Source organism: Blautia massiliensis (ex Durand et al. 2017) (assembly GCF_051861785.1).
In the GTDB taxonomy this organism is placed as follows: domain Bacteria; phylum Bacillota; class Clostridia; order Lachnospirales; family Lachnospiraceae; genus Blautia_A; species Blautia_A luti_A.
Window position 1 is genome coordinate 577,285 of sequence record NZ_CP146725.1, and the last position, 57,671, is coordinate 634,955.

Genomic DNA, 57,671 nt, shown 5'->3' on the forward strand with positions numbered 1-57,671 from the left:
CTCACAAAAAAAGGGATAACGACGGCATGTCAAAAAGACATGCACAGTCGTTATCCCCTTGCGGTCCGTAATCTGTACGTTCTAATATAAATTGTACTGCTGATTATTTCTGTTTCTTGGTCTCCTCATAATGATGGATGTCTGCCAGTACAGCGTTTACATCAAGTCCGTGTACCATACATGCCTCCTCAAGAGACTCACCGATAGAAGACGGACAGCCGATGCAGTGCATTCCTTCCTGCATAAGAATGTATGCAATCTTCTCATCGTATGCAAGCATCTCGCCCATTGTTGTTTCCTTTGTGATTTCCATGATCTATATTCTCCCTTCTGGATCTGTAATCTTACCCGGAATCCCGGTTTCCTGGTTTTTTCCGCAGTTATAATATCATTATAACTGTATCTTCCATAATTGCAAGCCTAAATTTATTCTTTTCATTTTCTGTATTATACCCACTCAGGCAGCAGTTTCCTTTTTTCCCCTGCTCCACTTTTTCATCACATAAATATAATACGGGATCAGAGGGATCAGCGCTGCGATCCATGCGGCAGGATCCGCCAGACATACACCTGCAAAACTTGTTTTTCCTGCAACAAACATAACGATCGCACTTCTTGCCGCCAGTTCAAACACACCGCCCAGCATGGGAACCAAGCCATATCCCAGTCCCTGAAGTCCGTTTCTGTAGAGGAAGATACTTCCAAGGAACGGATATGCCCAGAATACCGTATGAAAATAAGTAACAGAAACATTAATAACATCCGTCTGGGATTTGTCAATAAATAACCAGGTCATGTACTTTCCGAAAAAGAACATAATGATCATAGTGATCACACTCCAGATCAGGATCATGATCTGGGTATATTTCATTCCTGCTTTTACACGGTCCATCTTTCCGGCGCCCCGGTTCTGTCCTACATAGGTTGCCATCGTCGCACCAAAAGCTACAAATACAGTTGCAATGATATTCTGTATTTTTCCCGCAGCGGAAAATCCTGCCATATATACAGAACCGTAAATATTTACCGCACCCTGCACAATAATGGTTCCGATCGCTGTGATGGAAAACTGAAGTCCCATGGGAATACCAAGGGCCAGCAGATAACGGAAGCTGGTAAAAGAAACTTCAAAGTTTTCTTTCTTCAGATGCAGGATCGGGAACTTTTTGATAATATAGATCAGGCAGCAGACTGCGGAAATTGCCTGCGCGATAACCGTAGCATAGGCACAGCCTTCCACTCCCATCCCGATTTTTACAATAAACAGAATATCCAGGAACACATTGATTACTGCCGAAATAATCAGAAAATACAGCGGAGATTTTGAATCTCCAAGTGCACGGAGAAACGCTGCCAGTGAATTATATGCCGCTGTTACGATCAGGCCTGCATAAATAATTCCCATATATCCCTTCACAGATCCCATCAGATCCTCCGGTGAATTCATCAGCCGCAGAATCGGTTCATTCAAAGCCTCAAAGCCAATGGTCATCACAATGGCAAAGGCTGCTGCAAGATAAATGGACATAGCTACGTAATGACGCATCTTATCATATTGCTTCGCCCCGAACCACTGGGATACCAGAATGGCAAAGCCACTGCTCAGTCCGTTAAGCCATCCGGTAACAAAAAACATCAGCGAACCGGTGCTTCCGATTGCAGCCAGCGCATCTACTCCCAGGAACTGACCCGCAACAATGGAATCCGCAATGTTATAAAACTGCTGAAAAATATTTCCGAGACACATGGGAATCATAAAGCGGATGATCAGGCTCACCGGATTTCCCACGGTCATATCATTGGTCTTGTCCTTTGTCAATTTCATCCAACTCCTTTTCCACAAATATAACTATCTTTTATTTTTTAAAAACAATCAATTTACTGATCACATAATTCAATACGATCACAACCACCTGAGCAACAAGTTTCACTGCCATGCTGTTAAATCCAAGCCAGGTGATAAATACCGCAAGGATTGCTTCCTCCACAATCAGAGTAAAGAGCCGTCCTCCGAAAAACGAAGCCATCTGCTTTAAAAATCCGGCGGCGGAATCCACCTGCCCGTCGAATACCCATGTCCTGTTTGTAAAATACTGGAACAGTACGCAGACCACCCAGCAGATCACATTGGCGATCAGCGCATTCATGCCCAGGCCCTTATCCAGCCATGCATACAACGCAATGTTCAGAAAAAATGTGAGCCCTCCAAAGAACAGATACATCAGAACTTCCTTATGTTTCTTATAAAAAGGTTCAAATATATTCAGCACCGGAAGATGCATCAGTTTATCAAAAATGTCCTTCTTTTCCTCCACATCCATATCCTTTCTCCTATTCAGTTTAAGCCGTAGCTTTATCATATGTAAACTTATATAACATAGCAAAAAAAATCCCGAATGTCAACGCATTCCAGGAGTTTTCTGTTTCTGTATTTGTATCAGAACTGCTCTTTCACTCAGGCCTTCACAGCCCAGCGCATCTTCGTGGATCTGGCGCGCCCATTCTGTGCACATTCCTGTGCGGAAGGACGGATCACATCTTTTGAATAGTCGGAATAGATGCCGTCTTTATAACCCTGCTTTAAGGCTTTCTTTACCAGCTTGTCCTCTCCGGAATGGAAGGTAAGGATTGCTACACGGCCGCCTGGCTTCAGCGCTCCGGGAAGTTTTTCCATAAAATCATAGAGGACCTCGAATTCCCGGTTCACATCAATACGCAGTGCCTGGAAAACTCTCTGGCATGTTTTTTTCACCGTGTCTTTCCTCTCTTTTTCAGGAAGGAAAGACAATGTCTTCTCAATGACTTCACGAAGCTTCGTAGTGGTATCTATGTGGTTTCCTCTTCGGATCTCATCTGTGATGGCCTTCGCGATCTCCTCACAGTACGGCTCATCGGAATTCTCATCCAGCATTCCGGCAAGCTCTTCTCTTGAAATGGTATCCAGACGCTGTGCTGCGCTGATCCCGGTTTCCTGGTTCAGCCTTAAATCCAGAGGACCATCCACCTTAAAGGAAAACCCTCTCTTGGGATTGTCGATCTGCATAGAAGACACCCCAAGATCCGCAAGGATAAAATCAAAGCCACCAACTTCCTCTGCGATCTCATCAATGGTGCAGAAATTCTGGAGTTTAATTGTCAGGATATCTTCTCCGAATCCCTGCTCTGCCAGACGTTTTCTTGTCTTGGCAGATTCTTCCGGGTCCACATCCGTGGCGTACATGTGTCCCTGACCTCTCAGACATTCCAGCATGGCCTTTGTATGCCCACCGTAACCAAGTGTAGCATCAAATCCAACCTGTCCCGGCCTGATCTCCAAAAAATCAATGATTTCTTTTACCATAATGGAAATGTGCATTCCAGCCGGCGTGTTTCCCTTGCTGATCACATGCTCAATGGTATCCTTATACTTTTCAGGCTGAAGCTCTTTATATTTCTCCTCGAATTTCTTCGGATATTTTCCTTTATACCGTACACGTCTCTTATGAGGTATCTGTGATTCCTGATTCATAAAATTCTCCTTATCCTCCGGCTTTATCTGCCCTGTTTTTTTCATGATACCATGAATCCTATTTTTCGTAAACCGTGGGAATACTTCAAAAAATATCATAAAGAAAAAAAGCCTCTGACAATCTGTATTTCTACAGACTGCCAGAAGCTTTATATATGCTCAGACTGAAACTTCAGCCTGAAATGTATTCTTACTTATGCGTTCTTCTTAGCGATTGCTGCCTGTGCTGCTGCAAGACGAGCGATCGGTACACGGAACGGTGAGCAGGATACATAGTCAAGTCCGATCTCGTTGCAGAACTCTACGGAAGACGGATCTCCACCGTGCTCACCGCAGATACCTACGTGAAGTTTCGGGTTAACCGGTTTTCCAAGCTGGATTGCCATCTTCATGAGTTTACCCACACCAACCTGATCAAGTTTAGCAAATGGATCGTTCTCGAAGATCTTAGCATCATAGTATGCGTTAAGGAACTTACCAGCGTCATCACGGGAGAATCCGTATGTCATCTGTGTAAGGTCGTTTGTACCGAAGCAGAAGAAGTCAGCCTCTTTAGCGATATCATCAGCTGTAAGAGCTGCTCTCGGGATCTCGATCATAGTACCAACCTCGTACTCAAGGTCAGAACCAGCTGCTTTGATCTCAGCGTCTGCTGTCTCTACAACGAATTTCTTAACATATTTAAGCTCTTTGATGTCACCAACAAGCGGAATCATGATCTCCGGTTTGATGTTCCAATCCGGATGATTCTTCTTAACATTGATAGCTGCGCGGATAACAGCGCTTGTCTGCATCTTAGCGATCTCCGGATAAGTAACAGCAAGACGGCATCCACGATGTCCCATCATCGGGTTGAACTCGTGAAGGGAAGCGATGATTGTCTTGATCTGCTCTACAGTCTTGCCCTGAGCATCAGCCAGTTTCTTGATGTCCTCTTCCTCTGTAGGAACGAACTCATGAAGTGGCGGATCAAGGAAACGGATTGTTACAGGATTTCCTTCAAGTGCCTCATAGAGTTTCTCGAAGTCTCCCTGCTGCTCCGGAAGGATCTTAGCAAGTGCTGCTTCTCTCTCTTCTACTGTCTCAGAGCAGATCATCTCACGGAATGCATCGATTCTGTTGCCCTCAAAGAACATATGCTCTGTACGGCAAAGACCGATTCCCTCTGCACCAAGCTCACGAGCTTTCTTAGCATCAGCAGGGGTATCAGCGTTTGTACGAACCTTCATTGTTCTGTACTTGTCAGCCCATCCCATGATACGTCCGAACTCACCAGCGATCTTAGCATCTACAGTCGGGATAAGTCCGTCATAGATGTTACCTGTTGTACCATCAATGGAGATTGCATCTCCTTCATGGAACTCTTTACCAGCAAGTGTGAATTTCTTGTTCTCCTCATCCATAGCGATATCGCCGCATCCGGATACACAGCAGGATCCCATACCACGGGCAACTACAGCTGCGTGAGATGTCATACCACCACGAACTGTCAGGATACCCTGAGCAGCTTTCATACCTGTGATATCCTCTGGGGATGTCTCAAGACGAACAAGAACAACTTTCTCTCCTCTTGCAGCCCACTCAACAGCGTCCTCTGCAGAGAATACGATCTTACCGCAAGCAGCTCCTGGAGAAGCACCAAGGCCTTTGCCCATCGGTGTAGCAGCTTTAAGAGCAGCTGCATCGAACTGCGGATGAAGAAGTGTATCAAGGTTACGAGGATCGATCATTGCAACAGCCTCTTCCTCAGTTCTCATTCCCTCATCAACGAGGTCACAAGCGATCTTAAGAGCAGCCTGTGCAGTTCTCTTACCATTACGTGTCTGAAGCATATACAGTTTACCATGCTCTACAGTAAACTCCATATCCTGCATGTCTCTGTAATGTTTCTCAAGAGTCTCGCAAACCTGTTTGAACTGTACGAATGCTTCCGGGAACTTCTGCTCCATCTCGGAGATGTGCATAGGTGTACGAACACCAGCAACTACGTCCTCGCCCTGTGCATTGGTAAGGAACTCACCGAACAGACCGTTAGCACCTGTAGCAGGGTCACGTGTGAAGGCAACACCTGTACCACAGTCATCACCCATGTTACCGAATGCCATCATCTGTACGTTAACAGCTGTACCCCAGGAATATGGGATATCGTTGTCACGACGATATACGTTCGCACGTGGGTTGTCCCAGGAACGGAATACGGCTTTGATCGCACCAACCAGCTGCTCCTTCGGATCAGTTGGGAAATCAGAACCGATTTTGGATTTATACTCAGCTTTGAACTGGTCAGCAAGCTCATGCAGGTCAGCAGCTGTAAGCTCAACGTCCTGCTTAACACCTCTCTTGGTCTTCATCTCATCGATGAGCTCCTCGAAGTATTTCTTACCAACTTCCATAACTACATCAGAATACATCTGGATGAATCTTCTGTAGCAGTCCCAAGCCCAACGCTCATTGCCGGATTTCTCAGCAAGAGTGTTAACAACTTCTTCATTTAAACCAAGGTTGAGGATTGTGTCCATCATACCAGGCATAGATGCTCTCGCACCAGAACGAACGGATACAAGCAGAGGATTTTCTTTGTCACCGAATTTCTTACCGGTAACTCCTTCCATCTTGGTAATTGCTTCCATGATCTGAGCCATGATCTCATCATTGATGGATCTGCCATCCTCGTAGTACTGTGTGCAGGCCTCTGTTGTGATTGTGAAGCCCTGCGGTACAGGAAGACCGAGGTTTGTCATCTCAGCAAGGTTGGCACCTTTGCCGCCCAGAAGATTTCTCATAGTAGCATTACCTTCTGTAAACATGTAAACCCATTTTGCCATTTTACATTTTCCTCCTAATTATTGTTCTTTAAAACATAAAAAATGTATGTTTTCTACGCACATAATTATTTTATAGATTTATCTTTCATTAGTCAAGGTTATTCTTCCAAAAAACAGCAATTTCTCTTGTGAAATATGACAGATTTTCCAGTTATATTTTTCACAGATTGTATTTTTCTCGTTATCGTCTGTAAAATGTGCTAAAATAGAAAAAAACATGCAGCAATTCCGAGGTAATATTACCCGAATGCTGTCATACAGGAGGTTTATCATGACACGAACGATTGAAAACAGCTTTCTTAAGATTTCCGTTTCCGATCACGGTGCTGAACTCACCGGCATCTATGACAAGACTAATGACAGGGAGATCCTCTGGCAGGCAGATCCGGCTTACTGGAAACGCCATGCGCCTGTACTTTTTCCCAACGTGGGACGTAACTACAAAGATATCTGGCGTCTGAACGGAAAGGAATATCCTTCCAGCCAGCACGGTTTTGCAAGGGACAGCGATTTTATCTGCACGGATATCACCGATACTTCCCTTTCCTTTGTCCTTAAGTCCTCTGAAGAAACCCTGAATGTTTATCCGTTTGCTTTCGCTCTGAAGATCACCTACACTCTGAAGAAGCACGACCTGGAAGTATGCTGGGAAGTAGTTAATAATGACTCTGAAACTATGTATTTTACCATCGGCGGCCATCCGGCATTCCGTGTTCCGGTACGTGAAGGCGAATCCCAGAGTGATTACCGTCTTGCTTTTGAAGGCCTGGACGCTCTTACCTATCTCCTTATCGATACGTCTGTAGGAACAGTCCTTGCTGACGAGCCACATACACTTTCCCTTGAAAACGGAACCTGTTCCATTGCTCCTCATATGTTTGATAAAGACGCTCTTGTTTTTGATAACGGCCAGATCCAAAAGGCCGGTATCCTCTTCCCGGACGGAACTCCATATCTGACACTTACCAGTGAGGGCTTCCCGAATTTCGGTATCTGGTCCGTACCCGGTGCTCCCTTCGTATGCCTGGAGCCGTGGATGGGACGCTGTGATGACTGTGGTTTTGAAAAGCCTCTTTCCGAAAAAGCAAATATCAATGTGCTGAAACCAGATGAGGAATTTATCAAGAGCTATCAGATCACCGTACACTGAGCTATGATAAAAAAGATCCGCCATACATCGGCTTTTTCAGCTGTCTGTATGACGGATCCTTTTATTTATCTTACTGTCTCAATACGCTCTTATTCTCTCACAAAATGATACTGATAAGCTCTGTACTCCCCAAACTCTGCAGGAAGCGGCATTCCACCATGCATCAGAGCAGCTCCGGAATAGATCCTGCCGGTAGTCTGGTCCTTATAAAGTGCACTCTCATCAAGGCCGCGAAGCTGCACATAATTCACAGTCATATTTCCATGGATCTCCTCCATGACAACATTGAGCAGAACTTCTTCCTGAGAATTTCCAACGATCTCCCATGCACAGACCTCACTCTTAAACGGATCTGTCAGGCGATAGTACCGTCCGTTCTGGATCAGTGGCGCATATTTACGGAATTCCCCGATCTGGCTGCGGACCTCATCTTTTTCTTCCTCAGTCAGCTTCAGAAGATCCAGCTCGTAGCCGAAGGTTCCGGACATGGCAACCACACCTCTGGTATGTAACGGGGTGATCCTTCCTGTCTGATGGTTCGGCACTGCAGACACATGTGCTCCCATGGCCGATACCGGATATCCGAAGGAAGTGCCATACTGGATCCGAAGCCTGTCAATAGCATCGGAGTTGTCGCTGCACCAGATCTGCGGTGTGTAATACAGCATGCCTGCGTCAAATCTTCCACCACCGCCGCTGCAACCCTCGATCAGAAGATCCGGATAACGGTTCACCATACGGTCCAGAAAATCGTACAATCCCAGGACATAATCATACATTACACGTCCCTGATCCTTGGTCATTACGGAAAATACATCCATCAGGCTTCGATTCATATCCCATTTAACGTACTCAATATTGGCATTATCCAATACCGCACTGATCTGTCCGAAGATTCCGTCTACAACTTCTTTTCTGGAAAAATCAAGTACCAGCTGATTTCTGGATCTCACTGGTTTTCTTCCCGGAATCGTAAGTGCCCAGTCCGGATGCTCACGGTAAAGATCACTGTCCTCAGAGATCATCTCAGGCTCGATCCAGATACCGAATTTCACTCCAAGGTCATTGACTCTTTTTACCAGTCCGCCGAGAGTCTCTCCAAGCTTCTTCTCATTGACATACCAGTCCCCAAGACCACTGTTGTCATCGTCACGTTTTCCAAACCAGCCGTCATCCAGAACCAGCATATCGATACCAAGGCTCCTTGCCTCTTTTGCCAGATTATATAAAGTCTCCCCTGTAAAATCAAAATATGCTGCCTCCCAGCTGTTTACCAGCACCGGACGAACCTCTGTCTTATATTTACCACGGCAGATATGATGACGGATGCAGCTGTGCAGATTCTGGGAAAGACGGTTCATTCCCTGATCTGTGTAGCTTAAGATCACCTCAGGCGCATAGAAGGTCTCTCCGGCTTCCAGCGGATACCGGAAGCACTCCTCCTGTACACCAAGGAGCATTCTTGTCTGATTGTACTGATCTTTAAGAACCTCACCCTGGAAATTTCCACTGTATACAAAGGACATAGCATAGCAGCCCCCATGATCCTCTGTAGTGTCCTTTTCTGCCAGGATCATCATCGGATTATACTGATGGCTGGAAGTACCACGGACACTGCCGATCATCTGACTTCCGTGTGCTACCGGAACCCTCTGCAGATTCCGCTCCATGGCATGTCTTCCGTAAAAAGTAAGCAGGTCATAATCTCCGTAAAGAAAATCCAGTTCTGCGGACATCACCTTGTTCACATAGATCTTCTCACTGCTCTGATTGCGGACATAGACGCTTCTTGTAATGATATCCAGTTCCGGAAGTACACCGTAAAGAAGCATGGCCTCCACACCGGTAGCCGGATCCTCCAGTACGATCTCCAGAGTCTGTGCCTCATCATTGTCCGCATAAACAGCCGGAAGCCCCGGAAGGCTGTATTTACCGTCACGGATAGTATAGCTCTTGTAACGCATATCACAGCTCATGCTTCCGTCACCGTTTTCCAGCATCAGTGATGCACTGCGGAAATCTCCGTTTCCGTAGCAGGAAAGCTCCTGTGGAAGAGCGTCCATGGAATAGGTTCTGTCTGTTCCCGCATCATAGGGATTTCCGGAAAATCCCCTGTCATAGTAGGTCAGAAGATAATCCATGCAGCCTTCTGCCTTTTTGCCATAATAGAGATGAAGAAGAAATCCGTACTGATCCACCTGCATCTGATATGTAGTCTCTTTTGTCTGCAGGGTAAACGTTCTGTCTTTCTCGCAGTAGATGATTCCCATATGTGAATCCTCCTTTTTCTTGTGTTTTTATTTTACGGCACCGTTTACAACACCATTTAAAATGTGCTTCTGGCAGATCAGATAAAACAGAAGGATCGGAAGCAGTGCCAGCAGATAAGAGGCAAACGCAAGGTTATAGTTTGTTCCGAACTGAGTCTGGAAATTCAGCTGTGCCAGAGGCAATGTGGTTCCACCTGTAGATCCGGACATGATAACCAGTGGAGTCATAACGTCATTCCAGGTTCCAAGTGCTGTCAGAACTGCCACTGTGGCATGCATCGGCTTCATGATCGGAAAGATGATCTTCCAATATGTTTTCCAGGTGCTGGCTCCATCCACACAGGCAGCCTCCTCAAGGGCCATTGGAATGTTTGTCAGATATCCGGAATAAAGAAGCACGTTCATAGGCATATAAAATACTGTGTAAAGAATGATCACACCGACTTTGTTATCAAGCCCCATCTCAGCAGTCTGCTTTACAAGCGGCATCATCAGGATAGCAAACGGAACAAACATACCGCTCACTACATAGAGATAGATAAATTTATAAAATTTACTTCTCTTGTTTCTGGCTATAGCATAACCTAAAAGTGAATGAATTACAATAGCAAGAACCACTGTGATCACAGTGATCAATACACTGTTTCCAAGAGAATGCCAGAAGTCTGTTACCTCCATAGCTTCCCTGAAATTGGCAAAACTGAATTTCTCTGGCAGAGACAGGATCCCGGCTACACTGTTGGTCATCTCTGTCGGCTGCTTGAATGCGATCACAATTGTCATATAAAGCGGAAATACCACTGTGATAAGGCCAAGGATCAGAAGGATCGTTACCGGCCAGTTCGCTTTTTCTCTTACTTTCGTTTTCATTACAGCTGCTCCTCCTTTTTCCCTGTGATAGTCAACTGCGCTGCAGAAATGATCACGATCACAATAAAGAATATAACCGCATTAGCGCTCTGGAATCCAAACTGACCGCCACTCATACCATTGTTATAGATCAGATAGGAAATGGATTCTGTACTCTGTGCAGGACCACCCTTTGTCAAAGCCATGATCTGATCAAATACCATCAGGAAGTTTTTCACACAGAGAACCATGTTGATGCTGAAAAACGGAACGATCAGCGGGAATGTCAGGTAACGGAACTTGCTGAATCCGGTAGCACCATCAATAGCGCCTGCTTCGTATACATCCGCCGGCACTGTCTGAAGACCGGAAATGTAGATGATCGTATTCATTGCAATGGACTGCCATGCACACACGATCACGATGGCAACCCATGCCAGGCTCGTACTGGAAAGCATGCTGGAAGACAATGTTTTATTTCCGATCATCTTTCCGAATGCAGGCAGGATATATGTAAAGAAATAATTGAAAATATATCCTACGACCAGTGCGCCAAGTACATTCGGAATAAAATAAGCTCCACGCAGTGCACTCTTGAAACGGATCTTACTGTTCAGTCCAAGTGCCAGGATCAGGCTGAGTACATTTGTTACGATAGTTGCCACGATGGCCAGCTTAAAGGTAAACAGATAGGAACCGCCAACACGGCTGTCTGTAAAAAGATCCTTATAGTTTCGAAGTCCTACCCAGTCATAGCTTCCATAGCCTTTAAAGTTTGTAAAGCTGTAGATCACACCCTTGATCAGAGGCAGTGTGTTAAAGCAGAAAAATAATGCCACGATCGGAATGGTGATCAGAAGAAAGGTCAGCTTTCTTCCACTCATAGATTTTTTTCCCATGATCAGTTCTCTCCTTCCCCGTTCTTCTCCTCATAGTCCTGTACTTTACGGATAATGTCACGGTTATATCTTGTCCAGTCTGTATCAAATTTTTTCAGGAATGCATCTTTATCCTTTTTCATCAGGAAAGTCTGGATCTGTGCATCCACAGCCATCTCTGTAGGATAATAATGATCCTGGTAATCTGCCATTTTTCCCTCTTCTATGTATTCCTTCATACCATCCAGAGTAGCGGGAAGTGTGAAATCCCCCTCTTTGCATGGAACTGCCTTCTGGTCATCCAGATATGTCTGTACATTTTCATCCTCAAGGAGGAAATCCAGCACTTCATAGGCAGCTTCCTTATTCTCACAGTCATTCATCACACAGAACTGAAGGTCAACTCCGGAATTCAGTTTGTTTTCTGACGGATCATTGCTTGCCGGTGTCACAAAAGAATCAATATCCATATCCGGATTTACACTCTGGATCTGCGGGATCGCATAGCTTCCGATGGGATACATGGCAGCTTCCCCTTTTGCAAAAGCGGTGCAGGCTCCATTGTAATCATAGGCAAAGGGATCATCCGGTCCATACTGGATAAGCTCCAGCATACGGTCTGCTACTTCCTTATACTCTTTTTCAAAAGTAGCGTTTCCCTGGTTTACCTGACGGCATACATCGGCTGGTGCAAGATCTACCGCAATAGAATTCCACGGTGCAAGACAGGTCCAGGTATCTTTAAATCCGAAATAAAGTGGCTGGATACCTGCATCCTGAATTTCCTGGCAAAGGCTCATAAATTCATCCCATGTAGTCGGGATCTGCCAGCCATGCTCCTTGAAAAGCTCACGGTTGTAAAGGATTCCGGCGGCATTGGCCACGTAAGGAACCGCATAGACTCCGTCTTCCGGAACGAATTCCAGTGCTTTATCAATTTCTTTATATGCATCTTTGATCGAATCCAGTCCCTGATAATCGGAAATATCCATCAGCATATCAGAATCAATAAAATTGGAAAAGTTAACATCGCCTCCGATTCCAATGATATCCGGATTATCCTCACGGATAAATCTTGTCTTCAATACAGTCATAGCATCGTTTGGGGATTCGATGGTAAGATGGATATCATCATGAGTGGCATTGAATTTTTCTTCCAGTTTTTCAAATGCCTTAACTGCTTCCGGTTTATACTGCACAAGTTCGATCTCTGTCTTTCCGCTGTCCTTTTTACCTGTGCCGCATCCGCTCAATGTAACGGAAGCTGCCATGGTAAAGGCAAGTCCCATACAGAGGATCCATTTACTTCTGTTGCGCATCTTGTAATGCTCCTTCCTTTTCCTTTTATTTGATAAGTCGGATATCACCCATTTAACTGATATGGCTATCCGGGTTCTCCAATACTTATTCTCTGGTTTCTTTTTCTGAAAGTTATTTTAACATAGCTTTATGCTTGCATAAATAGCAGTGTTTTTCTTGTTTTATATTAAAATGCAATTTTTCTCTGTCTTCATTAAAGTCATCTAGCATTTTGATATATTTTACGCCTATATCACTGCTTTTATCTAAAATTAGTATATTCCGGATTTATCGAAAATCAACAAGTTTCTCGAGAAACTTAATTTTCTCACAAAGTTTTATCGATTATCCTTCTCTTTTTTGTATATTTTACAGGCTGTTTTTGTAATTGCATTTTTATACATATGTTGAAGTTCCCTGCTGTTTTAATATATAATGTTACTGAAACCAGACAAAATCATACGCCTAAAGGATAAAAATATGAATGACCTTCTCTTCTCCGTTTTTCCAAATGAAAACTTTGTTGATATCGGACTATACCAATACGGCTGGGAGCACTGCGCTCCGGCACATTCATTCGGCCCGGCAGCACGAAACCATTATATTTTTCATTATGTGATCTCCGGTACCGGAACTCTGATGGCAGACAATTCCGCAGGAGAAACCATCACCTATCAGGTAAAAAGCGGCCATGGTTTCATGCTTTTTCCCGGTCATATCAACACCTACATTGCAGATACCGACTTTCCATGGGAGTACACCTGGGTGGAATTTGACGGGCTCCGGGCAAAAGAGATCGTGGAAACTGCAGGTTTAAGTCCGGACCATCCGGTCTATCACAGCCACTCTGCAGATCTCCGCCAGAAAATGATGGAGGAAATGCTTTACATCAGCCATAATTCCCAGGAATCATCCTTCCATCTTATCGGACATACCTGGCTTTTTCTGGATTACTTTATGCGCTCTGCTGAAACTGTCCGCATGAAACAGGATGGAAGTATCCGTGATTTTTATATCAAGGAGGCGCTCTCTTTTATTGAACAGAATTTCCAGAATGATATTTCCATTGAGGATATCGCAGCCTGCTGCGGCCTGAACCGAAGCTACTTCGGTAAGATCTTCCACGACACCATCGGACGTTCTCCCCAGGAATTCCTGATCAGCTATCGCATGACCAAAGCTGCAGAACTTCTTAAGATCACAGCCCTGTCTATCGCAGATATCGGAAATGCAGTCGGATATCCCAATCAGCTGCATTTTTCCCGGGCTTTCAAAAATGTATACGGAATGTCGCCAAGAAACTGGCGGATGAAAAACAGACTTGTTGAAAAAAAGCCTCCGGTCAGAAAATAGCCGGAGGTTTTTTATTAAAAAATGTATTTACTTAAAATGTAAATTTATCAGCAAAGTATGCATCAAGCTCATCGATCTTCACACGTACCTGCTCCATAGTGTCACGGTCACGGACTGTAACTGCACCGTCATTCTCAGACTCGAAGTCATAAGTGATACAGAACGGAGTACCGATCTCATCCTGTCTGCGGTAACGTTTACCGATATTTCCACGGTCATCGTACTCACAGTTGTACTTCTTGGAAAGCTGCTGGTAGATCTTCTCAGCACCCTCGTTAAGCTTCTTGGAAAGCGGAAGCACACCGATCTTAACCGGTGCAAGTACCGGATGGAAATGAAGGACTGTACGGACATCATTCTTCTCTTCATCCAGAACTTCCTCATCGTAAGCGCTGCAGAGGAAAGCAAGTACCATACGGTCTGCTCCAAGTGATGGCTCGATAACGTATGGGATATATTTCTGTTTCTTCTCATCATCAAAATATGTGAGATCCTGGCCGGATACATTCTGATGCTGTGTCAGGTCATAATCTGTTCTGTCAGCGATTCCCCAGAGCTCACCCCATCCGAATGGGAAAAGGAATTCCACATCTGTGGTAGCCTTGCTGTAGAAGCTCAGCTCTTCCTTATCATGGTCACGGTAACGAACCTCATCATCCTTAAGTCCGAGAGCACTCAGCCAGTCAAGGCAGAACTTCTTCCAGTATGCAAACCACTCAAGATCTGTATCCGGCTCGCAGAAGAACTCAAGCTCCATCTGCTCGAACTCACGGGTACGGAATGTGAAGTTACCCGGTGTGATCTCGTTACGGAAGGATTTACCGATCTGTCCGATACCAAACGGGATCTTTTTACGGGATGTTCTCTGTACGTTCTTGAAGTTTACGAAAATACCCTGTGCAGTCTCCGGTCTTAAATATACAGTATTCTTGGCATCTTCGGTAACACCCTGGAATGTCTTGAACATCAGGTTGAACTGACGGATATCTGTGAAGTTGTGTTTACCACAGCTCGGACATCCTACCTCGTGTTCTTTGATGAAGTCCATCATCTTCTCCTGGGACCATGCATCTACGCTTCCCTCAATGGCAATGTCATGCTCTGCACAAAAGTCCTCAATGAGCTTATCTGCACGGAAACGCTCGTGGCACTCTTTACAGTCCATAAGAGGATCAGAAAATCCGCCAAGATGTCCGGAAGCGATCCATGTCTGCGGGTTCATAAGGATCGCACAGTCAACACCTACATTGTACGGAGACTCCTGAATGAATTTCTGCCACCATGCACGTTTTACGTTATTTTTAAGCTCTACACCGAGATTTCCATAATCCCATGTGTTTGCCAGGCCGCCGTAGATCTCGGAACCCGGGTAAACAAATCCTCTGGCTTTTGCAAGAGCTACGATCTTTTCCATTGTCTTTTCCATGATTTCTCTCCTCTTGACTTGCAGCTGTTCCGCCAAATGCGTCCGGAAAGCTCCGGAAAAAGCTGCTTTTTTACATTTTTGGTCTTATTATACTAGTATCCTCATGATTTTTCAAGGATATTTCCAATTGCATTGCATCCTGTCCTGCTTTTGATAAATAAATCGTTACGGTTATTCCGCAGCCGACAATGATCTATCTCATCAATTCCAGAATCTCCAGACTTTTAAACCGCTTGTCTGTATTCAGCTCCGTATACCGGTAAATGTGGCGTTCCAGTTCCCGCAGCACATCATCCCGCACTGTAAACGTATACAGCTTTGCCAAGGGGGACACGGCTATGTAGCGCATGGCATACAGGGCAGCCGCTGAGATCCGTTTCCTGTCCATGGCTATCCTGCTGCAGTCCGCACACAGGATCCCATGCTCGTCCTGGGAGAAAAAAAGTTCTCCGGTTTCTTCCTCCGTAAGCTCTCTCCCGCAGCCCGCACACTGGAACAGCTGCGGCATCACGCCCTGGATCACCATAGTCCGCAGTTCATAGATACAGCGCACCAGCCGGTCTTCTATATGAGGATTCAAAATGGCTTTGATGGTCACATAGAGAAGATTCATCATCTCTTTCTCATCCGTTCCCTCTTTGCCAAAATAATCTGCCAGCTCCAGAAAATAATATCCATAGTAAACCCCCGGCTGCCGGGTGGCCAGCTCCACAAAATGATGCTGCACGCTGACCTGGTTCAGATTATAGCTTGTCCTTCCCTCATAAAGAGTAAAGCTTCCGAATACAAACGGGTTAGCTGCTGCCATGAACGGACTGTTCTGCCGTCTCGCTCCCTTGGCAAAAGCGGAGATCTTCCCCCTCTCTCTTGTGAGAAGGACGATCCGCTTGTCATAATCCCCTACCGGCATGGCAGAAAGTACCACTCCCTGTACGGTAATCAGATCACTCATTTTCAGATTTCTTTCTTATCATATCCAAAGTTCTTGATCAGGAAATCACTGTCTCTCCAGTTCTTAGTCACCTTGACCCAGAGCTTTAGGTTTACCTTTGCTTCCAGCATACGCTCCAGCTCATAGCGGGCATTGCTTCCGATCTTTTTCAGCATGGCACCCTGTTTTCCGATGATGATGCCTTTGTGGGAATTACGCTCGCAGATGATGGTCGCATCAATATCTATGATGTTGCTTCTTCCCGGACGTTTCTTCATCCGGTCAATGGCAACGGCGATTCCGTGAGGGATCTCCTCATCCAGTGCATGCAGAGCCTTCTCACGGATGATCTCTGCGGCGATCTGGCGCTGAGGCTGGTCGGTAACTGTATCCTCATCATAGAACATCGGTCCGTACGGAAGATATTTGAAAATACTTGGAATGATATCCTGTGTGTTTTTTCCGCGGAGGGCAGAGCAGGGAATGATCTCTGCAAAATCACAGATCTTACGGTAGGTATCGATCGCAGGAAGAAGCTCTTCTTTTTTTACCGTATCGATCTTGTTGATGATGAGAATCACAGGAACTCCAACCTTCTGCAGCTGCTCGGCAATGTGGCGCTCTCCCGCACCTACGAATGTGGACGGCTCCACCAGCCACATAATGGCATCTACTTCCTTCAGGGTTCTCTCCGCAACCTGTACCATGTATTCTCCAAGCTTGTTTTTTGCCTTGTGGATACCCGGTGTGTCCAAAAATACGATCTGTCCCTCATCACAGGTATACACGGTCTGTATCTTGTTTCTGGTTGTCTGTGGCTTGTTTGATGTGATGGCGATCTTCTGTCCGATAAGATGGTTCATCAGCGTGGATTTTCCAACATTCGGTCTTCCGATGATCGCAACAAAGCCTGATCTAAAATTATTATCCATCCTTTATCCTCTCATAATCCTTTCACGGCCTGCTATCCCATTTAACGGACAGCAGGCTTTGTTTCTCCTCAGCCGATCAGTGGCTTCACTTCCATGAATACATCTTCCGCCTTCTCTATTGCAGTCTCACTTCCTACTACGCAGATCTGATCATCGGAAAGTACTGCTTCTACAAGAGCTGCCAGTTTCTGGATATCTTCCTTCTGCGCTCCGAGGATCTGATTTCTTTCCTTCTGGAGCATATCCTCTGTAACATTGGAGAAATATGCGGTTTTTGAGATACTTCCCTGCATCTGCGGAGTTCTCGGCACATCCTTGTTGCTGATCGTTCCGATGATATATTTTGTCATCTCACGCTCGTCTGCCTCAAAGGCACGGATATAATCCGGCACTCCCTGGTATACTTCCAGGGTTCTCTTTAGATGGGGATCACGGTAGGATACCAGGAAGCTCTCTCCGTTTCTCTTAAAGCCGCTCATGCAGCCATACGCTCCACCCTTTACACGAAGGTTGATCCAGAGATAATCGTAGCTTAAGATCACTTTCAGGATCTCCAGTGCACCGGTATACTCCAGGCTTTTTTTGCGGAAGTTTCCGTTCTGTGCCACATACTGGACCTGGCCGGAGGTCTTGAAGGCTTCGTTTTTCTTTATGCAGGGGGCCTGCTTCACAGGCTCCGGCTTCTGTCCGTTAAACAAGACTTTTTTGATCCCGGCAGCCTGTGCTTTTACTGCATCCAGAGATTCTCTCTCTCCGGTATAGCTTACACAGAAATTCTCCGGACGAAGGACCTCTTCCATCACCTTACGGAGATTTTTCACGATCTCATCCTTGCAGCTGTCAAAATCCTTCTCCAGTTTTTCGATAAACTGATAATATCCGATTCCTGCCATCTCATCCTGGAATGCCGCCATCGGAGATGCGTAGGAAGCACCACGGAGAACGGCGGTGGAATGGCCTGCACTTGCAAGGCTGGCCTGGGCTCTAGATCTCACTCTGGCAATGATCTCGTAGAGACGTTTGGTGTCATCCAACTTCGAAGTTGTAAGAACCTCCCGGATCATGGAAAACATGAAATCCATCTCCGGATATAACGCTTTTCCTCTTACGGCAAACATGGCACGGAATGCATCGGTATCCTGGGCATCATCAAAAACCTCTATCCCATAGGCAATACCGCCGGTTCTCGCATTCACTTCATTAAACAGCTCGCCATACGTGTAATTCTCCGTATCCACTGCACCAAGCACAGATTTCAGAAGTCCCAGATAATGAACTGTATCAACATCAAAGTCATGGATCTCAAAAAGAAGATCTGCATAACCGATACCATTGGTGCACACATCATGATACAGAAACAAGCTGTCCTCCACATGGTGCTCCTCGTTTGTCAGCCCTGTGATCTCTTTTTTGATGTCTTCTCTGGAGAGCATGGGGATGCAGGTCAGCGCTTCCGGAGCTTCCTCCGCTTCCTGATAAGCCTCCAGCGCTTTGGTGTTCTCTACCATCCGGGTAAGCTCTTCATCAGAAAGGCGCTTTCTGTAATTCTCCAGCTTTTCTTCCAGCTCCTTATCTCTCTTTGCTGCAAGGCCCTTCTCCGGTACCAGGGAAAGGACCGCACCATGGGTATTGTCCAGAAGATATTTTCGGATCAGCTCCTCGAAATATCCCTCTTCCAGGGCTTTCTTAAGGAACTCAAAGCCCTCCAGAAGCTGCACCTCGCAGAACGGCTTCGTATCATCATAAAGCCAGCTGCTTAAAATATCCAGGCCATACATCAGCCCCTTCGGATAGGAAGAGAAATCTGCTTCACGGAAACGGAATTCATAGTAATTGATCCCGGCTGTTACTGCCTTTTTATCAATTCCTTCCTCTGCGATCTTTGTGAGAGTATCACGGATCACCTTTATGAATTCCTCTTTCCGACTTAAGTTTGCTCCCTTTGCCACAATGGAGAAATAGGTCTGCTTGATACCATCCTCAAAGGAGCCGTAGATATCTTTGCCGATCTTTGCATCCAGAAGTGCCTGCTTCAGTGGTGCACCCGGTGCGCTTAAGAGAGCATAATCCAGAACCTCGAAAGCAAGACTCAGGTTGATATCTGCCGCTTCACCCACAACCATATTGTAGGAAAGATAGGTGTTATCCTCTTCTCCCTCATCCTCTGATACCGGATAAGGCTTCTGAATGTCCTTTACCTGGGCAAAGGCTTCCTGGTCCCGGATCTCGGAATCAATGGCAAGAGGATCAAAAGCAGACAGATAATGGCTGTCAAGAAATTCCAGCTTCTCCTCCATATCCATGTTTCCGTAGAGATAGATAAAGCTGTTGGACGGATGATAGTACTGTCTGTGGAAATCCAGAAATTCCTCATAGCTGAGATCCGGAATATTTACAGGATCTCCGCCGGACTCACAGCCATAGGTTGTATCCGGGAACAGCGAATTCATGATCTCTCTCTCCAGAACATCATCCGGTGAGGAAAAAGCACCCTTCATTTCATTGTAAACGACACCGTTGTATTTCAGCGGGCCTTCTTTCTTCTCCAGATGGTAGTTCCAGCCTTCCTGACGGAAGATCTCTTCTTTTTTGTAAATATTCGGATAGAATACCGCATCCAGATATACATGCATCAGATTCTGGAAATCCCGGTCATTACAGCTTGCTACCGGGTAGCAGGTCTTATCCGGATAGGTCATGGCATTAAGGAAGGTATTAAGAGAACCTTTTACCAGCTCCACAAAAGGATCCTTAAGCGGAAATTCCCTGGAGCCGCACAGTACGCTGTGTTCCAATATATGAGCAACACCTGTACTGTTTTTCGGCGGTGTACGGAATGCAATGTTAAAAACCTTATTCTCATCACTATTCTCGATGAGCATCACTCTGGCTCCTGTTTTTTTGTGTCTCAGAAGCCATCCTTTTGAATGAATATCCTGAAGCTCCTCTTCCTTCAGGACTTCATATGCGTTCAGATGATTGGGATTCATAAAATAGTAACCTCCTGAATGTTTCTCTTCACACCCGACAGGGATCTTCGTTCAAAAAATCTCAGAATATTTTATCGGATGCATGGCAACAAAAGGCTGCCTGAGTAGTCAGACAGCCTGAAACGGAAGCTCTCCGGCCTCCTAAATGTTTCCTTCGTTGGGATAATACTGCCTGTAGATCTCTCTGGCAGCTCTTGTGATGATTCCAAGCTCAGCTTCCATTCCAAGATTAGCCGGAAGCTCCACAGCTGTTTCCCTGATGTCTCTCTGGACCTTGGCCTTCGCACTGTCCTCCTTGATGTGGATCAGGCCGAAAATCGTTGTGTTATAGGATTTATCTGTCTGACAGAGATCCATGTAGACCAGAACCAGATGACAGCATTCCCGGTAAAGAAGCTCCTCATAAAGGCCGCCCTTTTCTTGGAACTCCTGAAATTTCAGCTTCTTAAGATACTTGCCTATCTCTTTCTTCGCACTTCTTGTACCAAAGAATCTGGAAGCGGAATTCCGGTTAAACTCCATGGTCATCCAGAGACCGAGATAACCGTCTGCCCTGGTATCACCAGTCTCAGCTTTATCGCTGTAACGGATCTCCCAGAGTTCCTTGCGGATCCTGTTTTCTTCCGGTTCTTCTCCTGCTGCAATGGACTGCTCCAGAAGCTTCAGGCGCTCCATGGGATCTTTCTCTCTATAGTATTTCGCAATTGTTGGTGTATCCATTCATTCTTCCTCCTGATATCTGAATATTATATCAGACAACTTGCCAAAAATACACCCCTATCTGTGATTTCGAAGCTTTTTCCCAGGGCTTTTCACTTTTTTTCCGCGGTTATCACATAGATATACATTGCGGATATACCACAGGGTCTTATCCTCTCCGTATTTATCCAGAATCCGGAGAAGTCCCTCCAGTTCTTTCTTTGTCTGTGGGTGGATAAACCACAGCTTCTCCTTGCTTTTCAGAAAATACTGCAATGGTTCATGATAGGTATATTCCTCTCCCAGATAGTTTCTGGATGCACTGATTCGGTCCATGACCATTTCCGCCACATATTTTCTGGGCATTCTGGCTCCCATGATCACATGCTCACCGTCAAGGGAATAGTCTACCCAATGTTCAAAATGGTGTCTGTTTCTTCCCTTATGGTGCAGCCAGGACATGGATACGCCGGTTGCCTCACGTTCTGCGTTGTTGGGGCTTCTTGTCCCCTGATAATATTTACAGCCTACCAGAAATTCCGTCGGGGAATATTTGGACAGGTCATGAAGCAACCCCTGCTTATATAACCCGATACGAAAACAATATTTCATCACCAGAAGCTTATGCCTCGTGATGGTCCTGAAGTGCAGCCACGGGTGCCATGATCGCATCTTTCTTCGCCTCCTGTCTGCCCAGCAATACCACAATGGCGCGGGGGCCTATTTCGATTGATTTTTTATATTCTTCTTCCTCCTCCAGACAGAATCCTGTTCCGTGAAGAGAGGTATCTGTGATTTTTTTCCAGCACATGCCTTCCGGGATATTGGGCAGAGCAAGGCTCCGGTTTTCCCAGTGGAAATTATAGCCGATGTAAATAAAATCATCCTCTGCAGCCTCCAGATCCTCTTTTTCCCTTGCATAGGCTCCGTAGTACATCATACCAAGAAGCCTGCTGGTATTCTCATAGCTCAGATACCAGGCACGTTCCCCGTGAAGAGACACATCCGGAAACCCCCTGGTCAGATAATCTACCCCTTTCAGTTCCACCGGCATATGAAGAACGGGATGGGCCTTACGAAAAGCAATGGCATCCTTTACAAATTCCCTCAGCCCCTGGTTTCTGGAAAGGCCCTTCCAGTCTGTCCAGCCGGTAGCATTATCCTGACAGTAGGCATTATTGTTTCCGTTCTGGGAATTGCCGAATTCATCACCGTGATAAATCATGGGAACACCCTGACTCAGCAGCATCATCAGAAAGGCATTTTTAATCTGGCGTTCTCTCATCTGACGGACGGAAACCTTACGGGTAGGGCCTTCCACACCGCAGTTCCAGGAATAATTATAGCTGCTTCCGTCCTGATTGCCTTCGCCATTGGCCTCGTTATGTTTATAATTGTAGCTCACCAGGTCATTCATGGTAAATCCGTCCTGGCAGACCATGTAATTGATCACTCCATGATTCTCGCTGTTATGACGGATATGCCATGCTGCAGCCTCCACCATACCTTCATCGCTTTTCAGAAAACGGCGCATATCCTGGAGAAAATTCATATTGCTCTCCGCTCCGCAGCGTCTGGCCGGAAGCTTTCCTCTGTAAAAATGATCAAAATCAAAGCCCTGGAAGATCAGTTTTGCTCCGGAAAGGATTCCATCCCGAAGAAGCATCTCCCGGTTAAAGCCCTCACCCAGCACATGAAATCCATCTACATGGTAAAAATCTCTCCAGAACTGCAGGGCTCGAAGAGCCATCAGACTGTCTGTTTCCTCCGGAAAATAGAATTCCATGATACAGGCAATGCCGTTCTTGTGCAGTTCCCGGATCAGATACCGAAATTCCTGCTCCGGTTCTCTGGTGCTGCAGTAAGCACTCTTCGGGCTGAAATAAAAGCCGGATGCATAGCCCCAGTAATTCACTACATTTTCCTTTCGACGGGTCTTGATGTGTTCACTGCCTTCCTTCGGTTTACTGATCGGAACCTCACAGAATTCATAGGCAGGCATCAGTTCAATGGCATTGATCCCAAGTTCTTTCCAGTAAGGGATCATCTCTGTCAGGCCAAGAAAAGTCCCCTTATGGGAAACCATCTTTCTGGCAAGCTTCGTATAACCACGGACATGAAGCTTGTACAGGATCATATTTTCGTATTCGACTGCCGGTGCAGTTTCATTTTCCCAGCCGGAAACATTCTCATTAAGGGAACGGCAGCGGACCTCCTTTTCCGGATCGTAAGGTACTCCGAAATGCTCTCTCCCGTGAAGTCCGTATGCATACGGATCCTGCACGATCTCACCATCTATTTTATAATTATATTCAAACTCCTTCAGAGAAGCACTGCACAGCTTCAGTGCCCACACACGTCCTGTGTGGAAATCCTTTGGAAAAACGATCTCCACCGGTGCGGCAGCTCCTCTTTTTTTATATAAAAGCAGGGACACTTCGGAATCCTCCGATGCCTCCACTGCAAAATTATAACCGCCCTCCATTTTGTTGGCTCCAAGTATCAGCGGCTGACCCTTTTCCACTCGACCTAATCTGCGGCTTGCCAAGGCAACTCCTCCTTTTCTCTTTTTGTTATTCAAATCCATGGAAATCCGTTTCACCGGATCCGTCACAGATCAATATCCAGCTCAACCGGGCAATGATCGGATCCCATGATCTCTCCGTGGATCTTCGCATCCTGAAGCTTTTCTTTCAGGGAAGGGGAAACAAGGAAATAGTCGATACGCCAGCCGGCATTCTTCTCTCGTGCACGGAAGCGATAGGACCACCAGGAGTAAACGCCCTCTTTATCCGGATAAAAATAGCGGAATGTATCAATAAAGCCGCTCTCGAGAGCTCTGGTAAAGCAGGCTCTCTCTTCATCCGTAAAGCCTGCATTTTTGCGGTTGCTCTTCGGATTCTTGAGATCGATCTCCTGATGTGCCACATTAAGGTCGCCACAGCAGATCACCGGTTTCTTCTCCTGCAGTTTCAGAAGATAAGCCAAAAAATCCTCTTCCCATTTCATACGGTATTCCAGACGGCGGAGCTCGCTCTGGGAGTTAGGAGTATATACAGTCACAAAATAATACTCTTCGAATTCCAGCGTGATGACACGTCCTTCTTTATCATGCTCCTCTATCCCGATCCCGTAAACTGCAGACAATGGCTCCCTCTTTGTAAAAATGGCTGTACCTGAATAGCCTCTGCGGTTTGCGTAGTTCCAGTACTGATAATATCCGGGAAGTTCCAGTTTCACCTGTCCCTGCTGGCATTTCGTCTCCTGCAGACAGAAAATATCCGCATCCAGCTCATGAAAGCGTTCCTCAAAGCCCTTGGTGATACAGGCCCGGATCCCATTTACATTCCAGGAAATAAATTTCATATTTTTATATTTTCTCCTCATTTTTTCGTCATATTTTATTATATCTCACATTGTCGGATTAAGCAAAAAATATTTTGAAAGTTTTCTCAGGCTCTCAAATATTTTGTTGCTGTTCTACGTCATATCTGTTAAAATGTTCTCTATATCATGCAGAGCTGCCCTCTTATTTACAGGCAGCAGCAGAACGGAGGATTTTTTTATGAGTGATGAATTTAACAAAAGCGGATGTGCACCAAGCGACTGCGCTTCCTGCACAGCTAACTGCGAAAGCAGGGTAGATGAGGCACATCATACCATCACCCTGACTATGGATGATGATACTGAGGTAGAATGTGCCATCCTTACTATTTTCCCTGTAGAGAACAAAGAATATATCGCACTTCTCCCACTGGATGAGAACGGCCAGAATGAAACCGGTGAGGTTTATCTCTACAGTTTCTCCCGCACAGCAGACGGCGATCCGATGCTGGCAAACATTGAAGATGATGAAGAGTACGGCGCTGCCGCAAATGCCTTTAACGCAGTCGTGGAAAAAGCACGTGCAAACGAGGTGGCAGACGCACCTCTCAGCTAAACAGTGCATTTATCGGAAAGCGGTAACTACACAAAACAAGCCCGGAAAATCGGATGTATGTGGTCTTCACACCTCCGCCTTCCGGGCTTTTGTTTTATTTTGTGGTACTTCCGAAGCCGCCGTTTCTTACTGCATCCGCATCGTCATCCACGGTGATTCCGTATTCTACAAATATTCCCTGCATAAAACCGGTTCCTGCCGGGATCTGGATCGTTTTATCTTCTCTTGTATCGTTAGTCAGCTTGGCAAAGATATGACCTTCGTTGTCGGAAAAGAAATAATCGCTGTCAATGATTCCCACTGTGTTATTCAACTGCAGCCGGAATTTAAATCCCAGTCCGCTTCTCGGATAACATTTCAGGACCCAGCCCTCTTCCATCTCTACACGGATACCGGTCGGTATCTTTACGATCTCACCTGGCTTCATGGTCACATCCACAGGTGCATAAAAATCATATCCTGCACTTCCGGTCGTAGCTCTCTTCGGAAGCTTCAGACTGTCGTAGATATTTCGGATTTCCTCTTCTGAATACTGTTCAAAGGTATCCTTCCAGTCCTTTGCAAACTGTTCAAAACTTACCTTGTGAAATTTCGCAATTCTTTTCATTTTTCGTCCCACTCCCAATAGGTAATTTCAGAAAAAACCTCTGATCACTCCGCGTACAGAACCACACGGTTCTCACGAAGTGATGCCTTTACATCGATCACCCTCTGATTTGAGGAGCCTTTCCATTTTAGAAGAACTTCTTTCTTGTCCACCTGAAATTCCCCGTCCACGCATACATCCAGATAATGGATGATCTCGTACTGCTGGATTTCTTCCCAGAGAGAACCCGTATACAGCCAGATCGTCTTATCCGGATACTTCTCTCTGATCTCTCTTGCAAGAGCTGTTACCTCAGCGATATTGGAAGGATGCAGAGGATCGCCTCCTGAAAAGGTGATCCCGCTGATATAATCCTTGTCCAGCTCTGCAAATATCTCAGCTCGCTCGCTGTCCGTAAAGGGCAGACCTCCATTCGGATCCCAGGTAATGGGATTCTGGCACTCCCGGCAGCCGTGTGAACAGCCGGCTACCCAGAGCACTACACGAAGTCCGTCTCCGTTTAACATATCGTCCTTGGTAATATTGTGATATCTCATCATTTATGCTTCTTCCGGTACATCCTTCATGCTGAAGCTGATTCTTCCCATCTTGTCCTTGCCAAGGCAGATAACCTTAACTTTGTCGCCAAGTGTGAGAACATCCTCAACACGGTTGATCCTCTGTTTGGAGATCTTGGAAATGTGTACCATTCCCTCCTTGCCCGGTGCAAACTCAAGGAATGCGCCAAACTCTTTGATGCTGACTACGCGTCCTGTAAAGATCTGTCCTGCCTCAAACTCGGTAGTGATGATCTCAATCATACGTTTTGCTTCATCCATCCCCTTCTGGTCTGTTCCGCAAATGGAAACTGCGCCGTCATCTGTGATGTCGATCTTCACACCTGTACGCTCGATGATCGTGTTGATAGTCTTTCCTCTCTGTCCGACTACATCACCGATCTTCTGCGGATCGATCTGGATCTGGATGATCTTCGGAGCAAACTCCCCAACAGTTGTACGAGGCTTATCGATACATTTCTCCATAACTTCTGTCAGGATATATTCTCTTGCCTCTTTTGTTCTGCGGATCGCTTCCTCAACGATCGGTCTTGTAAGACCATGGATCTTGATATCCATCTGAATTGCTGTGATTCCGTCATGTGTTCCGGCTACCTTAAAGTCCATATCTCCGAAGAAGTCCTCAAGGCCCTGGATATCTGTAAGAACGATGTAATCATCGTCTGTTTCACCTGTAACAAGTCCGCAGGAAATACCTGCAACCGGTTTTCTGATCGGTACACCGGCAGCCATCAGTGACATGGTAGATGCACAGATACTTGCCTGGGATGTGGAGCCGTTGGACTCAAATGTCTCAGATACGGTACGGATTGCATATGGGAATTCTTCCTCTGTAGGAAGTACCGGTACCAGTGCTCTCTCAGCAAGTGCTCCGTGACCGATCTCACGACGTCCCGGTCCTCTGGAAGGCTTGGTCTCACCTACAGAGTAGGACGGGAAGTTGTAGTGGTGCATATATCTCTTGGATGTCTCAAACTCATCCAGTCCGTCAAGGCGCTGTGCCTCTGTAAGAGGAGCAAGTGTAGTAACGGTACAGATCTGAGTCTGTCCTCTTGTGAACATGGCAGAACCATGAACTCTCGGGATGATATCTGTCTCTGCAGCCAGCGGACGGATCTGTCTGATCTCACGTCCGTCCGGTCGTTTATGATCTTTGAGGATCATCTTACGGACAGTCTTCTTCTGGTACTGATATACAGCCTCACCGAGAACGGCAAGCCATTCCTCATTGTCTGCAAAAGCTTCTTTCAGCTTATCAGTGATCTCGCTGATGTTATTCTCACGTGTCTGCTTGTCATCAGAGAATACGGCAACCTCCATCTCTTCCGGAGGAACGATCTTCTTGATCTCATCAAAAAGCTCCTGAGGTACTGCACAGGACTCATAGGAATGTTTCTCTTTTCCGCACTCTGCTACGATCTGGTCGATGAATCTGATGATCTCCTGGTTCACTTCATGAGCCTTGTAGATAGCCTCGATCATCTTATCTTCCGGGATCTCATTAGCTCCGGCCTCGATCATGATAACCTTCTCTCTTGTAGAAGCAACCGTAAGCTGAAGATCAGAAACTGCCTTCTGTGCAAGTGTCGGGTTGATGATAAACTCGCCGTCGATCATACCAACCTGTGTGGTTGCGCATGGACCGTCAAATGGGATATCAGAAATACAGGTTGCAATGGAAGAACCAAGCATAGCCGGGATCTCCGGATTGCATTCCGGATCAACAGACATAACCATATCTACCAGAGTTACGTCATTTCTGTAATCCTTCGGAAACAGCGGACGCATCGGACGGTCGATAACACGGGATGTAAGGATCGCATGCTCGCTTGCCTTGCCCTCTCTCTTGTTGAAGCCTCCCGGGATCTTTCCTACTGCATACATCTTCTCCTCATACTCAACACTTAACGGGAAGAAATCGATCCCTTCTCTCGGCTCTTTGGATGCGGTAGCAGTAGCAAGGACTGTAGTATCACCGTAGTGCATAAGAGCAGCACCATTGGCCTGTTTCGCTACACGTCCGATATCTACAGTCAGTGTTCTTCCTGCAAGTTCCATGGAATAACTTTTGTACATGTTCGTTCTCCTTTTCTTATTATATTAATATCTGACAGGAGCCCGAAACAACTGAAAAGACCACTTCCTTTGAAAAAGATCTCGACCGGAAATGGGCTTTTCAGTAGTCTCGGAAATCACTCCTGCGGTAATTCCGTCTGTGTTTATCACACATGTTAAAATGGGGCGGATGGAATCATCCGCCCCTCCCGTAGCAATTATTTTCTTAAACCTAATTTCTCAATCAGTGCACGGTATCTTTCGATGTCTGTTTTCTTAAGATAAGCAAGAAGGCCACGTCTCTGACCTACCATTTTCAGAAGACCTCTTCTGGAATGATGATCTTTGTGGTGTGTTTTAAGATGCTCTGTGAGCTCCTGGATTCTTGCTGTAAGAACTGCAACCTGAACCTCCGGTGAACCTGTGTCACCCTCTGTTCTTGCATACTCTTTCATGATCGCTGTTTTCTTCTCTTTAGAAATCATTGTTGTTTCCTCCTTGAAATTTTAATTAAACGCCGGGTATTAAGAAGTGGTCGGAGTCTCCGGCTTCTGAATACTGGCTTTTTTCACCTCGAACAGTATAGCACACGGTTTCTGACCTGTAAACTGTTTTTTCGAAAAGTTTTTCCCGAAAGTTTTTATTTTTCGAGACTGTGGAAATAAGCCTTTCCCTTTTCTGCATCCTTCAGGAGCTGCTGCTTCAGTGCTTCTATGGACGAAAAGCGCTTCTCCGGTCTGGAATAATGAAAAAATTCCACTCTGCAGGGCTCTCCGTACAGATCCTCCTCACAATCAAAAAGATACGTCTCAACACCCAGAAATTTCTCTCCGATGGTTGGTTTATATCCTACGTTTGTGATCCCGCAAAGGGTTCTGTCCTTAAAATGGGACACTGTATCATAAACGCCATTTGGCGGCATCAGCTTTTCTTTTGCAGGAACGATATTGGTAGTGGGAAGAAGAACCTTGTGTCCCATCCCTCTTCCATGTTCGATCACACCGTCCACAAAAAAGGGGATTCCCAGCAGATCATTAACCTTTTCCATATTTCCCTTTTTCAGTTCCTCACGGATAAATGTACTGCTGATCTTTCTGCGGCCTTCCATTTCTTTCGGAACAACATCCACAGTAAAGCCAAGCTTCCTTCCCATAGTCTCCAGAAGCTGTGGTGTTCCTTTACGTTCATACCCGAACCTGAAATCTTCTCCAACTGCAACATGCTCTGCCTGAAGATCTCCCACCAGGATTTCTTTAACAAAGGTTTCCGCTTTCATATGACGGATCCGGTTATCCAGCGGACATTCGATCAGCACATCCACGCCTGCTTTCTCAAGAAGCTGACATCGTTCATCTTTTGTAAAGATCATCTGGCTGCCGATACCAAGAGAAAAAAGAACCGTCTGCAGACCTTTTTCTTTCTGCTCCAGGATCTTCTCAACCAGTTTCTGATGTCCACGGTGTATGCCGTCAAATTTTCCAAGTGTCACCGCACTCTTTGAAAGGCGCGGAAATTCTCCGTCGATCTTCAAGTATTCCATATCTTCTGCTGCTCCTGCAAGTTCTTATAAAGTGTCATACAAAAAACATGCGGATGGGTACGTATTTCTGTTTTCTTTCATCCCAGCCGTATATTCCTGTGAAATTTCCGCTGCTTTTATACATCCGGACTTTCTCTTCCCTGCTGCCTCCCTGTACCAGTTCCTCTGGAAGCGGGTTTCCGTTATTAAGAAGCCTGTCTCCCTCCGGTGTACAGGTAAGGACCGGATACATGGAAAGTACATCCTCGATGGAAACAAGCTTTTCCCCGATGGTTCCACCGATAACTGCTTCCTCCACCTGTGAAAGTGTCATGCTCTCTTCCAGAGTGAAATTTCCGGACCTGGTCCGAAGCAGCTCTTCCATGGCCCCGCCGCAGCCCAATTTTTCTCCGATGTCATTGCAAAGTGTACGGATATAGGTGCCCTTGCTGCAGGTAACGCTTATGCGTACCAGCGGAAGCTCCATATCCAGTATCCTTATCTCATAAAAAACCACAGGGCGTGGCTTACGCTCTATGGTTTTTCCTTCTCTGGCCAGTTCGTAAAGCTTCTTTCCATTTACCTTCAGAGCCGAATACATAGGAGGGATCTGCAGCTGTTCTCCCACAAAGGATCCCACTGCCTCACGGACTTCCTCTTCCGTGACGGTCACAGGTTTCTCAGAAAGAACAGCTCCGGTCATGTCCTGGGTATCTGTGGAAACTCCCAGCCTTAAAACCGCCTCATATGTTTTTTCTTTTTCTGTAAGAAGCTCCACCAGCCGGGTCCCCTTGCCCAGTGCAACAGGAAGTACTCCCTCTGCTGCCGGATCCAGAGTCCCGGTATGGCCGATCTTTTTCATGTGGAGAATCCCACGCAGCTTTGCAACAACATCATGAGAGGTATAACCTTTTTCCTTTCGGATCACAAGTATTCCGTCCATGATCTTATCTTTACTCCTCCGCAAGCTGTTTTTCAATTTCAGCGGTAAGGTTGTTGATCACATCGTACATGGAGCCCTGCATATCACAGCCGGCTGCACGCACATGTCCGCCGCCTCCGAAAAATACGGCAATCTTGCTTACATCCACCTTACCATTGGAACGGAGAGATACCTTAAAGAGCTGCGTCTGCATCTCATAGATAAAGATCGCAACCTCCACACCTGCAGTCAGACGGAGCTGGCTCACGATTCCCTCCAGATCCTTTCCTTCCACACTGTAGAAATCCATCTCCCGTTTTTTCAGATATCCGACCACGCACTTACCGCCCTGAAGGAGAATACTTTCTGCCAGGACACGTCCCATGACCTGATTCTGAAGATATGTTTTCTGGTAAAAGGACTCATCGATGATCCTGCTGAAATCAAATCCTGTTTTCATCAGTTCTCCGGCGATCCTCATGGTTTCCGGTGTTGTGGAAGAATACTGGAACACGCCGGTATCATGTGCCATTCCCGTATAAATAGGAACCGCAATGGAACGATCGATCTTGTCTGAATCCAGAAGTCCGTAAAGAACTTCGCTGGCAGAGCTGATCTCGCCTCTTACATGATTGACATCCGCAAATCCGTTATTGCTCACATGATGATCAATGCAGGCTGTTTTTTTTGCTGCATCGAAATATTTCCGGGCAACTGCAAGTCTGTCCAGTGCACTGACATCGCAGGTGATAAAAAGATCATACACCTTATCTTCTTCTGCTTCTGCCTTAACCTCATCCATTCTGTCAATGTAATCAAATACAGGTTTCCGGTCTTCCAGATAAACATCTGCTTCTATATCAGGAAAATATTTCCGGATATAGAGATACAGAGCCATACAGGAACCAATGCAGTCCCCATCCGGACGGATGTGACCGCCAATGCCAACGGTTTTTACATTTTCCAGTATTTCTGAAATGTTTTTCATTTTTTCCACCTATTCCTCTGTTTCCATCCCACTCATTACGTCATTAATCTTCTTTGACATATTTACACCATATTCAATAGACTCATCCAGAACAAAACGGATCTCCGGTGTATTGCGGAGATTCAGTCTTCTGGCCAATTCTCTCCGAACATAGCCCTCTGCATTCTTTAAGCCCCGGAGGGTGGAATCCTTGGCCTGTTTCTCGCCCAGCACACTGATGTAAGCTTTGCAGGTCTTAAGATCCGGTGCCACCTCAACAGCTGTCACAGAAGTCATCGGATGAATTCTGGGGTCCTTGATCTCGCTGTGTATGATGGTGCTGAGTTCTTTTTGAACTGCACCATTCACACGTGTATTTTTAATGCTGTTTTTTCTCATTACGAATCACTCCTATCTTGGTACCTCTACCATGATATATGCTTCGACTTTATCTTCTTCTTTGACATCATTAAAGTCATTAAATACAAGACCGCACTCATATCCGGCACGAACTTCCTTGACATCATCCTTAAATCTCTTCAGGGATGCAAGCTCACCCTCGAAGATCTGATCCTCACCTCGTGTGATACGAACCTTACAGTTACGCTGGAATGTACCATCCAGCACATAGCTTCCTGCGATTGTTCCGACACCGGATGCCTTGAACAGCTGACGAACTTCTGCGTGACCGATAACCTTCTCCTCGAATACAGGATCCAGCATACCCTTCATAGCTGCCTCTACATCCTCGATCGCCTGATAAATGACTTTATAAAGTCGAAGGTCAACACCCTCCTGCTCAGCAAGCTGTTTTGCTGTAGTATCCGGACGTACGTTAAAGCCGATGATGATCGCATTGGATGTTGCAGCAAGGCTGACATCAGACTCATTGATGGCGCCTACACCACCATGGATCACCTTAACGACAACTTCCTCGTTGGAAAGCTTGGTAAGGCTCTGTTTTACAGCCTCAACAGATCCCTGTACATCAGCCTTGACGATGATTGGAAGCTCCTTAAGATCGCTTGCCTGGATCTGGTCAAACAGGTTATCCAGAGAAAGCTTGCCTTTGGTCTCCTCGAGGAGACGGCTCTTGTTCTCTGTAACGAATGCGCCTGCAAAATTCTTGGCTTCTTTATCGCTCTCAAAGGACATCAGGATCTCACCTGCATTAGGAACATCACCAAGTCCGAGGATTTCAACCGGAGTAGACGGACCTGCCTCTTTTACACGACGACCCTTATCATCCATCATTGCACGTACCTTGCCGTTGCATGCACCTGCAGCAATAAAATCTCCCACATGAAGAGTACCCTTCTGAACAAGGATAGTAGCAACCGGTCCTTTACCCTTATCAAGCTGAGCCTCAATAACAAGACCTCTTGCCTCACGGTTCGGATTGGCTTTGAGCTCGGAAACCTCAGCAGTAAGAAGGATCATCTCAAGAAGGTTCTCAATTCCTTCTCCTGTATGTGCGGATACCGGAACAAAGATGGTACTTCCGCCCCAGTCCTCAGGAATCAGTTCATACTCGGAAAGTTCCTGTTTTACACGCTCAACATTTGCACTTGGTTTATCGATCTTATTGATGGCAACGATGATCTCAACACCTGCTGCCTTTGCATGACTGATCGCCTCTACTGTCTGCGGCATTACACCATCGTCTGCGGCAACGACCAGAACTGCGATATCTGTAGCGTTGGCACCACGCATACGCATAGCTGTGAACGCCTCATGTCCCGGTGTATCCAAGAATGTGATCTTCTGGCCTTTGATATTTACCACGTAAGCACCGATGTGCTGTGTGATTCCGCCGGCCTCGCCTCTGGTTACGTTTGTATTACGGATTGCATCCAGAAGAGATGTTTTACCATGGTCAACGTGACCCATAACACAGACTACCGGAGGTCTCGGAACCATATCATCCTCATCCTCTTCGTCCTCTTTGAGGAGCTCTGCGATCACATCCACCTTTTCTTCCTTCTCAGCAATGATATCAAAGCCAAGTGCGATCTCCTCTGCCTTTTCAAAATCGATCTCCTGGTTTACGGTTACCATGACACCTTCCATGAAAAGCTTCTTAACGATCACTGACGGCTGCATCTTCATCGCGTCCGCAAGCTCACGGATAGTAAGCTTCTCCGGAATGGTGATCTCCTTGATCTCCGGTTTCTTCTCTTCCTGCTTCGGCTGTGGATTCGGTTTCTGAAGTGCTTTCGGGATTCTGGAATTCGGTCTGCGTCCGCCCTGATTTGGTCTGCGTCCGCCCTGGGTACCTTTCTCGAATTCTTTCTTCTTGTTCTTATTCTCTCTGTCACGCTCACGCTTGCTGTCCTTGGATGTCTTGGTCAGCTCCGGAGTGAATACAGCATCTGAAGAGCCACCGCTTCTTCTCTGTCCCGGACGCTGTCCGCCGCCCTGGCCACCACGGTTTGCTCCGCTGAAACGGTTGTCTCCGCCTCTTCCGCCTTCGGAACGTCCGCCCTGGCCTCCCTGGCCACGGTTTGCTCCACCGCCGAAACGACTTCCTCCGTCTCTTCTTCCTTCAAAGCTTCCGCCCTGACCTCCCTGGCCACGGTTTGCTCCACCGCCGAAACGGCTTCCGCCTCTTCCGTCATTCTGACGTGGGCCTCTGTTTCCCTCGCCCTGTCTTGCCGGACGTCCCTCACCATTCTGGGAACGGTTTCCGCCAAAACGATTTCCGCCGTCTCTTCTTCCCTCGAAGGTTCTTCCGTCACGATTTCCGTCTCTTCTTCCTTCCGGACGGTTGCCCTGCGGTCTTCCGCCCTGAGTACGATTCTGGCCATTCTGACCGTTTCTCTGCTCACCGGGCTCACCGTTTCTTGTGTTTGCTCCTGTGCTTCTCTGACCGCCGTTCTGTAGACGTGCCGGTCCCTTTCTCTCGCCTGCTGCCGGTTTTCTTCTTCCTTTACCGCCATCGCTGGCATTCTGTGCATGAAATACACGGATGATATTTTTCTTCTTTTTCGGTGCTTCAGATTTGTTACCCTCTGTATTCACCGTTGTTGTCTTTTCTTCTGTTTTTGGAGTATCCAATTGTCTATATTGCTCCTTTCCCGATCTGTTGAATTTATCTTTTATCATTTCTATCGTCAAACCTCCTTACAGACGCCTGTATCATGCAGGTTATCTGCCGGATTCTTTTTCCAGCGCCTTCATGATCGCCTTTGCAAAATTTTCGTCCTGCACGGCAAGGCTGGCACGGAATTCTTTGCCCATTGCTCTGCCCAGGCTCTCTTTGTCTGAAAGGAAATATAACGGAACTTCATAATAGGTACACATATTCCGAAATTTCTTTTTTGTGTTTTCGGAGGCATCATCTGCCACCAGTGCCAGGAAACCTTTTCCCGTTTTTACGGATTTCTCTGTGGAAAATTCTCCGCTCACTGTTTTTCCTGCTTTTGTCGCAAGTCCGATGAGTGATAAAACCTTATTGTTTTTCAATTGATCCAAACTCCTTTTTGAGGTTCTGATACACTTCATCCGGAACTGCCATTTTCAAGGAACGCTCCAGGCCATGGTTTTTGATAGCCTTTTCCAGGCATTCCTCTGAGAAACAAAGGTATGCGCCGCGTCCGTTTTTCTTACCTGTAGCGTCCAGGATGATCTCGTTCTCTGATGTCCTGAGAACTCGTATCATTTCCTTTTTGCTTTTCATTTCCCTGCAGCCGGTACACTGACGCATGGGAATCTTGGTTCTCGTTTTCATTATTCTTCGGCATCTCCATCTGCTGTTTTTTCAGCTTCTGTTTCTGTCTCTTCTGTATCTTCCTCTGCTTCTTCAAGCTCTTCGGAAACAGCCTCTTCTGTCATTTCTTCCTCTGCTTCCTCGTGTTCCTCATCGTAATCATCGTAGAAGTCACCGGACTCTCTTGCCTGTGTCTCGCTCTTGATGTCGATCTTGAAGCCTGTAAGTCTTGCAGCAAGACGTGCGTTCTGTCCTTCCTTACCGATAGCAAGGGAAAGCTGGTAATCCGGAACTACGACCAGTGCGGTCTTCTCATCCGGGTCAGCCATAACTGCGATAACCTTTGCAGGGCTTAATGCATTCTCGATAAGGATCGCCGGGTTCTCATCCCAGTTGATGATATCGATCTTCTCACCGTGAAGCTCGTTAACAACTGCACCTACACGTGCGCCGTTCATACCAACGCATGCTCCCACAGCATCTACATCCGGATCGTTGCTCCATACAGCGATCTTGGTACGGGAGCCTGCCTCACGGGCAATGCTCTTGATCTCAACGGTACCGTCTCTTACCTCTGCAACCTCGGACTCGAAAAGTCTCTTTACAAGACCGGGATGTGTTCTGGAAACCAGGATACGCGGTCCCTTCGGTGTATCCTTAACTTCAAGAATGTAAACTTTTACTCGCTCAGTTGGCTGGAAGGTCTCACCCTTTACCTGTTCGTTCTCTGTAAGGACTGCATCTGCCTTACCAAGGTTGATGCTGACATTTTTGCCCATTACTCTCTGAACAATACCGGTTACCACTTCTTTTTCGATTCCATAGTACTGATCGTAAAGAACTTTACGCTCTTCCTCACGGATTTTCTGAAGAATGACATTCTTTGCGTTCTGGGTTGCGATACGTCCGAATTCCCTGGACTGGATCTCAACCTTCATAACATCACCGATCTCTGCGTTCGTGTTTGTTTTCTGTGCATCCACCAGAGAAATCTCCAGCGCCGGATCCTCCACATGCTCTACAACAGTTCTGTCAGCGTAAACACTGAAGTCACAGGTCTCCGGATCGATCATAACGTGAACGTTATCTGCCTTTCCGAAATGGTTCTTACATGCCTGGATCAGTGACTGCTCAATTGCTTCCAGCAGTGTATCCTTACTGATGTTTTTCTCTTTTTCGAGAACGTCCAGCGCATCTCTTAAATCTCTGCTCATTTTTCTTTTTTCCTCCTGAATTTTACAGATTCGATTCTCTTTTAGAATTCGATTGCGAGACGAATCAGGGCAATATCTTTTTTATCAAAGGTACGTTCTGTGCCGTCTTCATCAATTGTCACACTGTTACTATCATATGCATTTAAAATACCGCAGAATTCCTTCTGTTTCTCGATGGGCCGGTAGGTACGGATTTCCACCAGCTTGCCAAGGCTTCTCTTAAAGTCTTTTTCTTTTTTAAGAGGCCGGTCAAGTCCCGGAGAACTGATCTCCATAATGTAGCTGTCCTCGATGAAATCCTGCTCATCCAGTATATCGCTGAATGCACGGCTTACATCCTCGCAGTCATTGACTGTGATTCCGCCCGGCTTGTCGATATAGCCTCTGAGATACCAGGTTCCGGCTTCCTTGACATACTCCACATCTACCAGCTCAAAGCCCCTGGACTCCACGATCGGTGTAAGGATCGCCTCTGTCTTCTGTTCATATTCTTCCCGTCTGCTCATGCTTCCCACCTGCCTTTCCTATTTCTGCCTGTTTCTGAACAAATTCCTTCTCAGCAAATAGGAGCGGGCTCTCGCCCACTCCTATGCCAACAAGTTCTTAGTTTCGTTCATTGTAACACCAATGTCTGTTAAATGCAAGTGTTAATTGCGATTTGAATTTCTGTTTATCTTTTACAGGATTTCTCCCGCTTTATAGCATGCTGCTATATAATCTCTCGGCTGATAATAAAAATCTGTATTATAGTCCGAAATATGTGCATCAATCCAGGAATGATAAATATCCCATATTCCTTTTTCGATTTCCGCATCATCATATATGTCTTCTATTAATCGCTCATATACTTCTCCAATATCCCAGTAATCCGGAACCGTATATCTGCACATGGATACATTGTCAAATTTTCCTTCTGGAATATTGCATTGCTCCATAAACTCTGCTGCAACTTTTTGTATTGGCTCACAGTGAAATACATCCGCATAATCGTATATTCTCTTTATGTTTTCTCTGCCAAGATAATCTGTGATTTCCCGCCGATGTTGTTTTCTGTTTCGTCCTATATACTCAATCAGGCTACAGGTAAAAAATAAATTGTTATTATTTTTTTTCGCCATATACGACCTCACTTCCTGCAAATTCCAAAGTATCCAATGCCGAAACTGTATGAAAACTGATCTGATGTGTGGGGTACTTAAATTTTACCAGTTCCCAGAAAGCAGATCTTGAAATCTTACCATCCAGATAGTTTTGCAGGTAATTGTAGATCGTATCATCTGCCATCGGTCCTTCCACAATATCATACTGATGTGCTTGTCCACTTCGACAGGAAATAATAAAGTCCAGCCATTCTTCTGTCATTTTCTCAAATCTAAGAATTTTTAATTCTGTATTTTCTGTATACTCGTACCTGTTAATGTATCTCTTTTCTCCATACCTTGTCGCCCACCGTTCTGCCTGTTTTTCGATGTTCGTACAATAGAAGCCAAAGTAGAAATCTTTGTTAAATCGGGCTTTTCTGATTTCCGGATACTCTACTATATCTTTACTTCCATGATATAAAGTCATATGCACTCCTTTTCAGATTGGACTTAACACAATAGTTTCCTGGAGCTATTATAACAAATGTGTATCGAAAATCGCAATATATTTTACTCGCACAAGAGCATCTATATCACGACACTCTCCCATTCTCCATCTCATACACCACATCCGCTACTTTCATCGTAGAAGTTCTGTGTGACACCAGCACGACGGTACGGTTGGCTTTATCTTCCTTCAGGGATTTCAGGATGATGCCTTCGTTCAGGGAATCCAGATTGGAGGTTGGCTCGTCCAGAAGAAGGAGCGAGCTGTCGTGGAGGAAGGCTCTTGCGATTCCGATTCTCTGCTTTTCACCGCCGGAGAGAGTGTCTCCCAGTTCTCCGACTTCTGTGTCATATCCTTTTGGAAGGGTCATAATGAAGTCATTGATGGAGGCTTTTTTTGCGGCCCTCATGATCTCCTCACGGGTTGCTCCCGGCTTTGCGATGGCGATATTGTTTGCAATGGAATCGTGAAACAGGTGGGTTTCCTGTGTCACATAGCTTTCCAGATCACGGAGCCTGCGTGTCGGAATCTCTTTTACATTTCTGTTATCTACGAAAATGCTGCCTGCACTTACATCCCAAAAACGCATCAGAAGCTTTAAAAGCGTGGATTTTCCGGAACCGCTGGCTCCATGGATACCGGTGATCTTACCCGGTGCAAGTTTCAGGGAGTAGTCGTCCAGGATGGTTTCATCTTCATATGCGAATGTCACATGAGAGACTTCTGCACCTGTAAATCCAACAACAGATTCATTTTCAATCTTCTCCGAATCAGAGCTGTATGCTCCATCTTTTTCCCAACCCTTAACATACATACCAGCTGTTATCCGTTCCGGTTCATCTTGTTTCTCCACATCATTAAACCTTCCAACTGCGTGAAACTCGATTCCATCCGGAATCTCCTCCACCAGTGGTTTCTCCTCCAGAAGGGACAGCACACGCTCACCACTTGCCAGTGTCTGATTCAGGTTATTGGAAAGGCTGGACAGTGCCACAACCGGTCCAAAAGATCCCATCATGGCAATGGTACAGGTCAGGATTCCGTCAAAACCGATCTCACCTTTTCCATAAAGATGGATCGTCAGCGCCAGCATTCCAAAGGACGCAAGCAGGATCATCAGATTCGTAAATGATCTCTGAGAGCCTTCCATACGGCTTAAGTCTTCCTGCATTCCCGCAAGCTTCCGAGAACGGTCAGACATCTGGCCTTTTCTCTTTTCACCCTGATTGTACTGGATGGTTTCATCAAGGCCACGGAGAGAATCCAGCACAAAACTGTTCAGCTCACCAAACTCCGTACGGAATTCCATACCCTTCTGACTTCCATGCTTTCCATTCCACAGGGGAATCACCACACCTACGATCAGATAGGCGGCCAGAGCCAGAACTCCGGCAATCACATGATATCTTCCGATAAAAACTACCATGATCACAGAAGTCAGTGTTGCAATAGCAATGGGGGAAATGGTATGCGCATAAAAAACTTCCAGAAGTTCAATATCCGTGGTGATAATGGAGATCAGGTTCCCTTTGTCACGACCTTCCAGCTTCGCAGGGCAGAGCTTACGCAAAACCGCAAATACCTTATGGCGGATGATCGCCAGAAGTTTAAACGCGATAAAATGGTTACAATACTGCTCCACATAATGAAGGATACCACGGAACACCGCAATCAGGATCATAACGGCAATGATCCCTTTCACAGAAGTTCCGGCAAGCCAGGTACTCTTTATAACAACCTCCGGAATACCAGAAATCCCGGCACCTGCTGCACTTCCTGCCAGGCCATGGAGGATCACCTGCCCTGCCAGGATGGTCAGGAAAATGGCACATAAGTATCCCACGGTTCCTAAAAGAATAGCCGCCAGCATAATATGGAGAAGGGGTTTTACCAGCCCGATAAGACTTCCCATAATGGCAATGGCACTTCTACGCTTCCTGGTCATCACACATTCCCCTCCTTTCCATAATTCTCCAGCGCCATCTGGCTCTCATACAGATGACGGTAATCGCCATCCAGAGTCATCAGCTCTTCGTGTTTTCCACGCTCTTTGATCTGGCCGTCTTTCAGAAAACAGATCTGATCAGACTCCACCACATTGGCAAGTCTGTGGGAGATCAGAAGCACGGTCTTTGTTTTTGCAATCTCATGGATCACATCCATGATCAGTTCTTCACTTTCCACATCAATATTGGAAGTTGCCTCATCCATGATGTATACCGGAGCATTTTTAAGAAGTGCTCTTGCGATCACAAGGCGCTGGCACTGACCCCCTGAAAGATTTCCCGCCTTTTCCAGAAGGACCGTATCCAGCCCGTTCTGGGTATCCAGAAATCCAAGGAGATTGACCTTCTTAAGGACCTCACGCATTTCCTGATCCGTGGCATCCGTTTTTGCCATCTGAAGATTTTCACGGACTGTTCCCTTAAAGAGATAACTGTTGTGGCGCACCAAAACCACATGTTCCATCAGGTCATCTTCACGAACGTCCCCCAGGGCAACTCCTCCGATACAGATATCACCGGAAAACTCCCGGTTCTTTCCGGAAAGGATTCCCGCAATGGTACTCTTACCACAGCCGGACTCTCCAACCAGGGAAACAAATCTTCCAGCAGGAACCTGAAGATCGATCCCACCAAGGATCTCACGGTCCTTCTCATAGGAAAAATGCACATCCCGAAAAGAAATATCCAGACCGCCCTCCGGCAGAGTCTTCTCTCCGGTTTTCGGCTCTGAAATATCCAATATCCGGAAAATCTTATCACTGGCAGCCATACCGTTCATGGCAATATGAAAAAAGGATCCAAGCAGCCGCAACGGCAGAAAAAACTCACTGGACAGAAGCACAATGCAGAGGGTTCCGGAAAGGTTTAAATTCCCATGTAGAAACTCCGTCACCGCCACCGCCATACCAATGGCCGCACCGCCGTAAGCCACAATATCCATCACACTGGTGGAATTCAGCTGCATGGTTAAAACCTTCATGGTAATCTGGCGGAACCGCTGGGACTCCGCATCCATCTCGTCTGCTTTCTGCTGGTCTGCCTGATAGATCTTTAAGGTAGTCAGACCCTGAAGATTTTCCAGGAAGGAATCTCCAAGTCCTGTATAAATGCTCCAGTATTTGTTAAGAAGCTTCCTGGCGATCTTCTGTACCACCACAATGGAAATGGGAATCAGCGGCACACAGATCAGAAGTACCACGCTGGCTTTTAAGCTCACCCGGCAGAGGATCACAAAGAGTGTTACCGGTGCGATCAGGCTGTAAAACAGCTGGGGGAGATATTTTCCAAAATAGGTTTCCAGCTGCTCCACACCTTCTGTGGAAACCTGCACCACTTCAGAGGAGGAAACCTGCTCTCTGTAGGAAGCACCCAGCTTCAGCATTTTTTCATAAATTTTTTCTCTGAGGATCCGCTTTACATCCACGCAGGCCAGATAGGACGACCTTGCGCCCATCCGCTCACAGAAGAAGCGGATTACAAAAACCAGAATCAGCGTAAGAACTGTCCGTTTTACACTTTCTGAAGTAACGGAACCGTAAATCACTTTTTCCAGCAGCCCTGCAATGGAAAAAACGGCGATCACCTGGGACAGCAGGGCAAGCCACTGCCACAGGATCGTATACACGATATATTTTTTTGCGTGGGACAAAAGTCCCACCAGTCTTGTCTTGATCATTGGCTGCTCACACCTCCGGCTCCACAGTTTTTACCCTGAGGAAGAAATACAGAATGTGGCATGCCCACACAACGGCTATACAGATTCTTCCCACAGGCACATTTTTCATGCAGATAAATCCGATGACCATAACTACGGTCACCATGCCGATGATCTTGCATTTGGTTCCAAGCGTCATGGCTCTTTTCTGCACAAAACTGTCCAGATGTTTTTTATAAAGGTCTGTTCCTATAAACCAGGTATGGAGCCGTTCCGAGCTTTTTGCAAAGCAGAACAGCGTTGCCATATAAAAGGGAACCGTAGGCAGGATCGGAAGTACCACTCCCACCGTGCCAAGCCCCAGACAGAGGAATCCCAGCAGGATCCAGAATATTTTCAATGGATTTCTCATTTTCTTTCCTTTCCCGGGTTCTTATCCCGATGGCATCTCATACTGTCAGTACAAATTTCCGGCCGTCCACCCGGGCCACCTTCAGATCAATACCATAAAGTTCATGAATGCTTTCCTCTGTGATCACTTCTTCCGGCTCGCCTTCCACGATGACTTTTCCACCGGCGAGACCGATGATCTTGTCGGAAAAATAGATCGACTGGTTGATGTCATGAAGGACCATAACGATGGTCATGCCAAATTCCCGGTTCAGCCTCCGCACAAGCTCCAGAATCTCGATCTGATAACGGATATCCAGATATGTAGTCGGCTCATCCAGAAAAAGGATCTCGGTTCCCTGTGCAAGCGCCATAGCGATCCATACACGCTGGCGCTGTCCGCCGGAAAGCCTGGATAATTCCCTCTCACGAAACTGTGAAACATTGGTCACTTCCATGGCCCAGTTCACATACCGCTCATCCTCTTCTCCACGGATTCCCATCATCCCAAGATGAGGCGTTCTTCCGAAAGAAACCAGACGCTCCACGGTGATGTCATCCGCCGCCGTATTGTACTGATGTACAATGGCCACTTTTCTGGCAAATTCATTCAGACGCAACCTTGCGATGTTTTTTCCTCCCAGAAGGACTTTTCCCTTTGCAGGGTCCAGGTTTTTGGTCATCAGGGAAAAAAGTGTGGATTTACCGCATCCGTTGGCTCCCATAATGGTCGTCACCTTGCCTTTTTCTATCTTAAGGGACGCGCCTTTTAATATCTCGTTTTTACCATAGGAAAAGCATACATTCTTTACCTCCATGGCAGGTCGTTTTTTTTCCGTATTCTGTGTATCAGTCACCATATTTTTTTGACCTCCTTAAGAGAATGATAAAGAACGGACCACCTACCACGCTCATCACAACTGCCGCACTGATCTCATAGGGAGCTGCAATGGTCCTTCCGATGGTATCTGCCAGAAGGAAGGTAAAGGCTCCCGCAAGTGCAGAAAACGGAACCAGTGCCCTGTGGTCACTTCCCACTAGGATCCTTCCGATATGTGGCACGATCAGCCCAAGGAAACTGATGGCACCTGCGATGGCTGTGGAAATACTTGCCAGAAGTACCGCGATCAAGGAGATTACGATTCGTGTGGCATTGACGTTCAGTCCCAGGCTTCGTGCTGTCTTATCTTCCAGAGACATCAGGTTGCACTCTCCGATAAACAGGCATGCCAGGAAAAGCCCTGCCACAACATAAGGAACCAGTGTTGTCACATCATCCCAGGTTTTCTGGGTGATATTGGCTTCTACGATGGAAGCCACGCCGGACATATTTCCACCGCTCATGCTGTTAAAAGCGCTGGAAAGTCCGGCAAACAATGCATCTACTGCCACACCGGTGAGGATGATACGAAGAGGACTTAAGCCGCCCTTCCAGGACAGACAGTAAACCATCAAAAAGGCGACCACGCCGCCAAAAAACGCTACCAGCGGAGTAAAGAAATACAGTCCCGGTGCAAAAGCTGTGATCAGAACTGCCGCAAAGCTGGCACCGCTGGAAATACCAATGATACCAGGGTCTGCCAGTGGGTTTTTAAGGACCGCCTGGAACAGAACACCGGAAACCGCAATGGCGGCTCCTGCCAGCATGGAAATGATGATACGCGGAAAACGAAGGTCATAGATGGTTGCCACTTCGTCAATACGCTCCACAAAAAGTCCTCTCATCAGCTCTCCGAAGGAAACCTTCAGGCTTCCGATATTGATGGCTGCAAAAAACAATACCATCAGAAGCACCGCCATGAGCACAAAGGAGAGCACTGCACGGAGCCGCTTTCTTTTTTCTCTGTTTTCATCCATTTTTGTCACTTCTCCTTTTCTGTGGTCTTTTGGGAATCTTCGGCTGCAGTTTTTCCGGATGTGCCGGATTTCTGCGCGTCTTCATATTTCTGGGTCGCATTGGATTTCTCTGCATTTTTCTGCGCGTTTTCACTGTTCTTTTTCGCTTTTTCCAGATCCTCGTCACTTTCCGGATAAAGGATCGGCTGCAGCTCATTTAGCGCTTTCGGATAACGGAAGGTTGCGCTCATTCCGAAATTTTCATAAGTCAGGTCATACACCCTGCCATTTTTTACCGCGTCGAAATGTTTCCAGATATCGTTGGTCTTGAAATCTTCGTTAAACATCTCCACGACCTGATCCGGAAGTGCGTGAGCCGCACGGAGGATGATATCCGGTTCTTTGGTCTTCATATCTTCGGTGTTTACCGTAAGAAATTCCTGATCTGTATCTGTATAAACATTTTCACCGCCAGCCAGAGCCACAAGACTTCCCACGTAGGAATTTTCGGTAGCAATGATATAGCTGCCCGGAAGTCCCATCAGGATCAGCACCTTGGGATGGTCTTTTCCCTCGTTCTTCTTTTTGTATTCTTCGTAGAAATCCCGGAACTCTTTTACCAGCGTGCCTGCCTGCTCTTCCCTGTCAAAAATCTCTCCCAGTTCCTGAATGGAACGGTACATCCCCTGTACACTGCGAAGATTTAAAAACGCCCAGTCCACGCCGATATTTTCGTACTTGGGTTCAAGGTCTGACTGAAGAGAGATCGGGCTTAAAATCCAGTCCGGTTTCAGGGAAGCCACGATCTCCATATCCGGGCTCATGGCTGTACCCACGGTGGTTACAGCTTTATAACGCTCCGGGATGGTGGAAATGCTGCTGGAGCATACCCCAACCAGATCCAGTTCCAGTTTGTCACAGATATCCGCAACTGCCGGAGAAGTAGCTACGATCTTCGGGGATCCCTCCATGGATCGTACCTTGGCTTTTGCCACTTCCACTGCCTGTTTTTCCACAGGGTCCGTGATCTCCAGCATGGACTCCACCGTTTCTGTCTGTGCGGTTGTCTTCGTGCCTTCCGGGTGCTGATCCACACAGCCGGTGAGAAGAAGGGACGCCGCCGCCAGGACTGTGATAAAAATTCCTCTGCTGATGCAGGATTTAATATTCATCATCGTCATCATCCTCTCCGCCCCATCTGCGCCAGTTCTTACGGAAGTACCAGATGATCAGTGCAGTTACCAGGATCAGAACCAGACCGGAGCCTGTCACTGCCAGAGCAATGGCAAAGACCGTATTGATCTTTACGCTGCTTTCGCCATCAGATTTCTTTTCCCCGGAAGTGATGCTGTCCTCTTCCGCTGTGGAAAGATTTAATCCCTGGGCGCTGTTCAGTTCCTTGTCTGTATCGGACTCGTCAGAGCTTTTGGAAGCCGCTGCCTGTTTCTGTGCTGCCGCTACGGTGTTCCCGGAATTCATGGCATCCGCATTTCCTGTGGAGCCGCTTTCTGCAGTGCTCTGTGCAGCTGCTGCCTGGGTGGCCGCCGCATCATTCTGAGTTTTCTCCTCATTGTCCTGTGCAGCCTCATCCGTACTTTCTGTTCCGTCCGTTTCCTGGGTATCCGCTGTTTCAGAGGCTCCGGCTTCCTGGGCACTTCCCGTATCCAGGGTACTGTTGGCAACTGCCTCGCCGCTTCCGGAAGCCTCGGCAGATGCTGCTTCTTCTGTTACAAAAGCAGGATTCATACCCACACTGTTTCCCTCGGAATAATCGCTTGGATACAGATAAAATGTAACGTTTCTTCCCATCGGGGTTACATACATGCTGACCCGGACGATGCAGTTCTCGCTTGGAACCTGGATACAGATATCGGAGGTGGTTCCGTTGCTGTCTGAACCATTTGCGGTTACCGCGACGCCTGTGCCGGACCAGCCGGAATCTCCTACATTCTGTACGCTGAAACTGTGACCGGACGTATAATCGATCAGGCTCATGCGGATCGTCAGATAATAATTGCCGGAGTCCGTCACTTCCATCAGACCACTTGCATAAACCGCACCTTCTACCATACCCTGTCCGGTGGCGTAGGATGCCTCACCGCCGGAGTCTTCGATCTCTCCTGTCACCGGATGGGAATAACACCGGTTAATGGTACAGGAATACACACTTCCCGACTCCGCGTGGACGGAAGTTACCGGAAATCCCAGAGTTGCCGCCACGAAGAGTACTGCCGCTCCAAAACAGGTCAGTAGATTTTTTTTCCAATTTTTCTCTCTCATTTCTTCTTTCCTGCCTTCTTTCTCAGGCTTCCCCCTCTGCTCTTGATCTTATAGAAAACACCTGCCAGTGCCGCCAGCGCGCTGACGGATACCGGAACTGCCACTTTTCTCATATTTCCGGAAGATTCCTCGGTACCAGTCTCGGTATCTGCATAAGCTTCGCCGGAAGTGGTTGTCTCCTGATCCTGATCTGACGCATCGGAAAGGCCGCTGCTGGTAAGCTTTGTGGTTCCTGCATCTTTGGAATCCGATTTGCTGCCGATGCTCTTTCCGGATTTCAGCGCAGTAGTTCCTGCTGATTTCTTTGTGGATGTGGATTTGGTGGTGGTTCCGGAAGATTTCAGGGAACCGCTGCTCTTTAAGGAGCTTCCTCCAGACTTGGAAGTACTGCCGCTTAAGGAACCGTTGCTGCCGAGTTTGGAACCGCTTCCACTTAAGGAACCGTTGCTGTTGGTACTTAAGCTGCCATTATTTCCGCTGAGAGAACCATTTCCGGTACTGTTCGTTCCATTGTTACTGATGTTATTTCCGCTGTTGCTTCCGTCACCATTGTTGTCATCATTTTCGAAACCAGGATCCTTGCTGTCCGTCTTTTTCAGGGTGCTCCAGTCCAGTTTCAGGAAGGCAGGCTGGGTTCCGGTGCCTTTGGTAATGGAATCCATAATGGGAACAAAAACCTGAAGCGGCACATAACCGTCATTTTTTGCCTCATCGATCAGCGGGAATGTGACCACATCCGGATAATTGGTCCCGAAGTTATCTGTCACCAGCTTGCCGTTGGTGTATTTCTGGTAGGAATCCACAGTTACACTTCCAAGAGAACCGGATGGTGAGCCATATTTATCCAGCTTGTAGCCGGTCTTAAAATATTTCAGGGTACCTAAGTATCCAAGCTGACCGTTGATGGTCAAACCCTTGAAGTCCATGGTAATGGAATATTTTCCTTTTTTTACCGTCAGCTTGATGGTGTGATTGATGGCTTCGTTGGACATGGATGCAGATGTTTTGTCAATCTTTACCATGGAGCCTGTGACGGAATACACACCGTCCGCCAGGTTCTTCACATCCAGGCTGCTGTTGTTGTTATTGTTGCTGCTGTTGTTATTATTACTGCTGTTCGAACTGCTGCCGGAATACTTCTTCTTCAGTCCGCTGACTGCCTTGGAAAGCTTTTTGATCTGTGTATTGACCTGGCTCTGGGTGGCACTGCTGTTATCATAAACCGTCTTTGCGGCAGTGATTGCAGAGTTTAATGTCTTCAGTGTGTCAGCCGTATAGGTATCTTCCCTGCCTGCCATGTTGGAAGCCGTGAGAAGCATCTCATGAAGTCCGGTCTTATCCACCTTTGTCTGGGAAGCCTTCTTCATGTTTTTCATCACATAATCCAGGATACCGATCTGGGCATCGGTTTCTTCCTGGCTGGACTCTTTGTTCCCGTAAACCGCCTTTGCCGTCTCATAAACAGAACGGAGCACATCCATATCTGCGGCTGTATAATGGGCTGTATCTTTCAGATAAGTTTCCGCCTTTGTCAGCGCTTTTTTGATCTCGCGGCGGTCCGTTCCCTGGATGATCAGTCCCTGGATGGCATTGTCTATGGCAGTGACACACTTGTTGACTTCTGTCTGAGAAGCCTCCTCATTGTCATAGACCTGACTGGCCTTATCTCTTGCCCGCTGTAACGCCTCACGGGTCGATGTTTCATACTCTACATCCGTCTCATTTAGATAACTGTCGGCGGTCTCGATGGCTTTCTTAAGCTCACTCTTATCAGAATCTACCTTGACCTTGGTCACCGCATTTACCGCCATGGTAAGGGCTTTTACCTCATTGTCCACAACGGTCTGGTCGATGTTCATGTTTTTATAAACTGCCTGAGCTGCCGCAATGGCATCTGCAAGCATGGCAAGCTGCTCACCGGCATAGCCCTGGCTGTCCTGTTTAAGGGATTTCTGGACATTCTGCGCGTTTGTGATCTGTTTTTTCAGGGCCGCCTTGTCCGTTTCCGTTCCGCTGACCTGTTTCAGCTCGTTCCAGTACAGATACAGTTTCGCATACTGCTTTCCGCCGCCTGCATTGATGGCTTCCATAACAGGAACGTAGATCCTAGTCCATACGATGCTCTGGTTCAGCTCTACCGGGATCGTTATATAATGAGGATATTTTTTCCCTTTTACTGTGGTATCGGTGCCTTTTTTCGGATCATTGTAGGAATCATAAACGTCATAGTAGGATTCCACACCCACTGCTTTTGCTGTGGCAGCCTCTGCCGCCGGAACTTCATTCTCATCCAGAGACTGTGTTTCTTCCTGAGCCGCAGAAGCCTCTTCTCCAGTCGCTGCACCGTCGCTGTCCCCGGAAGCTTCCTCTCCGTCCATAAAAAGTTCGTCTTCTGCTGCATCCTCTGTCTGTGCCTGAGAACTCTCCTCCGCAGCTTCCGTCGCTGCGCTCTGCGCCTCTTTTTGATCTTCAGCTTCTGTCTCCGCCGCGTTCTGCGCCTCACCGATATCTACAGCCCGGCCTTCCTCTGCGGCCGCATAAGGCAGAGTGTCTTCACTGGTAAATCCCGGAAAATACCACATGCCTGCCAGATAGCCGGTAAAATTCTGCTTGCCAAGCTTGGTAGTCAGGGACGTACATTCGATCCGCAGATGGATATCATTTCCTTTCTTTATCAGCTGGAAGGGTTTTACCAGCGCTGAGTTTCCCATGGAAACCTGGTCTGCGGTAGCATGGTGGAGCAGTCCGCCGATCTGGTATACCCCGTCATAAACCGTATTGGAGTCCGTCTTCTGGTAAAGCGCCTCCGCAGCCGCCTGAAGAAGCTGGATATGCTTATCCACCAGACTCTGTGTGGCAGACGGGTTTGCAGCCACCTGCTTTGCAGACGCAATGGCAGACTTTAACTGCTGTACGGAAGCGTCATCTGAGCCGGAAGTATCCACCGCTTCCGCCTGGGTGATCAGGTCACTTAACACAGTCTTGTCGATACCGCCCCCAAGGTTCTCCTCTGCCTGGGCCACTGCGGATGCCGCGCCGTCGGTCTCTGCCTGGGTGGCATTGCCATCCTCAAGCACAGCCTGAGCCTGGGCACGTACCTGATCCAGTACTTCATATCCATCCTGTGTGCCGTCTGTGTATGCAGCCGCCTCCGAAAAGACCGCCTCCAGAGAAGACTTGTCCGCCTGAGCCACCAGACCATTTTCCAGGATTGCCTGAAGCATCATTCCGCCTGCCCCAAGCTCTTCCTCTGTTACATCTTCTCTTGAAAGAAGGTTCTCCGCTCCCTCAAGAGCAGCCTGAAGGCTCTCACAGCTCTCCGGTGTATACCTGGAAGTATCTGTGTTCTTCGCCTCTTCGATGATCCTGGAAAGTTCACTCTCATCCATGGCATAAACGCCGGATGTGCTCCCCAGGCACAGTGCAGCCGCCATAAAAAACGCACTGCTTCGCTTAAATTTTTTTATCTTCATACCCATCATCCTCCTATGAGCACTTGTTAGCCATGATTAACCGTATCATGAGGAAAAGTTAATGTCAACATACTATCGTCCAAACCGTGCTCACAGGGAACGGTTCGATGATCTCAAAAATCCTTTAAATCCGCCATGTTCCCGATTTTTCGACAAAAAAAAGACCGAATTTTTTTCATTTCGGTCTTTAATCAAGATCCCGGATACACCTGGATATCCGGCTTTTTTCACACAGAGCTTCCGGTCAGAGCTTCACATATTTCCCGCCTGCCGCATCGGATAACTGTCTGGCCAGCCCCATGCCGAACACGGAATTTTCCGTATCGATCACCAACACCGGCACGCCTTTTCGTTTCAGCTCCTCAGCCGCCTTAAGGGCAAGAGACCAGGGCTTTCCCTCCCGGGTGTCAAAATTGGCCTTGCCGTCAGTGAGCATCACCAGAATCCCGGTCTCTTCCGGATTCTTCCGTTTTTCCGCCTCCAGGACTTTCAGGGCCTTTCGGATCCCCATGGCAAGAGGTGTATTCCCTCTGGCCTTCAGCTCTTCCATGGGCCTTGCCGCAAAATCCACACTTCTGGTAAAAGGCAGGATCAGTTCTGCTTTTCGGTTCCCGAAAACCACCATTCCTACCCGATCCCTGTCGCTGTACGCCCGCCGCAGGATGGAAAGTACCGCACTTTTCGCAAAAGAAAGCCTCTCTTTTGCACCCTGGGAACGACTGGCATCCACCAGAAATAAAACAGACACCTTATTTTTTCTCCGGAAGCGTTTCAGCCGGAGATCACACGCTCTGATCTCCCGGTCCTCTCCCCCGATCCTGCCGCTCTCCAGCGCCGCCCGGACGGACGCCGGAAGATCCACCTCACCGGCTCGCAAAATCTCTTCCTGACCGGAGGGGATCACCAGAGAACCACTGTGTTTCCCACCCGGAAGCCATTCTTTCCGGGACTGCTGCTCTCTTTTCAGAAAGATCTCCTGTTTCATCCCCTCCAGAACTTCCAGTACCGAATACTCTCTTCCGCTCTGTTTTACCGGAAGGAATACTTCCTCAGAATCTGCCCGTCTTCCTTTTCCCGGATCTAGTCACCCTCCCCGGAAGCTTCCGGCTCCCTGGAGCTCTTTTTCCCGACGGAAAGAATCTCTTCCATTACCTGAGGATCCATCTGTCCGTCTTCCAGAGGATTTTTCCGCATCCGGTGAGGCAGAACATACCGGGCAGCCCGCTCAAGATCCTCCCGGGAAGCCTTTTTCCGGCCTTCCAGTGCGGCAATGGTCTGTGCAGTCCGGATCATTCCGATATCCGCCCGGTGGCCGTCAGTGCCGTAGGCAACACAGATCTGTGCCGCCAGCCTTAACAGCTCCTTTGGGACACGCACCGTCGGCAGAAACTCTCTGGCACTGCGGATCCTCTCGGAAAGCTCTTCCTGAGACTCTTTGTACTTCCGGCAGAAATACCCCGGATTTTTCTCATAGGCCATCCGGTTCTCAATGATCTGCACCCGCTTATCCACGTCTGTCTCTGCTTCCACATCCACCACCATGCCAAAACGGTCCAGAAGCTGCGGCCGCAGTTTTCCCTCCTCCGGGTTCATGGAACCGATCAGCACAAACCGAGCTGAATGAGTACAGGAAATCCCTTCTCTCTCCACGGTATTGCGCCCCGTTGCCGCCGCATCCAGTAACAGATCCACGATATGGTCGTCCAGAAGATTGATCTCATCCACATAGAGGATATTTCCGTCTGCCTCTTTCAGAAGACCTGGCTGGAACTGTTTTTCCCCGTCTTTCAGTGCAGCTTCGATGTCGATGGTTCCTGCCACACGGTCTTCTGTGGCATTGGCAGGGATCTCCACCACCCGGCAGTCCTTCATAAGTCCCGGGATAGCACGCACCGCAGTGGTCTTGGCCGTTCCCTTCTGTCCACGGATCAGCACCCCGCCTGCAGACGGATTCACCAGATTGATAAGGATGGCCTCCTTCATAGGTTCCTGGCCTACAATGGCCGTAAATGGATAATCATAAGTTTTTTCCCGCATCATTCTTCCGCCTCTCCTTCTGCCTCCAGATATGCCTCACGGATCTGGGACAGTTCTTCTTCCGTTGCCTCAAAATAGCCCCGGTTGCTGGCCTCCATCAGCCGCTCCATCATCTTCATGTATGCCCATTTGTTGCTTTTCTGCATCTGTTTCCGGAGTTTTTCATCCCCGGCATAGCACCGGGTCATCCGGGAAAAGGTCTCGCCTGTCACCGCATCGGTGGAGGCTGCAAACCCCATCACATTCTCAAACCGTTTCGCGATCTGCTGCACACCGTGATAATCATGGCGCATCATCCCCTGAATCCATTCAGGGTTTAGAAGCCTTGTGGCGATCCCACGCTCCAGAGAACTCTTAAGATCCTGCACCTTCACCGCCTCACCGGTGGTATCAGCCACCAGCATGACCGGTTTGCTGCCTTTTTTGTTCTCCACGGCTCTGGCAAGTCCGCCGTAAAATTCATAATAGTGATCCAGATCTGTCAGCTCATACTCCACATTGTTGCGCACCTGGGAAATAAAATCCACATGATCATACTGTCCGGCCAGCACTTCTTCGGCTTTCACCCCTCGCCTCCGGAAGGAATACCCGTAAGAGAGATCCTCGGTAAAAGAACTTCCGATCTCTGCCGCATCCTTCCAGCTGCCTTTTCGCACAATATCCGTAAACCGGGTTCCATACTCCCCTTCTTTGGGGCCAAAGATCCTGCAGGATGCCAGATCCCAGACCTCCCGTTCCTCCATTTCGGGATGGGATCTCTGGAGCTCTTCTGCCATCTTTCTGGTATTTGCCGTAAAATAACTCTTTTCCGGTCCTTCCTCAAGCCGGAGGATCTGCCGGAGCATGGCATTTAAGTTATCGATCAGGTTTGGATACATGTCCCGGAAAAATCCGCAGATGTGGATCACCACGTCCATACGTGGCCGGTCCATCTCCTCGGTGGGGATCACCTCCAGCCGGTCATCGTAACTGCTCTTTTCCGTTTTCAGACGAATGCCCAGATAATACAGGATCTGTCCGATGGTCTCACCCTGGCTTCTGGAAGTCTCCAGTCCCCAGAGGATCAGCGCCGTAGTGTCCGGATACGTCCCCGTCTTCTCATGATAAGCCTCCACCGAAAGCTGCGCCGCCTTCATTCCCCGCTCACAGGCCGTTCTGGTAGGCACCAGCCTTGGATCAAACTGCACCAGGTTCCGTCCGGAAGGCAGGATCGACGGATTCTTTACCACATCTCCTGCCGTTCCCACCGGAACATAGCCGCCGTCCAGTCCATATACCAGCCCGTTAAGTTCTGTCTCGTTGATCTCGTGAAGACCATCGGTGATCAGACTGTTTTCATACTCATAAAGCCTCTCTTCCAGAAGATCCAGATCTTTTTCCGAGCAGTTTTCTCCGGAATCTCCTTCCAGAAATCCGCAGTTCTTCCCTGCTTTTGTGATGTTCAAAAGAAGATCCCCGCACCGCTCCGGTGCACTCTGGATGCTCTCCCGGTACTCTCCGATCATTTCCCTGAGTTCCTGATAATCTCCATACAGACCGCTCTTTTTAAGCTCCGGTGCCTGATAGCTTACAAGCGTTGCCAGGGAACGGCGCTTGGCGATCATGGCCTCCGAAGGATTTCCTATATAATAGTAATAGAAATGTGGAATCTCTCCCACCAGCTGATCCGGCCAGCAGCTTCCGGTCATGCCGTTATCTTTTCCGGGCAGAAATTCCAGTGTGCCGTGGGTGCCGAAGTGGATCATGGCGTCCGCCTGAAATCCCTCACGGATCCAGTGATAAAAGGCCTGATATTCCCCGGAAGGCTTCCGGTTCCGGTCGTGATATCTTCCCGGATCCCCGCTTTCTCCCTCCGGGTCGCGAAGGGGCTGCAGTCCCAGAAAAACATTTCCCACACAGATCCCCCGGATGGGATATTCTTCTCCCTCAAACTCCCAGGTGATCCCATCTTCCCCTTCCTCGCACCATTGAGGCAGGTTGCAGTGTCCGCCTGTGACAAACACTTCCTGAAGCTCTTCGGGAAAGCGTCCCTCTGTATCATAGCCGGCCTCTTTCAGCCCCTCAAGCAGTCTGGATGCCGAGGCAAAGGTATCCAGAAATGCTCCTCCGAACACATTGCTCTCCCCCGGGGGATAATTATAAAAGATCACCGCCAGCCGCTTCTCTTCCCGTTTTTTCTTTCTAAGTTCCAGCCTCCGGGAAAGGCGCGCCACAAAGATATCGACTCGCTCCGCTATGGGTTCCAGCTGTGGAAAGACCGGTTCTTCTCCCTCTGTGCTTCCACTTCCCATAACCCCTACCGGAAATGTAAGGATCCCGCCGTCCAGCTCCGGAAGCAGGATGCTGATAAGAAACTCTCCGGGATTCACGGCATCCGCCCGCTCCCATTCCTCCCCGGAAACTCTGGTCAGGCAGAAGGGTTTGAAATAGGGAACATCCAGTTCTTTCAGGATTTCCACCGCCTGCACCGCATCTCCACCCATGGGCCCTGCACCCAGGCGGAAGGGCATCAGATTGACCACTGCCGAAACCGGTGTTTTCTTCTGCGTGAGAAATGCCCGCAGTTTCTTCAGATCCCCGTCCTCATTCTGGGAAAATGCAATGGGAAGCAGATTGTACCTCTCTCCCAGTTTCTCTGCCAGAGCCTGTACTACCGGCAGAAAATCATTGGGATAGGAATGTCCGTAAAAAAGCAGGGCCACGGTTTCCCGCTGACTGTCAAAAGCTGCCTTCTTCCAGAATTTCGCCGGTGTATCCCAGGTTTCCATGGAAAAAGGATCTTTCAGATAGACGCCGTACTCCACGGTACAGGGTTTCTCCTTCGGGAGAAATTTTCGTCCGCCGTACTGCCGGAGGATAAGATGCATAAAAGATTCCATATCTGTCCTGGTGGCCTGCTGCCAGTAATCGATCAGAAGAAACACGTTCTTCATATCCCGGGTGACACCAAACGGCAGCACATTTCCCATCATCATTGCCATCCGCCGCATCCGGTGCATTTTTGTAAGTGCACCGGCGGAGGATTTTTTCTCACCGTTGCCGGATACCTCTGCGCCATCGGTGCCGGACGTCCCGGACACATTCCCGGAATCTTTTTTCCCGCCGGAACCTTTCATCATTTTTCCCATGGCACCCATGGAAAAAGAACCCAGGCGGATATAGTCCCGAAGTGCGTTTCCAATGACGATCCGATGGCCCTTACAGGCTTCGAGGCCTTTTGCCACGATCTCCTGAAGCTCTTCGGAAGCCCCCATGGTATCCACCACCGCCACATCTGCCGTGGCAATATCCTTTATGATCCTTTCCGGTTCCAGAACGTATCGCTGTTCCTGTCCCGCAACATAGAAACAGACGATGGTCAGATCATCCTCCGGGTACTGCTGTTCATAACGTTTCCGGAATGCCTGGATCTGCCGGAGAGCAGGTACGGAAACCGCTGTTATCGTAATCTTCATAAAATCCCTTCTCCTGTCTGTATCGATCTGTAAAAACTCCTCCGCTGTATCAAGTATAACATACCCTCTGCAAAAAATCCCCCTCTGTCCTGCCGTATGCCAGGGGAAGCATGGGCCGGATGAGGGGGAAATTTGTCAGGTTATCAATTTTTCAGAGCTTATTTCACTCTTACAGTAACAAGAACTGTCTTTGTTCCTGCATTGTAGTTTGCAGTCGCTTTTGCGGAAATCTTCACTTTGATCTTGTAGGTACCTTTCTTCAGGCCCTTCTTTACCGTGATCTTTCCGTTTGTTTTATTTACGGTAAATGCAGAGCTTCCTGCTGTTTTTGCATAGGTCAGTGTTCCCTTACTGCTCACGGAAGCGCCAAGAGTAAACACCTGCGCTTTCTTACGAAGTGCACTGTAGGAAACATTTTTGGATGTGATCTTTGTCTTCAGGACCGGTGCTGCCTTGGCAACTTTGACAGTCAGGGTCTTTGTGGCAGCTTTGTAACTGCTGGTCGCTTTTGCAGCGATGGTGATCTTTGCGGTTCCGGCAGCTTTGATAGTCACTTTACCTTTTCTGTCTACAGTGGCAACTTTTGTGTTGGAAGACTTGTAAGTCATGGCTGTCTTTGCCTTTGCTCCAAGGGAGAATGCCTTGTCACCGTATTTTTTGGAAACCACATTTTTGGTGTTCTTTACTGCAACTGTGATGCTCTGTGCTGCCTGTTTCTTGATGGTGGAAGGATCTGTCGGAGCCTTCTCAGTCTCAGCGAAATCTGCATCTGCATCTGTGGTCTCTTTCAGTGTGGAGTAATCCAGGCGCAGATAAACGTTCTGTTTTCCGGAACCAGGAGTGATGGCATCCATGATCGGAACGAATACCTGAAGCGGGATCTCATTATTTCCTTCCAGAGCCTCTTCACACAGCGGGAAGCTGATGTCATTCGGATAATCTGTTCCGAAATCATCCTTCAGAGTCTTTCCGTTGGAGAACTGCTGAAGAGAATTTACAGTTACCGGAACCAGAGTTCCGCTTGGTTCTCCTGTCTTGGAAACCTCATAACCACTCGCATAGTAGTTCAGATCCTTCAGATATCCCTTCAGAGAAGTGATGGTCAGGCTGTTGAAGTTCATGTTCACATATGGAACACCGTTCTTTACTACCAGTTTGATGTTGTGGTTGATGGCATTGTTGCTCATGGACATATCCACCTTGTTTACCTTTACCATCTCACCGCTAAGCTTGTAAACACCGTCGGAAAGCTTTGCAAGCTCTGCTGCGCCGGAATCCTCAGAAAGATTATAAAGAGTATCCCAGTACAGAGTAATGGTGGAATTGATGTTGAACTTACCTGCGTCAAAGTATACACCGGAAACTTCGCCGTTAAGGTTTTTCATAGCTTCCACATAGAGATATACGTTGTTCACATAGGTCTGGCTGATGCCGTCAAGAGGAACTGTGATATCCGTAACAACCGTGCAGTCACCGATGGTCGGAGCTGTTGTGCTCTCTGTGGAATATGTTACGCCCTCTTTTGTAAGAGGCTGTGTAGTATCACCGTTTGGATAATATCCGTTATAGCCAAGAACATACAGCGGCTCTCCGGTCGTTCCGGAAACCATCTTGTAGGTCAGCCACATTTTTCCATCATTGTCCACACGAAGATATGCGCCAACTTTCTTGCTCTCGCCAACCAGTCCATGGTCAACCACGTCTGTACGGTCTTTCATCTCGATGTAGTAAAGACCTGGCGCCGGTTTTTCTGTCGGGGCATCCGGGATCACTTCCTGCTCGATCTTCACGCCAAGGGCATTCATGGTGGCGTTCTTTATGGCGTTGGAAGAATAGGTTGCTCCGGAAACAGTATCCAGATCGTTGAGCTTCTGGGCATCGTTCATATAGAGGCCTGTAAGCTTTTCCTTCATACCCTTTGTGCTGCCAAGACCATTGATGGCCTTGTTCAGGTACATCTGGTTATCGTCCGCATGGGTTCCCTTGAAATCATTTCCTGCAAGGGCAACATCGGTAATACGGCCATCCTTTACCGTCACCTGGGAGGTAACATTGTAATTACCAAACTGCTCCACCTCGGCTGTGCTGATCTCTGTAGTAAAATTCAGAGACGGATCCCCGGATTCCTTTGCGCCTGCATAGTCGATCTGAAGATAAGCATCCGGCGCATAGCCCATGGCATCTACATACATGCTTAAGTATACGCCTGTTGTGTTGTACGCATCTTTCGGAATGGCAAAGGAGATGGTTTCCGGAACTTCATGGTTTCCGTTTCCGTCTGCCTTGGCTACCGTCTGTGCTGCCACGATATCCGCAGCCACCGTCTCCCCAGACGGCTTTGTTCCCTGAT

47 protein-coding genes (1 of these 47 running past the window's edge) are annotated in these 57,671 nt (G+C 47.5%); 3 read left to right on the plus strand and 44 right to left on the minus strand.

Annotated elements, in window-relative coordinates; translation table 11 throughout:
• Positions 1–103: 103 nt before the first annotated feature.
• The 5 genes from V9W66_RS03005 to ppdK form a co-directional block, all read right to left on the minus strand.
• Positions 104–313, minus strand: coding sequence for a DUF1858 domain-containing protein (locus V9W66_RS03005; protein ID WP_021650997.1), 210 nt, complete (start codon positions 311–313; stop codon positions 104–106).
• Positions 314–457: 144 nt separating this feature from the next.
• Positions 458–1,825, minus strand: a complete 1,368-nt coding sequence (locus V9W66_RS03010) for an MATE family efflux transporter (RefSeq protein ID WP_129974629.1) — start codon at positions 1,823–1,825, stop codon at positions 458–460.
• 31 nt (positions 1,826–1,856) lie between these two features.
• Complete coding sequence (locus V9W66_RS03015; protein WP_015525821.1) at positions 1,857–2,321, minus strand: GtrA family protein; 465 nt, start codon at positions 2,319–2,321, stop codon at positions 1,857–1,859.
• A 134-nt stretch (positions 2,322–2,455) separates the two neighbouring features.
• Positions 2,456–3,508, minus strand: a complete 1,053-nt coding sequence (gene rsmH, locus V9W66_RS03020; protein WP_144095829.1) for a 16S rRNA (cytosine(1402)-N(4))-methyltransferase RsmH — start codon at positions 3,506–3,508, stop codon at positions 2,456–2,458.
• A 194-nt stretch (positions 3,509–3,702) separates the two neighbouring features.
• Entirely contained in the window at positions 3,703–6,333 is a 2,631-nt protein-coding gene (gene ppdK / locus V9W66_RS03025; RefSeq protein ID WP_144095827.1) for a pyruvate, phosphate dikinase, read from the minus strand.
• A 271-nt stretch (positions 6,334–6,604) separates the two neighbouring features.
• On the opposite strand from ppdK, the gene V9W66_RS03030 reads away from it, so the two are divergent.
• Complete coding sequence (locus V9W66_RS03030; RefSeq protein ID WP_144095825.1) at positions 6,605–7,483, plus strand: aldose 1-epimerase family protein; 879 nt, start codon at positions 6,605–6,607, stop codon at positions 7,481–7,483.
• Between the two features lie 89 nt (positions 7,484–7,572).
• Here the strand turns inward: V9W66_RS03030 and V9W66_RS03035 are convergent, their stop codons facing one another.
• The 4 genes from V9W66_RS03035 to V9W66_RS03050 are packed head-to-tail and all read right to left on the minus strand — an operon-like array spanning position 7,573 to position 12,799.
• Complete coding sequence (locus tag V9W66_RS03035) at positions 7,573–9,753, minus strand: alpha-galactosidase (RefSeq protein ID WP_144095823.1); 2,181 nt, start codon at positions 9,751–9,753, stop codon at positions 7,573–7,575.
• Between the two features lie 27 nt (positions 9,754–9,780).
• Positions 9,781–10,623, minus strand: a complete 843-nt coding sequence (locus V9W66_RS03040) for a carbohydrate ABC transporter permease (RefSeq protein WP_144095821.1) — start codon at positions 10,621–10,623, stop codon at positions 9,781–9,783.
• Positions 10,623–11,501, minus strand: a complete 879-nt coding sequence (locus V9W66_RS03045) for a carbohydrate ABC transporter permease (RefSeq protein ID WP_144095819.1) — start codon at positions 11,499–11,501, stop codon at positions 10,623–10,625. The genes V9W66_RS03040 and V9W66_RS03045 overlap by 1 nt, the downstream gene beginning before the upstream one ends.
• Positions 11,502–11,503: 2 nt before the next feature.
• Complete coding sequence (locus tag V9W66_RS03050; protein WP_144100422.1) at positions 11,504–12,799, minus strand: ABC transporter substrate-binding protein; 1,296 nt, start codon at positions 12,797–12,799, stop codon at positions 11,504–11,506.
• A 460-nt stretch (positions 12,800–13,259) separates the two neighbouring features.
• Here V9W66_RS03050 and V9W66_RS03055 point away from each other — a divergent pair, with 460 nt between their 5' ends.
• Positions 13,260–14,132 (plus strand): AraC family transcriptional regulator, encoded by an 873-nt coding sequence (locus V9W66_RS03055; RefSeq protein WP_144095817.1) that lies wholly within the window; start codon positions 13,260–13,262, stop codon positions 14,130–14,132.
• A 31-nt stretch (positions 14,133–14,163) separates the two neighbouring features.
• Here the strand turns inward: V9W66_RS03055 and V9W66_RS03060 are convergent, their stop codons facing one another.
• The 8 genes from V9W66_RS03060 to V9W66_RS03095 all read right to left on the minus strand — a co-directional run bounded on the left by V9W66_RS03060 (position 14,164) and on the right by V9W66_RS03095 (position 24,476).
• Entirely contained in the window at positions 14,164–15,558 is a 1,395-nt protein-coding gene (locus V9W66_RS03060; protein WP_092069375.1) for a glycine--tRNA ligase, read from the minus strand.
• A gap of 193 nt (positions 15,559–15,751) precedes the next feature.
• Positions 15,752–16,510 (minus strand): DNA repair protein RecO, encoded by a 759-nt coding sequence (gene recO / locus V9W66_RS03065; protein WP_144095815.1) that lies wholly within the window; start codon positions 16,508–16,510, stop codon positions 15,752–15,754.
• Between the two features lie 2 nt (positions 16,511–16,512).
• Complete coding sequence (gene era, locus V9W66_RS03070; RefSeq protein WP_015525809.1) at positions 16,513–17,421, minus strand: GTPase Era; 909 nt, start codon at positions 17,419–17,421, stop codon at positions 16,513–16,515.
• A 68-nt stretch (positions 17,422–17,489) separates the two neighbouring features.
• A complete protein-coding gene (locus tag V9W66_RS03075) occupies positions 17,490–20,411 on the minus strand; it encodes an insulinase family protein (RefSeq protein WP_144095813.1) in 2,922 nt (973 codons plus the stop codon).
• 141 nt (positions 20,412–20,552) lie between these two features.
• A complete protein-coding gene (locus tag V9W66_RS03080; protein WP_110102003.1) occupies positions 20,553–21,131 on the minus strand; it encodes a DUF6553 family protein in 579 nt (192 codons plus the stop codon).
• A gap of 57 nt (positions 21,132–21,188) precedes the next feature.
• Complete coding sequence (locus V9W66_RS03085) at positions 21,189–21,782, minus strand: DUF5662 family protein (RefSeq protein WP_021977109.1); 594 nt, start codon at positions 21,780–21,782, stop codon at positions 21,189–21,191.
• Positions 21,733–23,658: a Type II secretory pathway, pullulanase PulA and related glycosidase gene (locus V9W66_RS03090; protein ID WP_243121831.1), complete on the minus strand. Its 1,926-nt coding sequence runs from the start codon at positions 23,656–23,658 to the stop codon at positions 21,733–21,735. Before V9W66_RS03090 ends, V9W66_RS03085 begins: the two co-directional genes overlap by 50 nt.
• A 62-nt stretch (positions 23,659–23,720) precedes the next feature.
• Positions 23,721–24,476: an exodeoxyribonuclease III gene (locus V9W66_RS03095; RefSeq protein ID WP_144095811.1), complete on the minus strand. Its 756-nt coding sequence runs from the start codon at positions 24,474–24,476 to the stop codon at positions 23,721–23,723.
• A 199-nt stretch (positions 24,477–24,675) separates the two neighbouring features.
• Here V9W66_RS03095 and V9W66_RS03100 point away from each other — a divergent pair, with 199 nt between their 5' ends.
• A complete protein-coding gene (locus tag V9W66_RS03100; protein WP_144095809.1) occupies positions 24,676–25,050 on the plus strand; it encodes a DUF1292 domain-containing protein in 375 nt (124 codons plus the stop codon).
• A 94-nt stretch (positions 25,051–25,144) separates the two neighbouring features.
• Here V9W66_RS03100 and V9W66_RS03105 read toward each other — a convergent pair whose 3' ends face one another.
• From V9W66_RS03105 to V9W66_RS03235, 27 genes are all read right to left on the minus strand, one after another.
• On the minus strand, positions 25,145–25,657 hold the full coding sequence (locus V9W66_RS03105) for a deoxyuridine 5'-triphosphate nucleotidohydrolase (RefSeq protein ID WP_015525804.1): 513 nt from the start codon (positions 25,655–25,657) through the stop codon (positions 25,145–25,147).
• 44 nt (positions 25,658–25,701) lie between these two features.
• Complete coding sequence (gene nrdG / locus V9W66_RS03110) at positions 25,702–26,193, minus strand: anaerobic ribonucleoside-triphosphate reductase activating protein (protein ID WP_144095876.1); 492 nt, start codon at positions 26,191–26,193, stop codon at positions 25,702–25,704.
• Between the two features lie 3 nt (positions 26,194–26,196).
• Positions 26,197–28,290, minus strand: coding sequence for a polyribonucleotide nucleotidyltransferase (locus V9W66_RS03115; protein ID WP_118625421.1), 2,094 nt, complete (start codon positions 28,288–28,290; stop codon positions 26,197–26,199).
• 197 nt (positions 28,291–28,487) lie between these two features.
• Positions 28,488–28,754: a 30S ribosomal protein S15 gene (gene rpsO, locus V9W66_RS03120; RefSeq protein ID WP_015525801.1), complete on the minus strand. Its 267-nt coding sequence runs from the start codon at positions 28,752–28,754 to the stop codon at positions 28,488–28,490.
• 155 nt (positions 28,755–28,909) lie between these two features.
• The gene (gene ribF, locus V9W66_RS03125; protein ID WP_144095806.1) at positions 28,910–29,809 is read right to left on the minus strand and encodes a riboflavin biosynthesis protein RibF; all 900 of its coding nucleotides are present in this window, start codon (positions 29,807–29,809) and stop codon (positions 28,910–28,912) included.
• A 34-nt stretch (positions 29,810–29,843) separates the two neighbouring features.
• On the minus strand, positions 29,844–30,734 hold the full coding sequence (gene truB, locus V9W66_RS03130) for a tRNA pseudouridine(55) synthase TruB (protein WP_420313843.1): 891 nt from the start codon (positions 30,732–30,734) through the stop codon (positions 29,844–29,846).
• Between the two features lie 7 nt (positions 30,735–30,741).
• Positions 30,742–31,698 carry a DHH family phosphoesterase gene (locus V9W66_RS03135; RefSeq protein WP_144095802.1) on the minus strand — a complete coding sequence of 319 codons (957 nt, stop codon included), beginning with the start codon at positions 31,696–31,698 and terminating at the stop codon, positions 30,742–30,744.
• 9 nt (positions 31,699–31,707) lie between these two features.
• Complete coding sequence (rbfA, locus tag V9W66_RS03140) at positions 31,708–32,076, minus strand: 30S ribosome-binding factor RbfA (protein ID WP_015525797.1); 369 nt, start codon at positions 32,074–32,076, stop codon at positions 31,708–31,710.
• 12 nt (positions 32,077–32,088) lie between these two features.
• Positions 32,089–34,782, minus strand: a complete 2,694-nt coding sequence (gene infB / locus V9W66_RS03145; RefSeq protein WP_144095799.1) for a translation initiation factor IF-2 — start codon at positions 34,780–34,782, stop codon at positions 32,089–32,091.
• Between the two features lie 42 nt (positions 34,783–34,824).
• Positions 34,825–35,142, minus strand: coding sequence for a L7Ae/L30e/S12e/Gadd45 family ribosomal protein (locus V9W66_RS03150; RefSeq protein WP_021650310.1), 318 nt, complete (start codon positions 35,140–35,142; stop codon positions 34,825–34,827).
• A complete protein-coding gene (gene rnpM, locus V9W66_RS03155) occupies positions 35,129–35,407 on the minus strand; it encodes an RNase P modulator RnpM (protein ID WP_015525795.1) in 279 nt (92 codons plus the stop codon). The genes V9W66_RS03150 and rnpM overlap by 14 nt, the downstream gene beginning before the upstream one ends.
• Entirely contained in the window at positions 35,407–36,600 is a 1,194-nt protein-coding gene (nusA, locus tag V9W66_RS03160) for a transcription termination factor NusA (RefSeq protein ID WP_144095795.1), read from the minus strand. Before nusA ends, rnpM begins: the two co-directional genes overlap by 1 nt.
• A 41-nt stretch (positions 36,601–36,641) precedes the next feature.
• A complete protein-coding gene (gene rimP, locus V9W66_RS03165) occupies positions 36,642–37,106 on the minus strand; it encodes a ribosome maturation factor RimP (protein ID WP_021650312.1) in 465 nt (154 codons plus the stop codon).
• A 171-nt stretch (positions 37,107–37,277) separates the two neighbouring features.
• A complete protein-coding gene (locus V9W66_RS03170; RefSeq protein WP_021650313.1) occupies positions 37,278–37,718 on the minus strand; it encodes a hypothetical protein in 441 nt (146 codons plus the stop codon).
• Positions 37,702–38,169, minus strand: coding sequence for a DUF3990 domain-containing protein (locus tag V9W66_RS03175; protein ID WP_144095793.1), 468 nt, complete (start codon positions 38,167–38,169; stop codon positions 37,702–37,704). The genes V9W66_RS03170 and V9W66_RS03175 overlap by 17 nt, the downstream gene beginning before the upstream one ends.
• Before the next feature lie 106 nt (positions 38,170–38,275).
• A complete protein-coding gene (locus tag V9W66_RS03180) occupies positions 38,276–40,135 on the minus strand; it encodes an amino acid ABC transporter ATP-binding/permease protein (protein ID WP_144100424.1) in 1,860 nt (619 codons plus the stop codon).
• Positions 40,135–41,871: an ABC transporter ATP-binding protein/permease gene (locus V9W66_RS03185; RefSeq protein WP_144100427.1), complete on the minus strand. Its 1,737-nt coding sequence runs from the start codon at positions 41,869–41,871 to the stop codon at positions 40,135–40,137. Before V9W66_RS03185 ends, V9W66_RS03180 begins: the two co-directional genes overlap by 1 nt.
• A 7-nt stretch (positions 41,872–41,878) precedes the next feature.
• Entirely contained in the window at positions 41,879–42,262 is a 384-nt protein-coding gene (locus tag V9W66_RS03190) for a YbaN family protein (protein WP_144093495.1), read from the minus strand.
• A gap of 37 nt (positions 42,263–42,299) precedes the next feature.
• Positions 42,300–43,100, minus strand: coding sequence for an ABC transporter ATP-binding protein (locus tag V9W66_RS03195; RefSeq protein WP_227752286.1), 801 nt, complete (start codon positions 43,098–43,100; stop codon positions 42,300–42,302).
• Positions 43,090–44,097, minus strand: coding sequence for a FecCD family ABC transporter permease (locus V9W66_RS03200; RefSeq protein ID WP_144093493.1), 1,008 nt, complete (start codon positions 44,095–44,097; stop codon positions 43,090–43,092). Before V9W66_RS03200 ends, V9W66_RS03195 begins: the two co-directional genes overlap by 11 nt.
• Positions 44,098–44,102: 5 nt before the next feature.
• The gene (isdE, locus tag V9W66_RS03205; RefSeq protein ID WP_186290016.1) at positions 44,103–45,257 is read right to left on the minus strand and encodes a heme ABC transporter substrate-binding protein IsdE; all 1,155 of its coding nucleotides are present in this window, start codon (positions 45,255–45,257) and stop codon (positions 44,103–44,105) included.
• On the minus strand, positions 45,238–46,356 hold the full coding sequence (locus V9W66_RS03210) for a heme-binding Shp domain-containing protein (protein ID WP_144093491.1): 1,119 nt from the start codon (positions 46,354–46,356) through the stop codon (positions 45,238–45,240). The genes isdE and V9W66_RS03210 overlap by 20 nt, the downstream gene beginning before the upstream one ends.
• A complete protein-coding gene (locus V9W66_RS03215; RefSeq protein ID WP_186290015.1) occupies positions 46,353–49,829 on the minus strand; it encodes an NEAT domain-containing protein in 3,477 nt (1,158 codons plus the stop codon). The genes V9W66_RS03210 and V9W66_RS03215 overlap by 4 nt, the downstream gene beginning before the upstream one ends.
• Before the next feature lie 244 nt (positions 49,830–50,073).
• The gene (locus V9W66_RS03220) at positions 50,074–50,814 is read right to left on the minus strand and encodes a VWA domain-containing protein (RefSeq protein WP_144093487.1); all 741 of its coding nucleotides are present in this window, start codon (positions 50,812–50,814) and stop codon (positions 50,074–50,076) included.
• Between the two features lie 95 nt (positions 50,815–50,909).
• Entirely contained in the window at positions 50,910–51,869 is a 960-nt protein-coding gene (locus V9W66_RS03225) for an ATP-binding protein (RefSeq protein ID WP_330575270.1), read from the minus strand.
• The gene (locus tag V9W66_RS03230; RefSeq protein ID WP_144093485.1) at positions 51,866–55,321 is read right to left on the minus strand and encodes a cobaltochelatase subunit CobN; all 3,456 of its coding nucleotides are present in this window, start codon (positions 55,319–55,321) and stop codon (positions 51,866–51,868) included. Before V9W66_RS03230 ends, V9W66_RS03225 begins: the two co-directional genes overlap by 4 nt.
• Positions 55,322–55,479: 158 nt before the next feature.
• Positions 55,480–57,671, minus strand: the 3' portion of a protein-coding gene (locus tag V9W66_RS03235; RefSeq protein ID WP_144093482.1) for an NEAT domain-containing protein. 589 nt of this gene lie beyond the right edge of the window; only the last 2,192 of its 2,781 coding nucleotides appear in the window; its start codon lies off the right edge, out of view — the gene reads right to left on this strand; its stop codon occupies positions 55,480–55,482.

What these genes read in the sequence shown, in the direction of transcription:
- V9W66_RS03230 (WP_144093485.1), bottom strand. Translation starts at nt 55,321, where the DNA reads ATGAAGATTACGATAACAGCGGTTTCCGTACCTGCTCTCCGGCAGATC.
- infB (WP_144095799.1), bottom strand. Translation starts at nt 34,782, where the DNA reads ATGATAAAAGATAAATTCAACAGATCGGGAAAGGAGCAATATAGACAA.
- V9W66_RS03210 (WP_144093491.1), bottom strand. Translation starts at nt 46,356, where the DNA reads ATGAGAGAGAAAAATTGGAAAAAAAATCTACTGACCTGTTTTGGAGCG.
- rimP (WP_021650312.1), bottom strand. Translation starts at nt 37,106, where the DNA reads ATGAGCAGACGGGAAGAATATGAACAGAAGACAGAGGCGATCCTTACA.
- rsmH (WP_144095829.1), bottom strand. Translation starts at nt 3,508, where the DNA reads ATGAATCAGGAATCACAGATACCTCATAAGAGACGTGTACGGTATAAA.
- ribF (WP_144095806.1), bottom strand. Translation starts at nt 29,809, where the DNA reads ATGGAATACTTGAAGATCGACGGAGAATTTCCGCGCCTTTCAAAGAGT.
- V9W66_RS03005 (WP_021650997.1), bottom strand. Translation starts at nt 313, where the DNA reads ATGGAAATCACAAAGGAAACAACAATGGGCGAGATGCTTGCATACGAT.
- V9W66_RS03180 (WP_144100424.1), bottom strand. Translation starts at nt 40,135, where the DNA reads ATGACCAGGAAGCGTAGAAGTGCCATTGCCATTATGGGAAGTCTTATC.
- V9W66_RS03085 (WP_021977109.1), bottom strand. Translation starts at nt 21,782, where the DNA reads ATGCGATCATGGCACCCGTGGCTGCACTTCAGGACCATCACGAGGCAT.
- V9W66_RS03010 (WP_129974629.1), bottom strand. Translation starts at nt 1,825, where the DNA reads ATGAAATTGACAAAGGACAAGACCAATGATATGACCGTGGGAAATCCG.
- recO (WP_144095815.1), bottom strand. Translation starts at nt 16,510, where the DNA reads ATGAGTGATCTGATTACCGTACAGGGAGTGGTACTTTCTGCCATGCCG.
- nrdG (WP_144095876.1), bottom strand. Translation starts at nt 26,193, where the DNA reads ATGAGATATCACAATATTACCAAGGACGATATGTTAAACGGAGACGGA.
- V9W66_RS03055 (WP_144095817.1), top strand. Translation starts at nt 13,260, where the DNA reads ATGAATGACCTTCTCTTCTCCGTTTTTCCAAATGAAAACTTTGTTGAT.
- V9W66_RS03195 (WP_227752286.1), bottom strand. Translation starts at nt 43,100, where the DNA reads ATGGTGACTGATACACAGAATACGGAAAAAAAACGACCTGCCATGGAG.
- era (WP_015525809.1), bottom strand. Translation starts at nt 17,421, where the DNA reads ATGGATAATAATTTTAGATCAGGCTTTGTTGCGATCATCGGAAGACCG.
- rpsO (WP_015525801.1), bottom strand. Translation starts at nt 28,754, where the DNA reads ATGATTTCTAAAGAGAAGAAAACAGCGATCATGAAAGAGTATGCAAGA.
- V9W66_RS03215 (WP_186290015.1), bottom strand. Translation starts at nt 49,829, where the DNA reads ATGAAGATAAAAAAATTTAAGCGAAGCAGTGCGTTTTTTATGGCGGCT.
- V9W66_RS03040 (WP_144095821.1), bottom strand. Translation starts at nt 10,623, where the DNA reads ATGAAAACGAAAGTAAGAGAAAAAGCGAACTGGCCGGTAACGATCCTT.
- V9W66_RS03220 (WP_144093487.1), bottom strand. Translation starts at nt 50,814, where the DNA reads ATGAAACAGGAGATCTTTCTGAAAAGAGAGCAGCAGTCCCGGAAAGAA.
- V9W66_RS03200 (WP_144093493.1), bottom strand. Translation starts at nt 44,097, where the DNA reads ATGGATGAAAACAGAGAAAAAAGAAAGCGGCTCCGTGCAGTGCTCTCC.
- nusA (WP_144095795.1), bottom strand. Translation starts at nt 36,600, where the DNA reads ATGAGCAGAGATTTAAGAGATGCGCTGGACGTTCTCGAAAAAGAGAAA.
- V9W66_RS03105 (WP_015525804.1), bottom strand. Translation starts at nt 25,657, where the DNA reads ATGAAAAGAATTGCGAAATTTCACAAGGTAAGTTTTGAACAGTTTGCA.
- V9W66_RS03080 (WP_110102003.1), bottom strand. Translation starts at nt 21,131, where the DNA reads ATGGATACACCAACAATTGCGAAATACTATAGAGAGAAAGATCCCATG.
- isdE (WP_186290016.1), bottom strand. Translation starts at nt 45,257, where the DNA reads ATGACGATGATGAATATTAAATCCTGCATCAGCAGAGGAATTTTTATC.
- V9W66_RS03050 (WP_144100422.1), bottom strand. Translation starts at nt 12,799, where the DNA reads ATGCGCAACAGAAGTAAATGGATCCTCTGTATGGGACTTGCCTTTACC.
- V9W66_RS03060 (WP_092069375.1), bottom strand. Translation starts at nt 15,558, where the DNA reads ATGGAAAAGACAATGGAAAAGATCGTAGCTCTTGCAAAAGCCAGAGGA.
- V9W66_RS03045 (WP_144095819.1), bottom strand. Translation starts at nt 11,501, where the DNA reads ATGGGAAAAAAATCTATGAGTGGAAGAAAGCTGACCTTTCTTCTGATC.
- rbfA (WP_015525797.1), bottom strand. Translation starts at nt 32,076, where the DNA reads ATGAGAAAAAACAGCATTAAAAATACACGTGTGAATGGTGCAGTTCAA.
- V9W66_RS03135 (WP_144095802.1), bottom strand. Translation starts at nt 31,698, where the DNA reads ATGAAAAACATTTCAGAAATACTGGAAAATGTAAAAACCGTTGGCATT.
- V9W66_RS03015 (WP_015525821.1), bottom strand. Translation starts at nt 2,321, where the DNA reads ATGGATGTGGAGGAAAAGAAGGACATTTTTGATAAACTGATGCATCTT.
- V9W66_RS03115 (WP_118625421.1), bottom strand. Translation starts at nt 28,290, where the DNA reads ATGTACAAAAGTTATTCCATGGAACTTGCAGGAAGAACACTGACTGTA.
- V9W66_RS03030 (WP_144095825.1), top strand. Translation starts at nt 6,605, where the DNA reads ATGACACGAACGATTGAAAACAGCTTTCTTAAGATTTCCGTTTCCGAT.
- V9W66_RS03225 (WP_330575270.1), bottom strand. Translation starts at nt 51,869, where the DNA reads ATGATGCGGGAAAAAACTTATGATTATCCATTTACGGCCATTGTAGGC.
- V9W66_RS03075 (WP_144095813.1), bottom strand. Translation starts at nt 20,411, where the DNA reads ATGAATCCCAATCATCTGAACGCATATGAAGTCCTGAAGGAAGAGGAG.
- V9W66_RS03095 (WP_144095811.1), bottom strand. Translation starts at nt 24,476, where the DNA reads ATGAAATTTATTTCCTGGAATGTAAATGGGATCCGGGCCTGTATCACC.
- V9W66_RS03100 (WP_144095809.1), top strand. Translation starts at nt 24,676, where the DNA reads ATGAGTGATGAATTTAACAAAAGCGGATGTGCACCAAGCGACTGCGCT.
- V9W66_RS03190 (WP_144093495.1), bottom strand. Translation starts at nt 42,262, where the DNA reads ATGAGAAATCCATTGAAAATATTCTGGATCCTGCTGGGATTCCTCTGT.
- V9W66_RS03170 (WP_021650313.1), bottom strand. Translation starts at nt 37,718, where the DNA reads ATGGCGAAAAAAAATAATAACAATTTATTTTTTACCTGTAGCCTGATT.
- ppdK (WP_144095827.1), bottom strand. Translation starts at nt 6,333, where the DNA reads ATGGCAAAATGGGTTTACATGTTTACAGAAGGTAATGCTACTATGAGA.
- rnpM (WP_015525795.1), bottom strand. Translation starts at nt 35,407, where the DNA reads ATGAAAACGAGAACCAAGATTCCCATGCGTCAGTGTACCGGCTGCAGG.
- V9W66_RS03175 (WP_144095793.1), bottom strand. Translation starts at nt 38,169, where the DNA reads ATGACTTTATATCATGGAAGTAAAGATATAGTAGAGTATCCGGAAATC.
- V9W66_RS03185 (WP_144100427.1), bottom strand. Translation starts at nt 41,871, where the DNA reads ATGATCAAGACAAGACTGGTGGGACTTTTGTCCCACGCAAAAAAATAT.
- V9W66_RS03035 (WP_144095823.1), bottom strand. Translation starts at nt 9,753, where the DNA reads ATGGGAATCATCTACTGCGAGAAAGACAGAACGTTTACCCTGCAGACA.